Here is a 57,671-nt window from a genome sequence, read left to right as displayed (position 1 = left end):
TCCTCAACTAGCTCAGCGGCATGTTTCATGCGCTTAACTTCATCCGGGGTCTTTTTGGAGCGCATGCTGCGCAGCAATGGACCAATATCACTAAACCGTTCAGCTGGAACAGCAGCGGCTAGGTGCTCAAAACGGGCTACTGAGAAATGTTCCTTTTCTATGCCAAGAGTACCTAGCTTACTGCTGCCGAAACAATCTTTTAGCAGATTATAGGGATTATCCGTATCAGTGTGAGTTAGGATTTTGGTGACCGAAGAAGCCGCTTGAGCTGCTTCTGCATCCAATGCAGGCAGAATGAGCATAGGCTCTTCTCCGCGTATCAGCAGCAGACCCAGAAAACGTTCATGCGGATCGCTGGCGAAGCCGGTTAAGTAGTAGACATGCTTGGGATCTGTTACGAGCAGGGCATCCAGGCCCTCGCCCGCCATTTGCTGCGCTAAGCTTGTCAGAGCATTATTCATAGTTGGTGTTCCCCTTTCAACTTCACGATTAGAACTGCAATATTCCTATTATAGATCAAAAATAGACCAGACGCACCTGACGAACTATAACTATCGTTGGCTAATCATGACATGAAGCTTTTCTTAACCCTACTAGTTGGTGTAACATATCTTTAAATATACTTCTCCTAAGGTTAGGCTGAAGCTTATTCGGGTACGGTTGTTGAGAGAGGAGTGATTCTTGGAATGAGAGGAACAATCGCACTTGTTACCGGAGCGAATTCCGGTATGGGGCTGGCCACAACAGTTGAACTGGCTCGCAAGGGAGCTAAAGTGATTATGGTTTGCCGTAATCGCCAGCGGGGAGAAGAAGCACTTGCTGCCGCCAAACAAAAGAGCCACTCCGAGGATATCGAGCTCATGTTGTGTGATCTGGCTTCACTTGAGAGCATTCGCAGCTTTGCTGATGAATTCACTATGAAATATCCGATGCTAGACATACTTATCAATAACGCCGGGGTAGTCACGATTAAGCGTCAGCTTACGAAGGACGGCTTTGAGATGGATCTTGGCGTAAATCATTTGGGTCATTTTCTACTTACCAATCTGTTACTTGGGTCGCTGCAGGCAGCAGAGCAAGGCCGTATCATTGTGGTTGCCTCCGGTGCTTACAAGATAGGTGCGCTCCATTATGAAGATCCAACCCTCGCTCGCCGTTTTAATCCTGCAAAAGCCTATGCCCGATCCAAGCTAGCCAATATTCTGTTCACGCGGGAGCTGGCTTCGCGCCTTCACGGAACAAGGGTGACGGTGAATTGCCTGCATCCAGGAGCAGTGGGGACGAATATAGGTGTAAACCGGGAGACCGGTTTTGGCAAGTCGGTACTTAAGTTACTCTCTTACTTTTTCTTAACACCTGAACAAGGTGCCGATACAGCGATTTATTTGGCTACAGATCCTGATCTTGGAGAGGTAACCGGTCAATATTATTATCGAAGAAAGATTAAACAACTGTCTCCCAGAGCGCAGAATACAATAGAGGCCGAACGGCTGTGGCAATGGAGCCAGGAGCAGGTCGGCCTGAGTTAATTAACACATTTGGAGGAATTAAGGGATGAATTGGGAGAACAGCAGAATTGAAGATGCAACATCTGCAGACTTAGCAGCTATTGTAGATATTTATAACTCAACGATTGCTGGGAGGATGGTAACTGCAGATCTGGAACCCATTACTGTTGCAGACCGGGAGGAATGGTTTCTTGAGCATAATAGCCATCACCGTCCCTTATGGGTACTGAAGCAAGGAGATGAAATTGCTGCATGGTTCAGTTTTCAATCCTTTTATGGTCGTCCAGCGTATAATGCAACAGCAGAAATCAGTGTATACGTGAATGAAAAGTTCCGTGGTGGTGGTGCTGGCAGAATTCTTCTGACAGAGGCCATTGAGAAAGCCCCTAGTCTCGGAATTAAGAATCTAGTCGGCTTTGTGTTTGGACATAATGATCCAAGCCTTGGTTTACTGAAAAAGTTTGGTTTTGAAGAGTGGGGAATGCTGCCTGGTGTGGCTGAACTTGACGGTATAGAGCGCGATTTAGTCATTGTAGGGCTTAAAATCTAAAGCCCCAGATAAAACGCTTACATTTTGAGGGTTGAATTTAGGTTATCGGTGTCACAATCGACCCATTCTTTAGACCAACTCTGTAAGTCTCGGATGACTGATTCCAGGGCAAGACCTTTATCCGTCAAAGAATATTGGATCCGCACGGGGGTCTCTGGGAACACTTCTCGAAGAACGATCCCTTCCTGTTCCAGCTCTTTGAGCCGTTCGGAGAGCAGTCTTCCACTGATGGGCAATGCCGCTTCAATTACATTGAAACGTTGGGGTCCTTGAAGGAGCTGGTAGATAATTAAACCAGTCCAACGCCTGCCGATAATATCCATACTTTTTTGTAGCCGGGGACATAAATCATTGGACTTCATAGGGCTCACCTCTTAGTAAACATTATAAACGAAAAGACCAATAACTTAAACAAATTCCAATTTAATTTAGTACTAGAAAGGATGATGGACAGTGGCTAAAAAAAAGAAAATGCCTACCACACCTAGAGCCGCTACGAATGATGGTCCTGCTACGTTAAAAGACCTGCTAAGCAGTGATGTTCTAGGAAAGCTGAAGGCGCAATCTGATGCGTTGAAAGCGGAGGAAAATGACCGTAAAGAAGCTGCCCGTAAGGCAGTGGAAGATCAGCGTAAGGCTGAGCAGAAGCGGTTGGAGAATGATTTTGCACATCTGCTGGAGAACAGTAATCAGGATTGGAAGAAATATAAATAAATCCTATAGCTTAGCGCTAAAAATATGGCAGAGATTAAAAAGACACCCGTTAGGGTGTCTTTTTTTATGTAACTTAAGCAGATAAGTCTAAGTCTTAATTATTTTAAATTTAAGTATATGAAAGGGTTGACCCTCAAAGTAGGCTTAGGTATAATTTAAAACATTGCGAATGAAAATCATTATCATAAAATCGCATTTGTAAACTATTAAACAGATAAGGAACAACTCATGAAACTAAAATATTTGTCCCTACTTCTAATAGTATTTTCATTTATATCTTTGTTTATAGGCGTTAAAGATATATCCCCATTAGATCTCTTTCATCTTACGGACTCTCAAGCACAGACCTTGCTGGTAAGCCGGATTCCCCGGTTAGCCGCATTGATTATCGCTGGAGTCAGCATGAGTATTGCCGGATTAATTATGCAACAGCTGTCACGCAATAAATTCGTCTCACCGACTACGGCAGGGACGATGGATTCCGCGAAATTTGGTATTCTCGTATCCCTCATGTTATTCACAGGCGCAACGCCAATGCAGAAATTGCTTGTTGCTTTTGTTTTTGCACTATTGGGCACCTTTATTTTTATGAGAATTCTGGATCGGATCAAGTTCAAGGATAGTATTTTTATCCCGCTGGTCGGACTCATGTTCGGAAACATTGTAGGTTCGATTACAACATTTTTTGCGTATAAAAATGATTTGATTCAGAATATCTCGTCTTGGATGCTTGGAGATTTCTCAACGATTATCAAAGGCCAATACGAATTAATTTATATCAGCATTCCACTTGTCATTCTGGCGTATCTCTTCGCTAATAAATTTACGGTAGCCGGTATGGGCGAGGATTTCTCCGTTAATCTTGGCATGAATTACAAAGCGGTTGTTAACGTGGGATTGGTAATTGTAGCGTTAATCTCTTCTGTTGTCATTTTAACCGTAGGTACGATTCCATTTCTGGGTCTGGTAGTACCTAACATTGTAACGTTGTACATAGGGGATAACCTCAAAAAAAGTCTGGCACATACAGCCATTCTCGGTGCGGTGTTCCTCCTGTTCTGCGATATTCTGGGCAGGCTCATTATCTATCCATATGAAATATCAATCAGTCTCACGGTAGGCGTCATCGGTAGTGGTCTGTTTATCTACTTGCTGATGAGAAGAAAGGCGAACTAGTGATGAAGACAAAACTAACTATATTATCTATAAGTGCTGTCGCCCTCATCGTCTTGTTCATGACGTATCATGCTTTGGGAAATTGGGACTACGTTCTGCCCAGCCGGGGAAGAAAGCTGGCGGCCATTCTGATTACCGGAGCTGTGATAGCTGTCTCTACCGTAGTTTTTCAGAGCATCACGAACAATCGTATTTTGACACCAAGTATTCTCGGGCTCGATTCCCTGTACATGTTAATCCAGACGTTCGGTGTATATGCCCTAGGTTCATCGAATATGACCTTTATGAATAAAAACATCAACTTCTTGTTCTCGGCGTGTCTCATGGTCCTGTTTTCAGGCGTATTGTATAAGCTAATGTTCCGTAGGGAAGGACAAAATATTTATTTCCTGCTGCTGGTAGGGCTGATCATGGGGACGATGTTCCAGAGCGCGTCTTCTTTTATGGAAGTGCTTATTGATCCGAACGAATTCCTGATTCTACAGGGGAAAATGTTTGCCAGCTTCAACAATGTCAGCAGTGACCTATTGATTCTTTCCACCATTGTTCTGACGCTAACTACGTTGTATTTCTTGCGATTTGTTAAGTATTTGGATGTTATTTCGCTTGGAAAAGATGAAGCCATTAATCTGGGCATCAATTATGACTATGTGGTCAAAAGGCTGCTAGTTATTGTATCTATCTACGTTTCGATCTCGACGGCTCTAGTGGGGCCAATCACTTTCTTAGGTTTGTTGGTAGCTAATGTGGGACACCAGTTGTTCCGTACCTATAAGCATGCCTATCTGATTCCTGGAACGATTCTGCTGAGCATTGTTGCGCTTGTCGGCGGGCAGTTTCTGGTCGAACGTGTTTTTGGATTCAATACTACGGTTAGTGTGATTATCAATTTTGCAGGCGGCGTCTACTTCGTCTATCTGCTGTTAAAGGAGAATAAGTCGTGGTAGAAGTTAAAAATTTAACCAAACGTTATGGCGGAGTAACCGTCGTTGATGATGTGTCCTTGTCCATTAAAAAGGGCGCAATCACCTCGTTTATCGGACCAAATGGTGCGGGTAAAAGTACACTGCTCTCCATGATCAGCAGACTTATCTCCAAAGACGCGGGAGAGGTGCTGATCGAAGGGAAGGAAATCGGTACCTGCAAAAGTAATGAGCTTGCTCGTAAAATATCGGTGTTAAAGCAGTCCAATCATATTAGCGTACGCCTCACTGTGAAGGAACTCGTTTCTTTTGGGAGATTCCCGTATTCACAGGGGAAGCTGAGTCCGGAGGATCGGGCGTTCGTTGACGAAGCGATTGCTTACATGGATCTCCAAGAAATGCAGGATAAATATATTGATCAGCTCAGTGGAGGGCAACGCCAGCGGGCATATATTGCCATGGTCATGGCTCAGGATACAGAGTACATTTTGCTCGACGAACCGCTCAATAATCTCGATATGAAGCATTCCGTCCAAATTATGAAGGTGCTTCGCCGCTTGGTGGACGAGAAGGGGAAGACGATTGTGCTCGTTATCCACGATATTAACTTTGCATCTTGTTACTCTGACTACATTGTTGCGCTTAAAAATGGAAGAGTAGCCTCCTCGGGTACAGCCGATGAAATTATAGATTCTGCAGTTCTTAAAGAGGTATATGACATGGACATTCCTATTGAAACTATAGGAGGCCGAAAAATCGGTGTCTATTTCTAAAATGGTAACTATTACAATGCGGATATTATTATGACGTAACGTAAGAAGTGAAAGGCGCCAGCTTCTTAACGCATACGCGAATAATTCAAATAGCTTCACTATAAAAATTAGGGGTGAATACGTTGAAGAAGAACTTATCTTTACTGATTATGACAGTATTTCTTGCGGTAATCTTGGCGGCTTGTGGCTCCAATAATGCAGCAACTTCAAATAACAACACAGCAGCGGCAGGCAATTCGGAGGCTACTACTGCACCAACAACGGAAGCAACTACAGCACCGACAGAGCTTACTTTCAAGCATGCGCTTGGCGAAACAACTATCAAAAGCAATCCGCAAAAAGTGGTTGTTTTTGACTTCGGTACACTGGATACGCTGGATAAACTGGGTGTAGAGGTGACTGGAGTGCCTCAAAGTAATGTACCGGCTTATCTCTCTAAATATAACGATGCTAAATATGAGAATGTTGGTGGTTTGAAAGAGCCTGACTTCGAAAAAATAAACAGTCTTTCTCCGGACCTGATCATCATTTCCGGCAGACAACAGGATTCTTATGAAGAATTCAGCAAAATTGCACCTACTCTGTATGTGGCTGTAGATAATGCAAACTACATGGAATCTTTTACGAATAACGTGAAAATGCTGGGTCAAATTTTTGGAAAAGAAGCAGAAGTAGAAACTGAGCTTGCGACTATCAATGATTCCATCAAAGCTTTGAATACGAAGGCAACAGCTGATGGCAAAAAAGCACTTGTTATTCTTGCGAATGAAGGCAAAATCAGTGCTTACGGTGCAGGTTCCCGTTTTGGGATTATCCATGATGTGTTCGGATTTGCACAGGCTGATGATAAAATTGAAGTATCCACTCACGGACAAAGCGTATCCTACGAATATGTAGCGGATAAGAACCCGGATTATCTGTTTGTAGTGGACAGAGATGCGGCTGTGAAGAGTGATGGCGGCGAATCCGGCTCAGCTAAAAAAGCAGTTGAAAACGATCTAGTGAAGAACACAAATGCCTTTAAAAACGGTAAAATCATTTACTTGGATCCTAACTACTGGTATTTGTCCGGTGGCGGTTTAATATCCGTTAGCGAAATGCTCAAAGAAGTTGAAGTTGTTCTGTAAGCAGAGTAACTTGGTGAATTAAAAAGCCTGTTGGCAGGAGTAATACTCCTTGCCAGCAGGCTTTTTTTCGCTTTTTTCCATGGAATTACTGATATATTCATACTAGTTGCTAAAATCATCTGTAACTTTTTAGGCTGGGATACGTGGATAGGTTAAGGGGGGAGTGCATGAAGCGAAATTCATTGGATGAAATATATCAGATGTATGTAATGGATATTTACCGCTATTTGCGCTCCCTTTGTGGTGATCATTATGCGGCTGAAGATTTGATGCAAGAAACCTTTTATCGCGCTTATCTACATTTGGAGAATTGCAAAGAAGAGAAGATTAAGCCATGGCTGTTCCGTGTCGCTTATAACGCCTTCGTAGATTACAAGCGAAAGGAAGGCCGCAGCACAGTTCAGAGTGAGGATTTTTTCAAAAAGCTTGCTCATCCAGATACCACAGAAAGCACACTGCTTCATCAGGAACGTTGGGAAGAGATGAGGATAGCGGTAAGTGAGCTACCGGACAATCAGAGAAATGCACTGCTGCTGCATGATTTTCATGGGCTGAGTTATCGGGAAGCATCGGACATTATGGATGTGGGCTTGTCCCAATATAAGATATTGATCTTTCGGGCCAGACAGAAGCTGCGTGAGGCAGAGCGGAGGAGAAATGAACATGAGTGAAGAGTTTAAGGAGAAGTTAAGAAGGTATGGCGAAGGCACTCTTGCTGATGAGGATAGGGATGAGGTTGAACGTGAGCTAGAGAAGATGGAAGCTTACCAGGCTTATCTGGATGAACTCATGGGCGAAGAAAAGCCGGCTTCAGATGAGGAGAAGAGCATAAAATTCGGAAAGGGTAAAAGAAACAGACCCGGCAAAGAAAAAAAGATCATCCGCCGTGGCAAGTGGAAAGCACGCATATCAAATACTTTAACGGTGATTTCTGCGTTTTTGATTTTTTTGATTGTCAGCAGTATCATCACAGCGGTATTTTATGGCACTGGAGAAAGAGGAGAGACTTACCGTGATGTCGTTTCTTCCGCAATTGCTGTTTCACAGCCGAACACGATCGTCCATTTGAGTAGCGATTCCGGACCGTTTTTTAGTATGAATCTGCAGGGTGAAATAATAAAACAAATTGGTGATGCGCGGATTAATGTTGGAGATTATTCGATGAAGTTTCTATTAGGCTGGCCTAGAATCTATAGTTATTCATGGACATATGAACGCAGTGGGACAGGTAATTACTTTATTTATCCCATTGAGAACCAGTCTGCGGAAAATAGGATAGATGACAGCAGTGAGTGGGAAAAACTAGAAAAGCTCCCTGAAGGTACGGTAGGAGAAGCCTATTTGTCTTTTGAACAATTTTTTTCGACAGATGAGCTATTGAAGAAGTTTCAGCATAAAAATCTTGAGCTTTTATGGTTCGCAGCAGATACAGGTCCAAGGATACAAGAGCCAGTAATAAATGATCCCTTAGGATTTCCAAGTACGCCTATCTGGCATGCTGATGATATGAAGGTGACACAAGAGTCAAAGAAAAAGTGGGGTTGGTTTGGAGGGGGGACTAGCCGCACGAGTGTTTCTCCATCTGTTGACTCATATGGGGATGGTGAACTGCGTAATGCGAACTTCCTTAAGACACTGCACTTAATGCAGGAGCATAAATCGATCGCCAACAAGGTAATTCCGTTTATTGATCTGGATGACTCCATTAGTTATCTGGAGAAGAACGGAGTTAGGCTGTATGGAGCTGTCGTAACCGGTCCGGTTAAAGAACTGCTCAAGTTAAAGGAAGAAAAATGGGTCAGTAATATTCATGTTGAAGAAGTAAGATTATGGAATTGGCAGGATAGAGAGAACTGAGTCGGGATGCTAAATACTGTAGAAGGTAGTAAGCGTAAATGATTTCTTCGTAATTCCTTAATGGCAGCCGGATATGCTCTGTTTTACTGGGGTGTACCCGGCTTTTCTGTGTGGGAGAAGTCACAGAGCTTGCTTCTCGTTTAAGCAAATCGTACAATTATTTGAATATGAGATGAGTATGATAGATTAGGAGCTGAGTTATATGAAAGTAGGCGTGGTATCAGATACACATATGACAAGAATGGCTAAGTCTCTGCCCAAAGCACTTGTTGCTGAATTCCGGAATGTAGACTTGATTCTACATCTTGGAGATTGGGTGAGTATGGGAATCTACGATTTGTTGGCTGAATTGGCTCCAGTGGAAGGGATTGCTGGGAATAACGATGGAATAGAGATCATCGAGCGTTTCGGGGAGCGTAAGCTGCTAACGCTTGAGGGATTCCGGATCGGAATGGTGCATGGGCATACGCCACACTCCCGCAAAGGAACGGACGGGAATGCGCTGCTTGCTTTTGCGAATGATAAGGTGGATTGTATTCTTTTTGGTCATTCGCATCAGCCTTTATTGCGGGAAGAGAATGGGATTCTGCTCTTTAATCCAGGATCGCCAACAGATAAACGACGTGAGAAACTGTATTCCTTTGGAATTTTGGATATCGAAGAGGGTAAAGTCAGTGCCCGGCATGTGTTCTACGATTCCAAAGAATAAGAATAATTGTCCAAATGATCTGGCGTTCGCTCCATGGTGCACGGAACGGCTGAAATATACAATAACGTTAAAACGGCCCAAGCCGGAAAGTGAGCGCTGAGCATGAACAACTATCGTATTGAACATGTGATCTATGATGATTTGGAACGGCTTATCCCATTGTTTAATGAGTATCGGGTATTTTATGGGGCAGTCTCTGATCTGGATGGTGCGCGTGCTTTTTTATCAGATCGATTGAAGCTGAACGAATCGGTAATCTTTATTGCGGTGGAGGGAGATGGCGAGGAGAAAAGAGCGTGGGGCTTCACTCAGCTCTACCCCTCTTTTTCATCAGTCTCTATGGAGCGTCTCTGGATTTTGAATGATTTATATGTAACTACGGAACTGCGAGGACATGGGCTCGGCTCCAAGCTGCTGGAAAGTGCCAGAGCTCATGCGCTCGCAACGAATACGAAGGGCTTGTCCCTGACAACAATGACGGCGAATGTGGGGGCACAGCGTTTATATGAAGCGCATGGCTACATTCGGGATGATGACTTTTATACCTATAACCTTTTTTTCTAAAAGCTAGAGAGAAAGACGAGTAAGGGGCGTTAAAGTGGATACAAGTAATAAGTTGGCAATCTTTTTTGACCTTGATGATACCCTATATGATCATTTGGTTCCTTTTAAAGAAGCGGTGCGTCAAGTACTTAAACCGGATGAGAGCAGTCTGGACTTTGCGGAATTATTTTATAAAGTAAGACATCATAGTGATGTATTATGGCCTATGTATTTACGTGGAGAAATTCCGCTGGAGGAGACTAGGGTACGCCGATTGGAGCTTGCTTTTGCAGAGTATGGTCTACAGCTTGATCGTGACCAAGCCACGGCGGTACAAGCGGCATACATTGGCCGTCAGTACACCATTCAAATGATAGATGGAGTCCGGGAGCAATTGGAAAGGTTCATTGCTGCTGGTCATAAAGTAGGCATCATTACGAATGGACCCAAGGATCATCAAATGAAAAAGATTCGCGGATTAGGTCTGGATCAGATGATCCCCGAGGAGATGATTTTTATTTCTGACGCTGTAGGTCTGGCCAAACCAGATCCGCAACTCTTTTTGCATGTAAATCAGAAGTCTGGCACTTCACCAGACCATTCACTTTATATAGGCGATACCTGGGCTAATGATGTAGTAGGAGCGCTTGCGGCTGGCTGGAAGGTCTGCTGGTATAATCCGAGAGGCAGACAGCCCGCTACGGATCATGAGCCTAGTTATATTTTCACGAATTATAAGGAATTTAGCGAGTTGCCTTTGGTGCTGTAAAAATCTTGATCGGGAATTAATTAGGGAAAAACTCCCTGAAATTAACCGATTAGAGCTAGAAATTGGGGTTATTGGGGAATTCCTCCCTAATTAAAATGAAATAAGCAGGGTTATAGCCATATTCGGGTGATTTTTAGGGAGGTTTTCCCTAATCGAAGGTTTACCTTGAAAAAATCTAATGATTTTAGGGAGGAATTCCCTAATTATCAGGCTGCTGGGCGATGAACATCCCTCAGCCATGCCTAAGAACCATTATCTGCAACAAAAGAGCTTGCCCCTAAAAGCCAACAACGGCTTTATGGGGGCAAGCTCTTTTCAACTAAATTTAATCAGCGAAGCTGTACGTAGGGTCAGTCAGATTCATTCTTTCTTTAATGCCTGATGTGGCGTAGATTTTATTGTCATCGGTAATAAAGAAAGCTTCTACATCTTCAGGTAACGACTCTAGATATTTCATGCCTTCTTCGATCCCCATCAAGAACACCCCAGTGGACAAAGCGTCCGCATCTGTTGCATTAGGGCTCATAATGGTCAAGCTTTTGAGACCGTTCTGAGAAGGGTAACCTGTGCGTGGATCAAGAATATGGTGATAACGAACATTGTCTTGCATAAAATAACGTTCGTAAACACCAGAAGCATCGATGACCTCATCCGCGATTTTAATTGTTCCTAGCTGAGTGCCGCGGCTTTGGTCAGGGTCTTGCAGGCCAATATTCCAATCCGTTCCGTTTGGTTTCGTACCTAACGCAATAATACTGCTGCCGCCGAGGTTGATCATTGCACTGTTAAGGCCTTGCTCTTTTAAATAATCAGCGATACGGTCAGCAGCATATCCTTTGCCGATACCTCCAAGATCCAGTACCATATTTTCCTTCAGTAGCTTCACGGTCTTAGCAGCTTCGTCAATTTCAACGTCCCTGTAATTGGTTAGGCTCTTGGCTGCATCGATAGCTGCTGGATCAGGGACTTTATCCCCGCCACTACCGATGTTCCAGAGGTCGATCAGCGGACCAATCGTGGGATCGAATAGCCCGTCCATTTCTTTTGCATATTGCACCGATTGTTTTACAACATCTAAGGTCTCGTCCGAAACGACAACCGCTTCTTTTCCTGCTGCTTGATTGACTGCGTAAACCTCGCCGCCTTCTTTTGTACGGCTAAGCTCCATATCCATTCGCTCCAGCATTTGCTGAATATCATCCATATTTTTTTGGGCTACATTTTCTCCGAACACTTTGATATTCACGACCGTGTCATAGATATAAAAGGTCTGTGAGAGTGACTTGGCTTCACCTTTTCCTGAAGCTGTTGCGCCACCCGGTGTTTCAGTCGCTTTGTCATCCTTATTTTTAGTAATTAGCCAAGCGCCGACAGCTATGACGGCGATGAGGATAACAACGAGTATCAACGTCGTTTTTTTGTTCTTAAACATATTCCACCATCCATAAAGTTAGTTTCTAAAACACATTATTACTATCATACCCTAGATCAGAAGTTGATGGAAATTAATTTCATGGCATATTTAGGTACAACTCCGTCTGCATGAAAAAAAAGCCCCGCAATCTGATTCGGAGCAATGCTGTGAATATAGAGGTAGTTACTGAGCTAATCTAGCATGTATTCACGGTATTTGTTTTTACGAGGATTCATTACGAAAAGGATTCCCTTGGCATAACCGCTAACGGCTTTAAAATTTCGTTTGAGAGTTTCTTTGCCTGTCAGACAGGTTAACGTCCAGATCAATGCGGCATAATTCATAGGGGGTGCTTTACGTAAGTTGAGCAGATAATAATGATTGATGGCAGTAGCTCTTGCAACAACGCCCGCCTTATCCCGAGAACCCGGCGACTCATGATGAATGATTTTCATAGCGGGGTTAATGACAAGCTTGCCATAACGGCTAGCCAAATGGGACAAGTAAATATCCTCGGCAATGGAGTAACTTGTCATCCAGGGATAGGGTTTCATATCTTGTAATGCTGAGCGCCGGAATGACATATTACAGCCGTGAAAAAAATCCGTCTCAAAAACCTGCTCCTTCTCTCCCCAGAGGAATAGGGAGCCTGCAAACATGCTTGGGGATAATCTGCCCGGGGATCCGGACATTTGTCCGGTCAGCATGCCAAACAGCCGGCCCGGTTTGCTGCTGCGCATGCCTTTAGCCACCCCGCCTACACCTACAATTGAACCGTCCGCTGCATAAGTATCAAGTAATCGTCGAATATATAAGGAATCATCTAATTCTGCATCATCGTCTAAATGAAGCACAATTTCAGCATTTACTAGTCCAAGTGACTCATAACGGGAAAGCCAGAGCCCCGGATTAGTCTTACGATGATATCGAAACTCAGCCTGTGGCAATTTGTTCAGTATGTTACGATAATAGGTTAATCTTTCTTCAGGAATCTCACCGTCATCCACAATCCAGAGCTCGATGGAGACATTCTCTAGCTGTGTCTGCTTGCTAATAGACTCTATGCACACTGTAAGGTCGTTTATACGGTTACGGGTAGGTATCACTATAGATACATCATGCATATGGGGATCTCCCTTCGGAATTTCTGGTGTTAACTTTATTCTATCTGCCCTGAAGGGGAGCGTATATACCACTTTCGTTTACTTTTTGCTTTAACATTCACGTCTATAAATGTTATTTTAATAAAAGTTAAGTTTGTAATTTTGAGTTTTTAACTATATAATAGTAAGCGACATATATTTAGTTATTACTCTTATATAACAGCTACAAATTATCAATAATATTAGGAGGTTTTTTCGTGAGAATAGATATCTGGTCCGATTATGCATGTCCTTTTTGTTATATTGGCAAAAGACGTTTGGAGAATGCGCTAAGCCAATTTCCGAACCGTGATCAAGTGGAGGTAGTATTCCGTAGCTTTCAACTGGATCCACATGCAGAGGTAAGTACAGACAAGAGTATTCATGAGCTGCTGGCTACCAAATACGGGATGACCGTCGAAAAAGCAAAAGCAATGAACGCACAACTAGCGGAGCAGGCTAAAGATGTGGGTTTGGAATTTAATTTTGATACAGTAAAGCATACCAACACTTTCGACAGTCACAGACTGAGTCATTTTGCAAGCACAAAGGGAAAAGGTGCAGAAATGTCCGAACGTCTGCTGCGCGCCTACTTTACGGATTCTTTAAATCTTGGAGATCGCAGTGTACTGGCATCACTCGCTGCTGAAGTTGGTCTGGATCAAGTGGAAGCTGCGGCAATGCTGGAGACGGATGCTTTTGCGAATGAGGTTAATGGCGATATTGAAGAAGGAAGCCGCCTTAATATTACCGGTGTACCTTTCTTTGTATTCAACAATAAATATGCTTTATCTGGTGCACAACCAGGTCCTGTATTTACAGAGGTACTGGATACTGTGTGGGCGGAGGAACAAGCAGGACCAACGTTACAAGTGGTTGGTAAGGGGAATTCTGAAGTATCCACCGATGATGGCTGCGCAGATGGATCTTGCAATATTTAAAGTTTGGATTCGAGTAAAACAAAAGAGCTGAGGGAGCCCTCAGCTCTTTTTTGTTTTGATAAAACTGTTCTTTTGTTGCTTCCCACACTCAAAAACAAGCGCTCCCGATATCCGGAAGCGCTCGCCGCTGAATTGTGGTTTTATCTGAAAGATGTAACAAAGCTTGAGAATAGTGTACGTACATCGTATTGATATTGGTTGATTGGCTCGATAGGCCGTTCGATACCAAGTAGAGTATATACCGCAATTCTCGCTGCTCTCACGGAGTATTCTTCAGTGAATACAACGTCATCTGGAATTTCACAGAATTGTCCAATAAAGGCCAGGTTCGTGGAACCCTCAGGGACAACTTTTGGTCGGTCACTATTGAGTCTAGGCATGAACTGAGAAGTGATATAAGGCATCATGCAAGGAATACAGTTGGCGGTAGCCATGATCTCGTCCTTATGTTCTTCAAAGTGAAGATGACCGATCAATTCTTGCATGATTTCTTCGCCGGTACAATCACACATTCTCTTTTTCACGAAATCCCCAACTTTGTCTGGATACAGTCCGTAACCCCAGAACACTTTAACATGCTCAGGCTGATTGCGGAAATGCGGTTGGTAAGCCAGTACAACGGACATAAACCAGCTCGAATCCTTGAAAGTGACCAAAGCGCCTGTGCCGGCACGGTTACGTGTGAAATTTTCCATCAGATCGAAGAATTTGGAGTCATGGAAAGTTACAGTAAAGGACTCCCATTTCGAACCGTCTACATGATCATCGAACGAAGAAGGATTGCCAAGACTTGGTTTCTTAGAAGCGATGTTTTCCCATAATTTCCATGAGCTTCCTTTGCCGTTAAGGCGTGGAGCAGAAGTCATAGAACCAAGGCTGGAGCCTTCGGTCATAGAACCGTTTGTGATAATCACGAGATCATCTTCTTTTACATCAATCACATCTTTGACACCTTCGCGCACTACATTCATTTGGGTTACGGTAATTCCGTCACCTTTTTTGAACTGCAGATCAGTAACTGTACATTTCAGTGTGAAATCGACACCGAATGGTTCAAGATATTTGTGCAAAGGCAGAATGATGGAGTCATATTGGTTATAAGGAGTGCGAGTTACACCTTCCAGTGTTTGAATTCTTGGGAATTCATGGAAGAAACGAAGCATATATCTTTTAAACTCTACAGCGCTGTGCCAAGGTTGGAATGCAAAAGTAGTAGCCCACATATACCAGAAGTTGGTTGTGAAAAAGTGAGGGGCGAACCAGTCGTTGATACGCGCTTTTCCCATTTTATCTTCTGGTGTAATAATCAGCTTGCCCATAGCGAGACGATCAGCCATATCAAAACCCATGGACAATACATCTTCTACTTTGCCGTCTTTGTTTACAAGTCTGGCGTTTGAGTGTGTTGGATTAGCGGTATCAAAAGCAATAATTTCATCCCGCACAGACAACCCCGGACGGTCGACAGAAGGAATCGTTGTTAATAGTTCCCAGAGATTCTCATAAGCTTCGTCGTTGAGCATACGGCCGCCGCGGACAACGTAACCATGTTCAGCGTCACCTGCGCCGTCATTGCTACCACCAAGAATCTTCATCTCTTCAATAATGTGAATGTTTTGTCCCGGAAAATCACAGTCTCTGACCAGGTAAGCAGCGCCCGCTAGGGATGCAATTCCGCCACCGACAAAATAAACCTGTCTATTACCGTACTCTTTTTTCACAATGGTCGCCTCCAAGTAGTTGTTTAAATAATCACACTCTTAATGTAAACCAACTCCTATTTTGAAGGTATAATCAAACTCTTTAGAGTGTCTGGATTTTTGTCATTATGGGTGATCTGTCTAGTTTTTAGACAAAAAAAACCGCTGCAACCAAAGGGTTACAACGGATGGTTCTCATATTTGTGTAAAGCTTTCAGAAAATTTCCTTCAATTAGATCACTTAGCTTCTCAATCATATGGTGCGGTTGTTCCTTCATGCCTTCTCTCATCCACTGAATGATTAGGCCTGTGAAGGCTAGCGTGTAGAAATTGGCTATAAAGTGCTTGTCTTCTTCGCAAACCTCCATCCCGGAGGACAACTCGTTTATAACCCCCATGATGAGATCGTTTGTCACTTCGTACAGATATGCATCCAGGTGATTTCTGCCTAGTGAATTTAGCGTGTTACAGCAAAAGGATTTATTCCGCTCAATGTAGCAGAAAATTCTATAAAAACCGTCCGTCCAAGTGCTGTAGCTGCGATACTGGGCGAGGCTTTCGACAGCCTCAGTCTTATAGATCCAACCTAGCAAATCAAATATATCCTGAAAATGATAATAGAAGGTTTGTCTGTTTAGTCCGCAATGGTCCACTAGTTGTTTAACAGTAATTTTATTGAGCGGTGTATGCTCCATTAGTTCTTTTAAAGAATGGGACAATGCATTTTTGGTTAGAAAAGAATTGGACAACAGCGTTTCACCTCTTCCATTCAAGACTTCGATGCTCGCGTATACAGCAGACGAATACCTTCCGCTAATAAACCCAGTGCAAATCCGGCACATGAAAATAAGGAAAATGCGAGGAAGCCTGCGAGATCCTCCCAACCGGACATCTCTTTGTAGGTGTAGCCCAGCATAAATGCCGCGCCTATGATTATTCCCGCCGTACTAAATACCCAGAGCAGACGTGCTCCAAGCCAGCCTAAAGTGTTGACAATGCCAGCCACTACTACGGAAAAAAGAGCAAAGCGTAGTAAGAGTGTGGCATCCATTTCTTGGGCCAGCATCACAAATCGGTGCAGAGGGAAGAGAAGCCATAGCAGAATGGCATAAACGGTCATCCAGAGAAACCAACGTTTACTTTTGGCAGCAGGCAGGAATTTCATTTCATGCACACCTCTTTTCCCATAGTTCGAACGTTAAAAAGTAGGGATTATACCGTGAAGGATTCCAGTTCTTCCGCACTTTGCAGCAGGTGGCTTAGCAGGTTGGGAATGTCCTCCATTTGTTCTTCTGTAAGTTGTCTTTTGAATTGCAGCTCGATGCAGTTATTGTAAGTTTCACTTTCCTGGCCATATATGAAGCTTAAAGATTGCACAGGCTGGAAATCAGGTCCCCAGATCGCTTTCAGAATACTGTCTATCGCCTGACATTCGCTAGGAATATCTTCGACTTCCATATAAAAACGAAGTGAAAGATTACAGCCGGGATCCGTATTAGGAACCTCCAAGATTTCATCGCTGAGATCTTTCGTGGACGAAGTGAGCAGGATTTCGGCGGTTACTTTCCTGCCTGCAGTTAATTGGAAGGAGAGACTGAACTCTCTGGACATCAGCGCCATATTCAGAAGGTCGGAGCGATCCGTAACCACCAGTATTCCGTCTAAATTATCGTAGTCATAAATCTGGTTCTCAAAGGCGATCTTAATATTATCGAAAACAGTAGGATGGAACAATAAGGGCACCTTCTTTGTTTATTTATATTGTAACATGATGTGATAGGAAGTTAAAAAAGACGCCCAGGACCAAATGGACCGGGCATCTTGTGTAGAAGTTACGGCTACCCATAAGCGGGAATGCTCGTCAGTCGTGGGTATACCGTTCAATTCTTAGTTTGTAGGCGCAGGCGCAGTATATTTCAGGAACGTCTTCGGAATCGGGCTCTCAAAGGTCATCAGTTCTCCAGTGGTTGGATGAATAAAAGAGAGCACTCGAGCATGTAGGCCAAGTCTTCCTACCGTTTTGGTCTCTGCACCATATTTCTTGTCACCTGCGATAGGGTGGCCGATATCTGCCATGTGCACCCGAATCTGATTTTTTCGTCCGGTTTCGAGCTTAACCTCTAGCAAGGAAAAATGGCGGTTAGCCTGAATAAGTTTATAGTGTGTAATTGCATGTAGTCCATCGCCTTCATGAGGACTGGAATACATTTTAAGGGTTGAGGTTTCTTTGAGCCACGAGCTTATCTTGCCTTCAGGTCTTTTAACCGCGCCTTCCACGAGCGCTACGTAAGAACGTTCCTTCACAGTATCTTTCCACGTAGTTTGTAATGCCTGCTGAATCCGTTCGCTTTTGGCAAACATCATTACACCTGATGTATCTCTGTCCAAACGGTGTACGACAAAAATCCGATTTTTTGGATTGCTAACACGGACATGCTCCATAAGCTGGCGGTAAGCCGTCAATTCGTTTTCTTCCGCAGTGGCGATAGATAGCAGTCCAGCATCCTTTTGAACAATAATCAGGTCATCATCCTCATGAACGATTTTAAGTCCGATCATCTCTGCTGTTTGTACAGGCTTCTCTTGATCAATAGTAACGCTTTGGCCCGGATGCAATTGGAAATTATGCTGTGTAACTACCTTATCATTTACTGACACTTGTCCACGCGATAGGATGGATTTAATCGCATTTCGTCCGCGACCCGTGACGTGGGTGAGTAAGAAAGGCAACAGTTCAGAAGGTTCGTTTACAGTAAAAGACTTGGGTGCTGCGGGTGCTTTAGTTTTATGGTTAAGCTTGCCAGTAGGCTTGCTGTGAGAACGAGTACCTCTTTTGGCTGTTTCTTTAGGATTTCTTCTTGAGTTCATGGATGCATTCTCCGTCCTTTAATATTGTACTCCTCAATATACCATGGGCTGTGAAGAAATACTATGGAGAGGGCAGGCTTGCTGGTTTGGTTTGTAAATGCTCATAGATAGAACAGTTGGGCTAATCCAAGAAGCAGGAATAAACCGAGATATACCCAGCCTAACAGTCTGGCATATTTCTTTTCCCGGTGCATAGCATTGACTGCATATATTTTAGTATCTACAGTAAGCAACAGAACACTGGAGATCAGCAGCGCAACAATTACGTAGGTTAGCTGGTGATAGAGCATAGTAGAGCCTCCTATAAACGTCCTTTAATTTTGTTTAAGACCTACTCTGTCGATGTGAGTTTTCAACTTAACTTCAACACTTAGATTGGAATACTGCTGCTCCCAGTCATGTTTGTCACGAATATTGGCTTTCCAGTAGGAGGGAGCATATGCACGAATATATTCACCCATGCCAAAGACATCGGAATGCGCTTGTTGCGTTTCTTCAATAAGGTGGTTGAAAATACCGATCACTCTCTTTTGAAAGATTTCTTCAATCTTTTCTAAAGAACGGCTGGAATCGATAGGGATATCACTACGTAAATGCTCATCTAGAGCCGCCTCTAAAAAAAGGTTATAGGTGATGTGGGGTTTGCCCTCTTTGAAATGAACCTTCACCCTCGTGAACCGGTCGTTGACCTTGAGCATCACCGGACCGAATTCATCAGCATGAAAAAGATCGGAGTATCCCCCCGGATTAATGCCCTTCATGGACATATATGCGCCAATCTCAATCGGAATCGTCGATCCGACCATCACTCCACCACTAAAGTAAGCTAGGCCTTTAATCATGATATTGTCTTCCTGATGTAATGAGACGTAAGGCAGATAACCACTTTCGCCCCATTTGGATTCTGCTGACCAGAATACACCTATATAATCAGCGGGGAATTTTCCTGATGTTACTGCTTTTTCCATGGTGGAGAGGATGTAAAGGGTCGGCACTCGCTGCAGCGGAGGATTAATATTCATAAATTTAGCAGCCTCCCCTTCGGATACTAGCAGCCAGGTCCGGCGACGAACTTCTGGATTTCGCCGCAAATAATCATTTAAATCATTCATGCTTTTTTTTGCTATGTCCTCACTAATAATAATCACTCGTAAATGAATTAGATAACGTGGATCAGAAATTTGCTGCTGTAAATTGTTCATGGCGTCATCTAAGGTGTACCCGTACACTTCTACGACCCATACTGGATTTTGATTCACGCCTCCGCCTTCACCCCCACTGCCTGGTCCGAGTGGAACTCTTCCCGGAACCGCAATTTGGGCGGTCACACGGATTTTGGGAAGGTTAATATTTGCGCTTTTAAGATGAGTGGTTTGATCATCATTTATTTTGCTGTCTGGAGGGACGGAATCAATGGATAATCCTAGCACCAATGCACGGTCTTCTATTTCAAGCTGGTCCCAGCACCCTGAGAGTAAGCCAGACATGAGTGAGAGAATAAATATAAGAACTACACGCTTGTAAATTTTTTTATTCATGAGAAATGGCTCCTTTATTTCGGATTAGAGAGACTAACCATAATAAAAGAGGATAGAAGGTCAAAAAAATCAAACCGATTATTGCTGTAATGCTAGCAAATGAATAGACCTGAAATATATTTCTCGGAAAAAGTGAAAAAGTGATGATAAATGGAAGTAAGAAACTGGATATTAGGCGGTGATCCTTGTGCCGCAGCACTTGTTGCAGAGAGTATGCGGCTAAGTAGTAGTTCGTAAAGATGGAAGTGAATATAGAAACCACCCAAATTATTATAAAAAGAGCATCAAACCGTTCTAATAGTCCTGCGCCGATGGATATGGAGCGAGCTGCTTCTAGGGTTGGATAGGAAAGTAATTTGGTTTCTTGAGCTCCAAACATGCCTAAAGTGACCCAAACGATCATTACATAAATGAATCCAATGATACAAAGCGCAACAGTGCCTGCTTTGAGGATCTGTTGAGGTTTTTTCATTAAAGGAACCAGCAGGATGATGACAAATGTGCCCTGATAAAGGCCAGCGGACGTAATCGTTCCTTTGGAAAAGCTTGAAAAGGTGGTGTGATTTCCGGTGAGGGGTAGCAAGTTTAGAACATCAACATTTTTCATAGCTACCAAGGCAATTGCTATCACAGATAATAGAATAAAAGGTAAATAGAAAACATGGACATAAGTGAATTTCACAATATTTCTACGGATTGATAAGGCAACCAGTACGAGCATTAAGAGAATTACTGCTTCGATGGGTGTCTTTTTAAAGACAACCGCAATACATACTTCTCCGAATTGGCGCATGGTGATCCCGGCAGAGAAAGCAAAAAACAAAGAAATAAAAATGGAGAAAATATCCGCGAGCCCAGTTCCGAGAAGGCGGCGGCTAAATACGAACAACGTTTCGTTCGGGAATTTTCGGCAGACAGCTGCCGTAAACCAGCAGCCCAAAAAAGCAACAGGTACGCCAGAAGCAGTCACGAGCGGTGCACCACTGTCTCCAGCTTCAGCCATATAACGAGGAATACTTAAGATTCCTATTCCTATAATCGTACTGACGATTACAGCCATGACTTGGATCGTTGATATGGGGCGGTTACTATTCATCAGCTTCACTTTTCTCCTTAAAAATCAGATCGGTATGCATTTTGGGAATGTCCTTCGCAAGAAGATCAGGATCAGGTGTATTAAGAAAGCTTGGGCGGCTTCGCATCCACCATAAAGGTACCCGAACGATACTATCCTTAAGGTCCTTCCATATTGTAGGGACAAAGGGTGTCATGTAGGGAACGCCAAAAGATTCCAGAAATAATAAGTGGTTGATAATAACAATAGTGCCCAGCATTACTCCGTACAGGCCAAAGCAGCCTGCCAATATGATCAATGGAAATCTAAGCATTCTTGAAGAGATTGCGGCATTGTAAGCGGGTGTGGCAAAAGACCCTATGGTCGTTATAGCGACAACAACTACGGTAGTTGGACTCGCCAGACCTGCTGCTACGGCTGCCTGACCAATGACAAGCACACCTACAATAGAAAGAGCCCCGCCAATCATTTGCGGTAGGCGAATGGTTGCTTCGCGCAGCACCTCCATGAAAACTTCCATAATCAGAACTTCCAATACGGCTGGAAAGGGTACGCCAGCTCTTGCACCAGTTATTGCTACGGCGAACTCTGTCGGCAGTAGCTCAGGATTGAAAGAGATAATGGATACATATAAGGCTGGGAAGAAAAGGGAAAATAATAATGCGATCAGGCGGATCATTCTTAGGAGGCTTCCTACAACAAAACGTTCTGTATAGTCATCTATCGTCTGAAAGAACTGATTGAAGAGCGCTGGGACGATGAGGCAGAATGGTGAGCCGTCTACAAGGATGATGACTCGTCCTTCTAATAAAGAGGCTATAGATTTATCCGGACGTTCGGTTGGCTGAACCTGTGGAAACGGGGAAAGGGGATGATCCTCTATGAATTGCTCGATATACCCCGCATCAAGGATGCCGTCTACATTTATTGCTGATAATCGCTTCATCACCTTTTGAACTAGCCCTGGATCGGCTATTCCTTCGATATAACAAACCGCTACTTTTGAGCGCGTCCGTACGCCAAGAGGGGCAGTTACTACACGAAGATCGGGCGTTTGCAGTCGATAGCGAAGCAAAGAGATATTGGATTCTAAATTCTCTATAAACCCATCACGCGAACCGCGTATGACTTGTTCAGTTTGAGGTTGCTCAATGCTACGATGCTCAATTTTACGCAGATTGAAGTAAAGTGCCTGATCCATTCCATCTATGATTAGAACTACATTTCCATCCAACAAGACGGAGGCTAGAGTATTTAGGTCCTTAGTGCGGTTACCTTGTGTGACTTGTACCGTCATACTCCAGATGTAATCAGGTAAATCCTTTAGATCTTTTGGAATTTCTGAGTGGTCGGAGGAAACATTCATTAATGGCTTTAAGACATAGTTCTGAATTTGATTCTGGTCCACCACAGAAGAAAAAAAGATAATAGCCGCATCATATCTACCGTATACCTTGAAGTTACGGACAATAAGGTCGCTGTCTTCTCCAAAGACTTGTCGAATGAAGCTTATATTGCACTTCAGGCTGGAATCCAGTGGCTTGACCGGATGATTGTCCTGGGCAGAGGACTCTTTACGTGCAGGCTTTTGTTTAAAGGAGGTATATTTTTGTTTCCAATTTTGCACGGTCGCTCCACCTTTCTATGAAATCACACTTATTAAAGCTTGGCTTAAAAGAAGACCTTTTATGTAAATATTTCAAAAGAAGAACGGGGTGATGATAGTTAAGAGGTGTTGCTCATTACACCATTGACCGCTAAACTAAAGATAGAAACGCCTAAGGAGTTATGAGAGATATGAAGATGCAAGCACCTACTATTGAACAGGCGCAGGCTGAGCTGCAAAAATATTACGGTTATCCAGACTTTCGGGATGGCCAGAAAAAGATTGTTCAGAACTTGCTGGAAGGACGCGACACACTGGGAATCCTCCCTACGGGTGGCGGGAAATCGATCTGTTATCAGGTTCCTGCACTGCTCCTGCCAGGGCTGACTTTGGTGATATCACCACTGATCTCGTTGATGAAAGACCAGGTGGATGCGTTAACTACTGCGGGTATTCCGGCAGCCTTTATTAATAGCACGTTAAGCGGAAAAGAAGTGAATGAGCGGATTCGGGCTGCCCGGCGGGGCGATTTGAAGCTGCTCTATGTTGCGCCCGAAAGACTTGAGCTGGACTGGTTCCGTCTGGAAATGGCTGAGCTGTCTATTTCCTGCGTGGCTGTTGATGAAGCGCACTGTGTATCCCAGTGGGGACATGATTTTCGGACAAGTTATCTGTCGGTATCTCCATTTGTAGATGAGCTGCCTGAACGTCCGATCCTGGCAGCATTTACCGCCACGGCGACGCCGGAGGTTATGGAGGATATGGTCCGGCTGCTGCGCTTGCGCGAGCCGGGTATTTTCATGACGGGGCTAGGAAGAGATAATCTGGCAATGTCTGTGCTGCGGGGAGAGAACAAGCGGGAATTCGTTATGGATTATGCGGCTACGCATTCTCACCAGCCGGGGATTGTATATGCGGCGACCCGCAAAGAAGTAGATGATCTGTATCAGAGGCTGCAAGCTTCTGGCATAGCGGCAGGCCGCTATCATGCGGGTATGAATGATCAGGAGCGGGCAGATAGCCAGGAAGGGTTCCTCTATGACGATATCCGGGTCATGGTAGCTACCAATGCCTTTGGCATGGGGATTGATAAATCCAATGTCCGGTACGTAATTCACTACAATATGCCCAAAAATATGGAAGCTTATGTCCAGGAAGCAGGTCGTGCTGGACGTGACGGGGAGCCAAGTGAATGTATTTTGCTGTTTAGTGCGCAGGATATTATGACGCAAAAGTTCCTGATCGAGCAGAATCCACAGGACACTGACCGTAAAGCTAACGAATATCGCAAGCTTCAGCAAATGATTGATTATTGCTATACTACTCGCTGCTTGCGCAGTGCCCAGCTGGATTATTTCGGGGAAGAGCATGGGGACAAGCCATGTGGTATCTGCAGCTCATGTACGGATGAACGAGAGCTAGTGGATATGACCGTCGATGCGCAAAAGATCTTCTCCTGCATCCACCGCATGCGGGAGCGTTATGGTGTAGCGTTGGTGGCATCTGTGCTGAAGGGCTCGCGCAATCAAAAGGTAATGCAGTACGGCTTCGATAAGCTGCCCACACACGGGGCGATGTCGAGCCGGACGGAGAAGGAAATCTCAGAGAGTATCAATGTGCTTATCTCAGAAGGGTATCTTGCCTTGTCGGAAGGCCAGTACCCTGTAGTACGGCTTCAGCCTCTGGCTGCCGAGGTTCTGCGCGGACAGCGTGAGGTGATGCAACGTGTGGCACGGCCTTCGCGGACAGGTACAACATCTGGTACGAGAGTTCGTAGTCGGGGGCATGACCTGTCGCCATCAGCCGTCAATGAGACTGTCTTTGAGCAGCTGCGTCTTATCCGGCGTGAATTGGCAGGACGCGAGCATGTGCCGTCGTACATTATTTTTAATGATGCCACGCTGCGTGAGATGAGTGTGGTTTGCCCGCAGACCGAAGCGGAAATGCTGAGGGTAAAGGGTGTTGGGGAAGTGAAATACCGGAAGTACGGTAAGGCATTCTTAGAGTTTTTCCAAAATGAAATGTAGAAAAGGTCGTGTAGCATGAAAATCGTCCTGACCACGTTAAACGCCAAATATATTCATACCTCACTCGCAATCCGCTTGCTAAAAGCGTACAGTGAGCATGAATTTAAGGATATTCATTTGGCAGAGTACACCATCAAAGATCCCGTGATGAATATCGTGTCCGACTTGTTTCAGAAACGGCCAGATGTGATTGGTTTCTCCTGTTATATCTGGAACATCGAAGAGACGCTGAAGCTGATTGGTATTCTTAAGCAAGTGATGCCTGAAGTTACGATTGTTCTCGGAGGACCGGAAGTTTCGTATGAGCCGCTTCATTGGATGAAAAGAGAAGCTGGCATTGATTTTATAGTTAATGGAGATGGGGAAGAGACGTTCCACCATTTGCTGCAGGAGCTAAGGGATGATCGTAAGTTTCACTTTGTGTATGGTGCCGCTTATCGCAAGGGAGAAGAGATCATCGTCAATCCTCCACGTCCCAAAAGCGATCTGAATACGCTGCCTACGCCGCATCGTTTTCCTGAGGATATTCCAGATTTGAGTAAACGTATTGTTTATTTTGAGACAAGCCGCGGGTGCCCATTTAACTGCCAGTTCTGTTTATCCAGTATTGAAGTAGGCGTACGTTATTATGATATTGAACGAGTGAAATCTGATCTTCTTTATTTAATACAGAATGGCGCCAAAATTATTAAATTTCTGGACCGTACCTTTAATATCAACCGCAACTATGCAATGGAAATGTTTCAATTCCTGATTGATAATCATCAAGGCTGTGTGTTTCAGTTCGAAATTACCGCAGATATCATGCGGCCGGAAGTTCTGGATTTCCTATCTAAGAATGCGCCTCCGGGTATTTTTAGATTTGAGATTGGGGTGCAATCTACCAACGATGAGACGAATGAGCTTGTTAAACGCCGCCAGAATTTCAAAAAGCTGTCCCGTACCGTAATGAAGATTAAGGCAAGCGGCAATATCGATCAGCATCTGGATTTGATTGCCGGACTACCTATGGAGGATTACAGCACCTTCCGTAAAACGTTTAATGATGTATTCGTTATGGAGCCGGAAGAGCTACAGCTTGGATTCCTCAAAATGCTGCGGGGAACGGGGCTGCGGGCGCAGGCGTCTAAATATGAGTACACGTATATGGAACACGCACCTTATGAAATCCTTAGCAGTCATATGATGCCTTTCTCAGACATTATTCGTTTGAAGCGGCTTGAGGATGTGCTGGAGAAATACTGGAACAGCCACCGGATGGACCATACGGCTAAGTACTTGATCCGTCATGTATTTGATTCGCCATTCGATTTCTTTCAGGAGTTCGGTGACTACTGGGAGGAGCGAGGCTGGCAAAAGATCGGCCATCAGCTGGAAGATCTCTTCACCCGCTTGCAGTCCTTCCTGATAGATCGCGGGACGCCGTCTATGGATGTTATAACTGGCTTGATGAAGCTGGATTATTTTCTTGGACACAAGTACAAGCCGCGCAAAATCTGGTGGGATTTCGTGCTGGATAAGTCGGATTGGTCGAGTTATTTGAAAGATATCGCGGCTAATCCGGGTCAAATTTCTGCCCAGTTAGCAGAAGCAGGACTTAACGAAAGAGAACTGCAAAAGTATACTGTGCTGGAAGTGTTGCCATTCTCGCTGGAAGCGGTGCTGGATTCCATCAGCGGCATGCGTGCTGATGAGGGCCTTGAGGATGGTGAAGCTGATATGGCTAATCTGGAGGCTTTGCCTTCGGCAGACTCGCCATTACAGGGAGCAGCAGATAGTAGTTTAGAAGAGACTGCGCAAGCAGCAAGCTCGGCTGTAGCAGTAGCGGATCCCGCTTCCATTAGGGAAGGACGCACGCTACTAATCGTAATGTATCAGCAGAACGAGAGCCAACGCGCTCAGTACTACACACTGCCTTTGTAATAGGCGGGTGGAAGGATAGACCGTTCCCTTATGGGACGGTCTATTTTTTTACCTTGGGCGATAGCGTCATCTGGGTCCGGAAGTGGCTGGGAAGGGGATGAGGTGGAGCTTAGTGACGATTGAGTCCGCATGTTGTGGAGGAGAGTAATGGTGTGGAGATAGTGACAACTGAGTCCGAAAGCGGTGAGTAACCTGACGCAGGCGGACCCAGCGGACCTTATACGTGGAAATATCCTGTTTTTTGGATGCTAACGGACCGCATAGTCGCTATTGGCACGAAACACACCAAATATGAACCTGTTTCGCATGAATAGCTGCACTGGAGTCCGAAACCTAGCTCGAATGTCTGAAAATTAGCAAATAGCGTCATCTGAGTCCGAAAGCGGCGGGGGAAGGTGATGATGTGAATCTAGTGACGATTGAGTCTGCAAGTGGTGGAGGAAGGTGATCTGCTGGAGACTGAGTCCGAAAGAAAGCGGAGGAAGAAGGTGATGATATGTAGCTAGTGACAACTGAGTCCGAAAGCGGTGAGTAACCTGACGCAGGCGGACCCAGCGGACCTTATACGTGGAAATATCCTGTTTTTTGGATGCTAACGGACCGCATAGTCGCTATTGGCTTGAAAAACATCCAATATGAACCTGTTTCGCATGAATAGGTGCACTGGAGTCCGAAACCTAGCGCGAAAGGCTATAAATTAGCAAAAAGCGTCAACTGAGTCCGGAAGTAGCGGGGAGAGTAATGGTGTGTAGTTAGTGTCAACTGAGTCCGAGAGTAGGGGGAATGGTGATGATGTGTAGCTAGCGTCATCTGAGTCCGAAAGCGGTGAGTAACCTGACGCAGGCGGACCCAGCGGACCTTATACGTGGAAATATCCTGCTTTTTGGATGCTAACGGACCGCATAGTCGCTATTGGCACGAAAAACATCCAATATGAACCTGTTTCGCATGAATAGGTGCACTGGAGTCCGAAACCTAGCTCGAAAGGCTATGAATCAGCAAATAGCGTCATCTGAGTCCGGAAGTAGCGGGGAGAGTAATGATGTGTAGTTAGTGTCAACTGAGTCCGGAAGTAGCGGGGAGAGTAATGGTGTGGCGATAGTGACAACTGAGTCCGGAAGCGGTGAGTAACCCGACGCAGGCGGACCCAGCGGACCTTATACGTGGAAATATCCTGTTTTTTTGGATGCTAACGGACCGCATAGTCGCTATTGGCATGAAAAACATCCAATATGAACCTGTTTCGCATGAATAGGTGCACTGGAGTCCGAAACCTAGCGCGAAAGGCTATAAATTAGCAAATAGCGTCAACTGAGTCCGGAAGTAGCGGGGAGAGTAATGGTGTGGCGATAGTGACATCTGAGTCCGAAAGTAGAGGGGAGAGTAATGATGTGTGGTTAGTGTCAACTGAGTCCGGAAGTAGCGGGGAGAGTAATGATATGTAGTTAGTGTCAACTGAGCAAGCGGCGTGGGAAAGTAATGATGTGTAGCTAGTGACAACCGAGTTTGTACGTGGTGTGGGAGAGCGATGAGCTGAAGACAGCGTCAACTGAGTCCATTAGCGGTGGAGGAAGTTTATTTACTAAAGTTCAGATGCGCGGAGGCACTGGAGATTGTTAGATTGAGAAGTCTGCTGAGACAAGCTACCCAAACCGCAAACCGCAAACCGCAAACCGCAAACCGCAAACCGCAAACCGCAAACCGCAAAGAAGCGATCTCCCAAATACCGGGAGCATCGCTTCTATGTTGTCATATTTGTTGTCTCATTTCTCGTCTCATAAATTCACTAACAAGCGCGTTTTTTCTTAACTTATCGTTGAAATCTCTGAAGGAAGGTGGCGCTCTAACCAGTTGAGCACATCGGCTGTGACTTGATCTCGATTCACTTCATTTAGCATTTCGTGTCTGCCTTCTGGATAGAGTCGGTACTCAACGTCTGACACTCCTCGTTTCTTATACAACTCCGCAAGACGGGGAATGCCTTGACCGTTCATTCCGACAGGGTCCTTATCCCCACCAAATATATAAATGGGCTTACTTGTACACAGTGTGCTAAGTGATTCCTCAGTATGGATCTCTCTTAGGAGGTGGAAGAAACCACGGAAAAAGCGGGTTGTACAAATAGCTCCGCAGAATGGATCGGAAATGTATTTATCTACTTCTGCAGTATCGCTGCTCAGCCAGTCAAATGTTGTTCTGACCGGGGAAAAGGCGCGGTTATAGCTGCCGAATACCAGACTGTTCAGCAGTACACTGCGATGATGCTCACCCTTTAGCTTAAGCTGCGCGCTAGCCAAAGATTCTCCAATACGCAGCATACTGCGTGGACCGTTTGTCCCGCTTAGGATAAACCCTGAATAGATTTCGTTGCCTTCTTCGCACATGAGTTTTTGACCCAGAAAGGAACCCATACTGTGTGCGAATAAAATGATGGGCATTCCTTCATGCTTGGAGAGTGCTGCGGCACCTACCTGCAGAAGATTGCGCCGCATCCAATAAAATCCGTCCTCCCCAACATCACCAAGCAGATTGACTTGACCAGCGGTTCTACCATGTCCCCGGTGGTCATTGGCATATACTGCATAACCAACTCCGGTTAAAGCTTCCGCAAAACGAGCGTAGCGGGCAGCAGTTTCACACATCCCATGTGAAATTTGCACGATTCCTCTAACTGGCACATCGGACTCAGGTAACCATTCATAGACATGGATGGTTACACCTATGGGATCCGTTAGAGTAAAGCTGTTTTCCTTCATGGTCCATTCCTCCTAAAGGTTCTCGACTTATGGTAAATAAGAGCGAAGCACAGTAGAATGACCCTCGATAGTATAACGGCCTAGGTTGGAAGGAATCAGATAACATTCCCCTGCGGCATAAGGCTGGGAGCCGCCTTCCCAAGTCAGATGTCCGCTGCCTTCGCAGATAACCAGAATAGTGAAGCTGTCTTCTGAAGTGGTGAGATCCCATGAACCATTTACGATCCCTTTTTCGACAATAAAATAAGGTGAAGCGGCAAGCTGCAGCCACTCTCCAGCCACTGCATGATCGGTCTTCATCGAAGTAGCGCCGGCGCCTTCATAAGCTGTAACATTCAGAGAATCCTCGATATGAAGCTCGCGTGGTTTTCCATCTAGACCTGGACGGTCGTAGTCATAAATACGGTATGTAGTGTCGGAATTCTGTTGAATTTCCGCTACAACGACACCAGCGCATAGAGCATGTACCGTTCCGGCAGGGATGTAGAAGGAATCGCCAGCGGAGACAGATACCTCTTGAAGGCTATCCATAACCGTGCCTTTTTCCAGTGCTTCGCGTAATGTTTCACGGTCTACGCCTTCTTTAAGGCCGTAGATGATTTTTGCATCTGGCTTAGCGTCTAGTACGTACCACATCTCTGTTTTACCCAGTTCACCTTTAGGCAATCCTACATAATCATCCGTAGGGTGGACTTGAACGGAAAGGTTGTCGTTGCAATCCAACAATTTGATCAAGAGTGGAAATCTTCCGCCAGCTTCTGATATTCCCTTGCTTCCGAACCACTCATGACCAAATTGCTCACGAATTTGATCCAGACCTTGTCCAGCTAATTCTCCATTAACCACCGAAGATGTTCCATTCGCATGATCGGCAATCATCCAGCCTTCACCAATATGGCCTTCTGGTAGATTCAGGCCGAATTTCTCCAGCGCGCGGCCACCCCAGACACGTTCTTTAAACTCTGGTTGAAATTTTAAAGGATATGGTTGTGTCATTCGTAATCTTCCTTCCCAATTACAAGATAGTTTGATTGTTTACAAAGCTTAAGACGGAGAATCTTTTTTCTTCTCGAGGGCAATTACATAAGGTGCGTCCGTGCGCTGCAGCTGGCGATATACAATGCTCTGCGCTACCTTAGGGGAAATAGTCCCAGCCCAAGCTTCAACAGCGGCGGCTTCGAGATCTCCGCCTGCATGGCCAGGATACAGTACAGCTGTAATAATTCCCCCCGGACGCAGCAGCTGAAGTGAAGCTTCCAGGGCTGCAATAGAGCTATCCGGCTCAGTAATGATATTCTTGTCGGCATCGCTTGAAGGCAGATAGCCAAGATTGAACATTACAGCACCAACGGTGCCTGGCCAGTTACCCGGGACGGCTTCTGCCATTTCGGCATGGCTGCGCTCCAGTAAGGTAACGGCAGAGAGCAAAGGAGTTTCCTCCCGCGCAAGCCGGAGACGTTCTTCTGCCAGCTTCAGCGCCGCAGCTTGAATGTCAAAGCCGTAGACTTCGCCACGAGCTCCGGTTGTTTTGGCTAGAAAAAGCGTGTCAGCACCAGTACCTACAGTTGCATCAATTGCACGGTCACCTAAAATCAGCCGCTCAGAGATTAATTTATGAGCAAAGCTTAGAACGGACATAAAGCCCATTAGCCCTTCCTCCAATACTTACCCTGCCAAGTATCACGAGCAACAAGCTCATCGTCAATGGCATTTAGCACTTCCCATTTCTTGAGACTCCACATCGGTCCAACTAAGAGATCCCGTGGGGCATCTCCAGTCAAGCGATGTACAATCATCTCAGGGGGCAGAATTTCAAGTGAATCAGCAATCAGCTTTACATACTCGTCTTGTCCCATGAATCGGAGCAATCCTGCTTCATACTGCTTCACCATTGGTGTTTTGCGCATGAGATGCAGAAGGTGAATCTTAATTCCCTGCACATCCATGCGAGCTACAGCAGATACCGTTTCGAGCATCATTTCGTGCGTCTCCTGTGGGAGACCGTGAATGATATGGGTACAGATTCGAATATTGTGACGGCGCAGCTTCTCCACAGCCTCCACATAACACTGCGTATCATGCGCCCGGTTAATAAGCTCAGAAGTGGAGTCATGTATAGTCTGAAGACCCATCTCTACCCAAAGATACGTACGCTTGTTCAGCTCTGCTAAGTATTCGACCACATCATCTGGCAGACAGTCAGGGCGCGTAGCAATCGATAATCCAACGACACCAGGCTGCTGCAAAATAACTTCGAAATATTCTCTCAGCTCTTCGACCGGAGCGTACGTATTAGTATAGGCTTGGAAGTAACCGATATATTTAGCATTTGGCCATTTCAGATGCTGTCTGTCACGGACGTTATTGAATTGTGTGACTAGGTCATCTCGGCGGCTTCCGGCAAAATCACCAGAACCTCTGGCACTGCAAAATGTGCAGCCTCCCTTAGCAATGGAGCCGTCACGATTGGGACAGGTAAAGCCTGCATCAAGCATAACTTTGAATACCTTGGTGTTCATGTGTTCACGCATTTCGTAATTCCAAGTATGAAAACGTTTATCTCCCCAAAGTTGCGGAGGAGAAGTGTATTGAAGATTAGACACGAGAAGCCCCTTTCTGAAAATATAATTATGGATAAGTTTCCTTATCCTTATATTTTTCTGAGACAGATGGCGTCCTTATCCCAGAGAACGCACAGCCGTTTCTTATAATCCAATACATTGTATCAAAAAACCGAGCTTGGCGTAACATTGACTCCTCATAGCGGCATGAAAAATAGGCAGGAAATAAGGCGCGTTCAGCTTGAAAATGCTTACATAGTATGTTATATTCAGAGTGTGAAAAGCTGCTGTGGCATAAAGAAATTCATCCAGGAGTTCATAATTTCGTGTCGTCCGATCCATAATAATAACCGTGAGGTGATAGCAATGAATTCTCAAACGGTATATGCTGAGGGTAAAGATTCGATTGAAGTCCACTTAACACCAGATGAAGCCCTTGCACTAACGGGCGTGGAATTTAACGGCAACCCTAAGATTAAGACAGATGCGCAGCGTAAAATTCGTAGCGCATTCGAAAAAAAGACATTTGCCACAAACACAAAGTAAATCCTGATTTGCCAGACAAGAACGAAATTTATTTCCAATATACAACAACGAAGGAATTCCTCTGAACAGCTCATTTAAGAGCTGAACCAGAGAATTCCTTTTTCTTTTTTATCGCAATCCCTTTACTTTTTGGGACAATTTCGGCACAATATTGCAAGTGACAGTTATCGTATAAGAGATAATCGGAGGAATACCTATGCGTTTACGCGGAAGAAAAGGAATACGTGAAAGTTTGGAAGAACAGACGGATTTAGTTATTCTAGATCCTCGGAGTTATAAAGGTGAGTGGTCCAAGCTGTTCGGTAACGATCATCCGATCCATGTGGAGTTCGGAATGGGCAAAGGACAGTTTATCAGCCAAATGAGCTTTAAATATCCTGATATTAACTTTATCGGAGTGGATATGTATGATGAGCTGATCCGCCGTGCTGGAGATAAGGCTAGAGCAGTATGGGAGCCGGCAGGACATGAAACACCGCCTAACCTGAAATTGGCACTTGCAAATATCGATTATGCTGAGGAAGTATTTGCTCCGGGAGAGCTTGAACGGATTTATCTTAATTTCAGCGATCCATGGCCTAAAAGCAAGCATGCCCGGCGTCGTTTGACACATCCGCGTTTTCTTGACAAATATCGCGGTTTGCTTAGCGATCTAGGTGAAATTCATCTGAAAACAGATTCCCGCAGTCTTTTTGAGTTCTCATTAAATGCTTTTGCGGACTTTGGCTTGCAGATGAAAAATATTTCTTTGGACCTACATGCAGATGGCATCATCAACGAGGATCATATCATGACAGAATATGAGACGAAATTTGTCGGACGTGGCGTGAATATCCATCGTTGCGAGGCAATTGTAGGTGCAGAAGCACTCAAACAGTATCAGGCTACCCGATTGGATAAATATCGGCTGTAGTTACAAAGCACTGCTCCAAATGGCATGCTTCAATAATAAAGCGGCAACTCTCCAAGTAAATTAGTTTGGAGGCTGCCGCTTTTTAATTTACTATTCCAATAATTCGATGATACTCTGAGCACATTGTAACGGGTGGTAGCGAGCAATGTCTTCAAGATGAAGTTTGCGCTTGTTTTGCACATCCTCATAGTTGTTTAAGAGGCGCTCCATCCACATTTCGACAACCTCTAAAGATTCGATGGGTTCTCCGAAGCCGGCTGCAGTAAAGTAGCGGCAATTCTCCTCCTCCTGACCGGGAAGAGGGTGATGGAAGAGCATCGGAATACCTTTTGCAAGCCCTTCACTGCAGGTCATTCCACCCGGCTTTGTAACCAGCAGATCGGACACCTCCATCAGCTTGTGGATTTCACGCGTAAAGCCGATTAAGGAAATATTAGGATGATTATAATGCGGGTCTTCTTTCATTTCCTTTAGCAGCTGTTCGTTTTTGCCAAGACAGAAAACAATCTGAATCTTGTCACGCCATTCCGCCAGACAAGCATTTACGACTTGGTCGTTCATGATTCCCCAACCGCCGCCCATGACTAGTACGGTTGGCATCTCCCGCAGATTGAATTGCTCTCGAATCTCCTGCTTTCCCGGATGCTTCCAAAAATTAGGATGTATTGGTATGCCTGTTACCTGAATTTTCGTGGCAGGAATATTTCGGCTGCGCAATTTGGATTTAACCTCAGGTGTTGAAACCAGATAAAGGTCTACCTCTGGGCTAATCCAGGTTGCATGCGCATCATAATCCGTTATGACGGTGACGAGCGGCACATTTAGGGTAGGATCCAATCTCTTTAGGCGGGATACTACAGCACCTGGTATAAAATGTGTGCAGACAATTACGTCGGGTTTCAGTTGTCTCACAATATTTTTGGCATGCGTATAAAATATACGATGCAAGGCAAGCGTGGTAAGACGATTAAATGATTTCTGGTGACGGTAGACATAACCCATCAATTTTGGCTGTGTCGTTACCGTCTTTCGGTAAGCAGACAGAATAATAGGTGCCATCTTGGGGTTTAAAAAATTCCCAAGTTCTAGCACCTTCGTTTGTAAATTAGGCGATAATTGGCGCAGACTGCTGGACAACGCATAAGCTGCTTGTGTATGTCCGGCGCCAAAACCTTCCGAGAGTATTAAGATTCTTTTTTTACGCAATGTTGATTCACCTATTCTCAAGGGTTTTCCCGGTTATTAACAATAAATGCTTTACATCCATAAGGCTATAGTACCAGCTGCTACGCAGGAACCGATCACTGCGCCAGCTATAACATCTGATGGATAATGCAATCCAAGATAAATACGAGAAAATCCGACAATACAAGCTAGCGGCAGCAAAATAACGGTCAAAGCAGGAAACGCCAGCATATAAGGGACCGTAGAAGCAAAGATAGCTGTAGTATGACCAGATGGAAAAGAATGATCCTTTAACGGATTACGAAAAGTATTGGTTTCCGGTAACGCCAGATAAGGACGCATACGCGGGTACAGTTTTTTGGCGATAGCTACGGGTATATGGCTGACAGCTAGTGCTGTCAAGGCTTGTAAACCTGTAGTTCTCCAAGGCTCAGGAGCTAATATCCATACCAGTATATTGATAACAATCGTGCTTGTAGCTCCGCCCAAATGAGTAAGGTAAAAGAGCCAAAAGTTCAAAAAACGATTATGCATTCGTCCGTTGATCCACTTAAAAAGATGCCGCTCCCAGAGATGTAGTTTCATGAATAAATGTCTCATATCTAATTCCCTCCGCTAGTCCGGCTACCGTTAACAGATGTTAATGCAGTAATCCGTTCTATAGCTTAGATCTGTCTTAATCATACTTTTTAAAGGTAGTTCATTTCAAGGAAAAGCTCAGGTTTACACGAAATTTGCCAGTTTTGACTTAGAGCACTATTACGCTTTACAATGATTCAAGCAGACTAAACCTGTTTAAAAGGGTAAGAGATAAATAAGGATTCAAAAAAAAGGAATCCATAGAATTCTTTTAAACAGCATATATAAAAATTGTGAAGTCTGCCGAGAATAAGAATACTCTTGGTCTATTGTTAAGGGATGCAACAAAAGGGTCAGAAAGAACGTCAAGCAAGCTAGAGAGAAAAAAAGAACACCAAGAGTGAAAAAAGGGGGCATCAAAAGGTCATGACAGACGCACTGTTTGTTACGCTCCAAGTGATCTTGGCAGCAATCGCAGTCTATCAGTTTACGTTTTCATTATTCGGGCTGCACAGGAAAAAGAAAAAGACGCAGTATAAGCCGGAAAAATCTTTTGCCGTACTTGTTGCCGCACATAACGAGGAAGAAGTTGTCGGCGCATTAATGGAGAATCTGAAGCAGCTTAATTATCCATCAGAACTGTACGATGTATTCGTAATTTGTGACAATTGTACAGACGGTACAGCTCGCATCGTTAGAGAACACGGCATGAACGCCTGTGTCCGCACCAATCCAAATCTGAGAGGTAAAGGCTACGCAATAGAATGGATGCTTAAAGAGCTGTGGGCTATGCCGCGGCAATATGATGCTGTTGTCATGTTCGATGCCGATAACTTGGCGCATACCGAGTTCCTGATGGAGATGAATAATGATCTTTGTTCAGGTGCACGGGTAATCCAAGGTTATATCGATACCAAGAATCCAGAGGATTCATGGATTACAGCTGCTTATGGTATTTCGTACTGGTATATTAACCGTTTGTGGCAACTTTCACGCCATAATTTAAATATGGCTAACTTCCTTGGCGGAACCGGAATGTGTTTTGAGACCACACTTCTTAAAGAAATGGGCTGGGGAGCTACAAGTTTGGTCGAGGACTTGGAGTTTACGATGCGTAGTGCAGCACATGGTGTATATCCTAAGTTCAATTATGATGCAAAGGTATTTGATGAGAAGCCGTTAACCTTCAAGGCCTCCTCAAGACAGCGTCTGCGTTGGATGCAGGGGCACTTCACTGTTGCTCGCCGCTATTTTTTTCCATTGCTTTGGCAAAGTATTAAAGAACGCAGCTTAACGAAGTTTGACCTCGCGCTTTATGGAGCGAATGTATATATTGTATTGCTCACTTTTTTAATGACGGCGGTAATGTGGGTGGATATGGCGTTCTTTAACGGACCGAATATCGCTAACATTTACGGCAGCTTGCCGATCTGGCTCAGCTTCCTAGCTATTGGCGCCAATCTGGTGACTTTTGGTATTGCGATGGCATTGGAGAAGGTTACGTTCAAGAAAGTATATGCTTATCTTGTATTCTTCCCGATCTACTTGATCTCGTGGTATCCGATTACGTTCTATGCGTTCTTCACGCAGAACAATAAGCAATGGAGCCATACCAAGCATACTCGCGTAGTGCGACTTGAAGAAGTACAAAGTAAGCAGGTATAAAATTCACGAAATTTCTGCATAAAAGGATTGACACCCCAAATAGTGTGGTGTATAGTATTCAAGTACGCAAATCATAGGGATTGCAAGAAGAAGCACCTGCTTCTCACCTGACTGGCATATTCGCCGGCTGGTTTTGATCTCAATGCTTTATGAATGTTAATGTTCATGAACGTTGATCAAACACGGGGTGTCGGGTGTTACCGGCACCCCTTTTTTATGGAGTTACGTGAGAATAGTTGTTAAAAAGATCCGGAGGTGGAGAGTTATCAGTAAGGAACATATGATCAATGATGAAATTCGGGCCAAAGAGGTACGGTTGGTTGGTGCGGAAGGTGAGCAAATCGGAATTAAACCGATCCGCGAAGCGCTGCAAATGGCGATCGATCTTAATCTGGATCTAGTCAATGTAGCACCACAGGCTAAGCCGCCGGTATGCCGCATCATGGATTACGGCAAGTTCCGTTATGAAACGCAGAAGAAAGAGAAGGAAGCGCGTAAAAACCAGAAGGTCGTTGATATCAAGGAAGTCTGGTTCCGTGCTAACATTGAGGAACATGATTATCAAACTAAGTTCCGCAATGTGATCAAGTTCTTGGGTGAGGGCGATAAAGTGAAGTGCTCCGTACGTTTCCGCGGACGTGAGATTACACACGCGAATATCGGCCAAAAAATCCTCGAACGAGTGAAGAACGAAGTGGCTGATATATCTGTTGTTGAGCGCCAGCCAAAGCTGGAAGGTCGCAGCATGATTATGATTTTGGCTCCTAAAGCTCAATAAATCTGGAGTCACTTGCTTATCTGCAATTTGGCGCCGCATAATATTCAAGGAGGAAACACCATGCCTAAGATGAAAACACACAGCAGCCTGAAAGGCCGCTTCAAAATTACCGGAACTGGTAAAGTAACACGTTACAAAGCTCACAAAAACCACTTGCTGTCCCACAAATCTAAACGCGCTAAGCGCGTTCTGAACGGAAATCCAGTAATGGCCCCTGGGGATGTAAGACGTTTGAAACAAGGATTGGCTAACTTGAAATAGTTTATTACACATTTTTGGGAGGTTTATTAATATGGCAAGAGTTAAGGGCGGATTTGTAGTTCGTCGTAAACATAAAAAAGTGTTGAAATTGGCAAAAGGTTATTTCGGTTCTAAACACCGTATTTTTAAAACAGCTAAAGAACAAGTAATGAAATCGATGGTTTACGCTTATCGCGACCGTCGTCAAACTAAACGTAACTTCCGCAGACTGTGGATCGTTCGTATTAATGCAGCAGCTCGTTTGAACGGTCTTTCTTACAGCAAGCTTGTATACGGCCTGAAATTGGCTGGTGTAGAAGTTAACCGTAAGATGCTGGCTGATCTGGCTGTGAATGATCTTAACGCATTCAACTCCTTGGCTGGTATTGCTAAAGAGAAAATCAACGCGTAAGTGTTGTAATATAACCGAAAAGCACCGCCTGCGGGTTGCCCATGCAGCGGTGCTTTTTTGTGCGGTAAGATAGGGATGAAGCAGCATTGGAATTCCCTACATAAAAGAAAAAGCTCTGCATCTGCAGAGCTATTCCCAGTACTTTATGGTGTTTAATTGAGCGGCGAGTTTTTTGCTGATATTGCGGCGAACTTTTCGTAGCTCAGAACGTTCATTAGCAGATTCGTTGATCAGCTTCTCTTCGTCTGTTTCTGGGATGATAGCTGGAACCGGAGTAGGTGTGCCGTCCTCTTCGACTGCGACAAAGGTTAGAAATGAAGTAGCGGCGACAGCGCGCTCTCCAGTATATAGATTTTCTGAAATGATCTTCACAAACACCTCTATGCTTGTCCGTCCGGTCCAGGAGACGAAGGATTCAAAGCATACGGAGTCTGTAGGCCGAATGGGTCTCAAGAAGTCTACAGAGTCTGTAGAGGCTGTGACAACGTTAGTTCGACAATGGCGCATAGCAGAAATGGAGGCGACTTCATCGATGCCGCTCATAAGCTTACCGCCGAATAATGTTTTGTGATTATTGACATCATTAGGGAAAACGCGTCCGGTTTTGAAGACACGGGATTCACGGCAATATTTGAAGGCCGGTGTTGTTTGTGGAATTTTTTCTTCGGTCATGATCTGATAACTTCCTTTCAGTGCAATTACTAAGGAATCATAATAATAGAAAACACTTAAGTGTGCAATAATATTTGTAATGTGTTGGAATACTATACAGAGTAAAATCAGGGTTTCTGACATTAACCAGACATAACCGTAACACGCTATGTCATGGAAAGCGGTTACTTGCTAAAAAGTGCAAATTATTATTGACCTGAGGTCATTTATGCACTGGATTTTAGATTTTATTGCAGTTATAATTTGAACTAATGGAATGTCCAAGCAGAACACAGAAGACATCCAATATTTTAAGGGGGATTACATTCAATGAAAAAAGGTTTAAAGCTATCTCTTGCAATGTTGCTGTCTCTTACAGTCGTTTTGACAGGCTGTGGAAACAACAATAACAACGCCGCTAAAGGTGAAACTAATGCAGGAACCAATGCAGGAACAAACGCACCTAAATCCGATTTCAAATTTGGTATGGTTACTGACATTGGTGGCGTAAACGATAAATCGTTTAACCAATCCGCATGGGAAGCATTGCAAGCTCTTGAAAAAGAAACAGGTAGTGGCGTTAAGTACTTGCAAAGTAAATCAAATGCTGACTATGAGCCAAACCTTAACTCCTTCGTTAAAGATGGATACAACTTGACTTGGGGTATTGGTTTTGACCTTGGCGACGCAATTAAAAAAGTAGCTACTGAGAACCCAAATGCTAACTTGGCTATCATTGATAGCGTAGTTGAAGCTCCTAACGTAGCTTCCGTTACTTTCTCCGAAAATGAAGGTTCCTTCTTGGTTGGTGTGGTTGCTGGTCTGACTACAAAAACTAACAAAGTTGCATTCATCGGTGGTCTGGAAAGCCCAGTAATCAAACGTTTTGAAGCTGGCTTTAAAGCTGGTGTAGCAGCAGTTAACCCTTCAGCTAAAGTAACACCTACTTATGCTGGTGGTTATGACAAACCAGACGTTGGTAAATCTCTTGCGGCTACATTGTATAACGACGGAAACGACATTATCTTCCCTGCTGCTGGACAAACAGGAAATGGCGTATTCAACGAAGCTAAAGCTCGTAACAAAGCAGGCGGTACTAAAGTATGGGTTATTGGTGTAGATAAAGACCAATCCATCGAGTTTGGTACTGACGTTACTTTGACTTCCATGATCAAACGTGTAGACGAAGCTGTTCTTAAAGTTTCTAAAGAAGTAATTGATGGTACGTTCAAGGGTGGTACTACAACCGTTCTTGGTCTGAAAGATAATGGTGTTGGTATTTCTGATACTAAGGACAACGTTTCTGAAGAGATCCTAGCTAAAGTTGAAGAATACAAAAAACAAATCATTGATGGAACAATCACTGTTCCTTCCGAGTAATAGTTAGTCTCCATTTATTGCATTACAATAAGGATCAAAGAATAAGGCCGGTGTTGTGCTGGCCTTATTCCTTGTTAAAGCACTGGTTATGATAAGAGGAACATAGATATACCGCCTTACAAAGGGCGGTACATCCGTGTCTATAAGGTAGTTATATATTCTGTGATGAGGGTGATTCCATGAGTGCTGCGGCTCCTGTCGTAGAGTTGAAGCAAATCACAAAACGCTTTCCCGGTATTGTTGCTAACGATTCCATTAGCTTGACGCTTAAAAAGGGTGAAATCCTTGCATTGCTTGGTGAGAATGGTGCAGGCAAGTCCACTTTAATGAACATTGTATTTGGATTGTATCAACCGGATGAAGGCAGTATTGAAATCGACGGGAAACCGGTTATTATTGATAACCCCAATAAAGCTATTGAGCTTGGTATTGGTATGGTTCATCAGCATTTCAAGCTTGTGGAGCCTTTTACGGTGACCGAGAATATTGTTCTTGGGATGGAGCCGAAAAAAGGTCTTAAAATTGACTATAAATCCGCTGCGGAACAGGTTCGGAAGCTATCGGAGCAATATGGCCTGCAAGTGAATCCAAATGCCGTTATTCATGACATTTCGGTAGGTATGCAGCAAAGGGTAGAAATTATGAAGACCCTGTACCGTGGAGCGGATATTCTCATATTTGATGAGCCGACCGCAGTACTTACGCCTCAAGAAATTACGGAACTCATGGCGATTATGAAGCGGCTTGTTGCAGAGGGAAAATCCATTATTTTGATCACGCATAAGCTTAAAGAAATCATGCAAATATCTGATCGGGTCACCATTATTAGACGTGGGAAAGTAATTGATACTGTGAATACCGCAGAGACTAACCCTAATGAGCTAGCTGAAAAAATGGTTGGGCGTGGCGTAACTTTCAAAGTGGACAAGAAAGCTCCTGAGGTTGGCCAATCTGTACTCAAACTGAAGGATGTCAGCAGTAAGAGTAAAGATGGGGTCTCCGTACTGGATGGTCTTAGCTTTGAAGTTAAAGCAGGGGAGATTCTCGGGATTGCTGGCGTAGATGGCAATGGACAAAGTGAGTTGATCCAGGCCATTACAGGTCTGCGCAAAATTGATTCGGGTTCGATAACCGTATCTGGCAATGAAATTGCTAATTTATCACCGCGGAAGGTTTCAGAGATGAATGTCTCTCATATTCCTGAGGACCGCCACAAGCATGGGTTAGTGCTTGATTTCACCATGAGTGAGAATATGGTTTTGGAAACCTATTATAAGAGTCCTTACAACAAAAATGGCTTTTTGCAAAATGATGTCATTGATAAGTATGCAGCGAAGCTTATAGAGCAATTTGATGTACGTACACCTTCAATAGAGACCAAAGCACGTTCTTTATCCGGCGGAAATCAACAGAAAGCGATTATTGCGCGGGAAATAGATAAAAATCCGACATTGTTAATTGCCGCACAACCTACGCGCGGTTTAGATGTTGGGGCTATCGAATTTGTTCAGAAGCAACTTATAGCTCAGCGTGATCAAGGAAAGGCTGTTCTACTTATTTCCTTTGAATTGGACGAGATTATGAACGTTTCTGACAGAATCGCTGTTATCTATGAAGGGAAAATTGTCGGTGAAGTGTTCCCGCAAGATACGAATGATCAGGAACTGGGTCTTATGATGGCAGGCAGCTTGCAGCGGGGAGGTAAGGCAGTTGAATAAGTTCAAAAAAATCTTCACAACTGACAGCTACATCGTTCCTCTGGTTGCCATCGTGCTTGGTTTTCTTGTGGGAGCAATAGTTATGCTTCTGGGCGGTTATGATCCGATAACTGCTTACTCCGCACTGTTCAAACGGGTGTTTGGTAATTTGTATAACTTTGGTGAAGCTGTGCGCGAAATGACACCATTAATGCTTACAGGGCTAGCCGTTGCTTTCGCATTCCGTTCAGGGATGTTTAATATCGGGGCAGATGGCCAAGTAATGATTGGTATGACAGCGGCAACAGTGGTGGGTATTAAGATGGCAGGTCTGCCATCCTTCCTGCTTGTCCCGCTTGCCGTAATTATTGCGGGTGTCTGCGGTGGTTTATGGGCAGGGATCGCCGGTTATTTGAAAGCAAAGCGTGGGATTAACGAAGTTATTACCACAATCATGTTAAACTGGATCGCTCTTTACCTGTCGAATTATATCGTAAGAAACTTTTTGTTGCTTCCAGGACAAAATCGTTCCGAGGATATTCCGGCCTCGCTTTCCATGACCTTTTTGAATTCGATATTTGATAATGCGCGTCTACACTGGGGTACAGCTATTGCTCTTGCTGCAGCGGTATTCTTCTATGTGTACTTATGGAAGACCAAGCAGGGCTACGAAATGCGTGCAGTTGGTTACAATCCACATGCTGCCGAATATGCAGGGATGAATGTTGGACGTAACGTTATGAAAGCAATGTTCATAAGTGGTGTATTCGCCGGTCTGGCCGGAGCAGGAGAGGTGCTTGGTGTATTCCATTATCAAGCTATTTTCGCGGCATCGCCAGGATATGGATTTGATGGTATCGCCGTTGCTCTTCTTGGTTTAACACATCCGCTTGGTGTTATTCTGGCTGCGATTCTCTACGGTACGTTGACTTATGGTTCTGCGGGTATGAGTTTTGCTGCAGATGTTCCACCAGAGCTTATTCGTATCGTTATTGGTTCAATCATATTCTTTATTGCGGCACAAGGGATTGTGCGCTGGGTGCTTAAGCCCTTTTACTTCAAGCGCAAGAAAGAGAAGGTGTTATAGATGGATCTGCAGACGTTAGGTCAACTGCTTAATACAACGCTTGTTTTTTCCACAGCGCTCATTTTTGCCTCACTTGGCGGCATCTTCTCTGAACGTTCCGGTGTCGTAAACATTGGACTTGAAGGTTTGATGATGTTTGGTGCCTTTGCGGCAGCAGTAGGCGGTTATTATGCTCAGGATGCTGGAATGGGCGAATGGGCTCCTTGGGTTGGTGTACTCTGTGCTATAGCTGTTGGTGTGCTAGGCTCACTAATTCATGCGGTTGCATCTATAACCTTTAAATCTGATCAGACGATTAGTGGTACGGTTATTAACTTTTTAGCTGCAGGAAGCACGCTCTATATGGTAAAGCTCCTGTTTGATGGATCTGCTGAAACCCCGATCATTGACGGATTCAGCAAGGTTGCAATTCCTGGGCTCTCCAAAATCCCAGTGATTGGTGAAGGGATTTTTAATTCCTATCCTACAACTTATCTGGCCATAATACTGGTCATCGTTATTTATTTGGTTCTGTTTAAGACGCCATTCGGATTGCGTTTGCGTGCTGTGGGTGAGCATCCAAGTGCTGCAGATACACTGGGTGTAAAAGTTAATCGGATGAGATATATCGGTGTAATGTTGAGTGGATTGATGGCGGGTATTGGTGGGGCTACAATCACTTTAACAACAACGGGAACCTTTGGACATAATACAATCTCTGGTCAAGGTTTTATCGCCATTGCAGCGATGATCTTTGGGAAATGGAATCCACTTGGTGCCTTTGGTGCAGCGGTATTCTTCGGATTCTCCCAAGCGATTCGCAACTATGTTCAATTGTATGAGTGGTCACAAAATATTCCTCAAGAGTTTATCTTTATGATCCCTTATGTACTGACTATCATCGTGCTGGTAGGGGCTGTAGGCCGTTCCTCTGCTCCTAAGGCATTAGGACAGCCATATGATCCTGGTAAGCGATAGAAATGTAACTTTTCAAAGCCGTATTTCCGGTCTTTTCCCGGAAATACGGCTTTTTTATTAGGATCAGCAAGGATAAACATTGAGGAAGGAGGGCAAGTGTACAGGCGAAGGTTCTTTCCAGCGAATAGACTGTTTTGTAGATGATGCGAATGAGAGGCGACAAAACATTTTGGAGGGGATCATATGACTAAGCCAGTTACGAAGAATCAGGTTATGAGACTCGTGGGTAAGCAGATCATTGCAGTAAAAAAGGACGGTACTCAGGTAACAGGTAAACTGCTTCGTGTATCCGGAAATCGTCTGATATTACAACGCGTAAGTGGTAAAAAAGTACAAACTAAAGCAATCATTCCTCTAGTGTTGTTTGATTTGCTAGCCATTGGTACAGCACCTTATGCTTATGGTGGTGGCTATGGCGGTGGAGCGCCTTATGGTGGAGGTCCTGGCTATGGCAATCCTTATGGAGGTTACGGGTACGGAGGCACACCCTATCCACCTTTCGGATTCTTTTAAGTTCAGTTGAAATTTGATTTAATTAGATGAACCTTTTCTCCAATTCGTAACAGAAGCTTAGGGATTGATAACGGGCTACGCTGTAGCCCAATTTTTGATAAAAGGCAAGAGCTGCTGTGTTTCCTAAATCGACGGATACCTTAGCCCGATGACATCCGCGTGATAGTGCAAATCGTTCTGCTCGATCCATGAGCATATTCCCCAAGTGTTTGCGCCGTGCTGCGGGTGCTATGGCTAACATATCGATATAAAGTAAATCACCATGCAGCAGGAAATGGACAAACCCCATTGGATCACTCTCATAGTCGGGACAGGCGACTAAGGTGATACCGTGTCCCAGACGACGGGGGATATCTTTTTTGATTTTAGCAATTTCAGTCTTTGGCAAATGAGATAATGGTACAAGCTGTCGCTCGATTAAATCAAGGATAATGACGTCATCCTGCTTGGGTCGACGATAACGGATCATAGAGCGCCCCCTTTCTACGCATTGTCGTACATCATATGTCGGGAGCGTGGTGGGGGTTCCCAGCACGTAGAAGTAGGAGTTGTGACAATATTAAAAATAAGGGTATTGACTTATCCATGTTAGGAATCATATAATGTGTCTAAACATTTTATCGAACATACATGTATCGGCAATGATGAGGACGAAGTTTTAAGGGCTCTTTTGCTCAGAGAGTGTGAGGATCTGCTGCAACCTCCACCGAAATCCCTTATATACGAGCTCACCTCGGAGCTGTTTTCCTGAAAGGTCCACTGGCTAGAGTGGTGGAATTATTAGGGGAAATCGTTTAGTCCGCGTTAGGGACTTCAGGTTACAGAGATTAGGGCCCTTGCCTACATCGATGGATTTTTGTATACCTGATAAGGCGTTGCATCGCGAGATGTAATGCAAACATGGGTGGTACCACGGAAGATCAACCTTTCGTCCCTCACGCGCTAATACTGTGCGTGGGAGGCGAAAGGTTTTTTTGTTTTATAAGGAACCATTTGCTGATGTATAAAGGACGGTCCGTCATTTGCATAATGAATGTTAAATATCGGAGGAGGAATACTGATGAGCGCGCAAATACCGGAATTACGGTCTACTGAGCAGTTAAAAGAAAAATGGATGGAGCCGGAGGTCATTTCCGGTTCCGAGATATTACTCCGCAGCCTTGTATTAGAAGGTGTAGACACTGTATTCGGATATCCGGGTGGAGCTGTACTATACATCTATGATGCATTGTACGGTTTTACGGATTTCAATCACGTGTTAACACGTCATGAGCAAGGTGCTATTCATGCAGCTGACGGTTACGCTAGAGCAAGTGGCAAACCAGGGGTATGTATAGCTACCTCAGGTCCCGGAGCAACGAATCTTGTAACAGGTATTGCTACAGCATATATGGACTCCACTCCATTGGTTGTAATCACAGGTAACGTATTCTCCAGCCTGATCGGTACAGATGCTTTCCAGGAAGCAGACATTACCGGGATAACGATGCCAATCACTAAGCATAGCTACTTTGTGAGAGATGTTGAGGATCTCCCGCGTGTTATACATGAAGCTTTTCATGTAGCGAATACCGGTCGTAAAGGTCCAGTGTTGATCGATATTCCGAAAGATGTGTCAGCAGCGAAGACGTTGTTCACACCAGTGAAAACAGTGAATCTTCGGGGCTACAATCCTTGTACAGTTCCAAACAAACTGCAGCTTGATAAATTGGTTCGTGCGATTGCGGTTGCTGAACGTCCGATCATCATTGCAGGTGGTGGAGTTATTTACTCCGGAGCACATGAAGCTATGTTCGAATTCGTGAAGCGGACAGAGATTCCAATCACTACAACCTTGCTGGGTCTCGGAGCTTTCCCTAGTGCAGAAGAACTTTGGATGGGAATGCCGGGTATGCATGGTACGTATACCGCGAATAATGCGATCCAACAGTGCGATTTGCTCATTAATATCGGTGCTCGTTTTGATGACCGTGTTACTGGCAGACTGGACGGCTTCGCGCCAAAAGCCAAAATCGTGCATATCGACATAGACCCTGCAGAAATCGGGAAAAATGTATCGCCTGATATTCCGATTGTAGGCGATGTGAAAACCGTATTGGAAATGCTGAATCCTGAGGTTGGCCGCGCATCTAATGCTGATGCTTGGAGAACACAGATTGCCCAGTGGAAGCTAGATCAGCCGCTTCGGTATAAGGATTCAGAAACAGAGCTTAAACCACAATGGGTGATTGAAATGATCAATGACACCACTAAAGGTGAAGCGATTGTTACAACGGATGTTGGTCAGCATCAAATGTGGGCTGCACAATACTATAAGTTCAATCATCCGCGTTCATGGATTACTTCAGGCGGTCTTGGAACGATGGGCTTCGGATTCCCGTCAGCTATCGGTGCACAGATGGCACATCCTGAACGGCTGGTAGTATCGATTAATGGTGATGGCGGCATGCAAATGTGTTCCCAAGAGCTAGCGATATGTGCGATTAACAATATACCAGTCAAAATTGTAGTAATTAACAATCAGGTGCTTGGCATGGTTCGCCAATGGCAGAATCTTATCTATGATAAACGTTACAGCTTTACAGACCTCGCAGGCAGTCCGGACTTCGTTAAGCTGGCTGAGGCCTATGGTGTAAAAGGTCTACGGGCGACGAATAAGGAAGAAGCACGTGATGCATGGCAGAAAGCACTGGAAACACCGGGTCCAGTATTGGTAGAATTCGTTGTTCCAAAAGACGAGAATGTCTACCCGATGGTAACTCAAGGTTCAACCATCGATCATATGCTGATGGGGGATGAATAACAGTGACAAGACATACGATTTCTGTACTCGTAAATGACCAGCCGGGTGTACTTCAACGGGTGTCGGGTTTGTTCGGTCGCCGCGGATTTAATATTGAGAGTATTACGGTTGGCCAGTCTGAAGAAGTTGGATTGTCCCGGATGGTTATCGTTACTCTTGGAGACCAGCATACGCTTGAACAAATCGAGAAGCAGCTCTACAAGTTAATTGATGTAATTAAAGTCGTTGATCTTGGATCTAAGCCAATGGTTGCTCGTGAGCTGGCTCTGATTAAAGTGAATGCTGATCCAAGTGAGCGTCCGGAAATTATGGGCGTTGTAGAAACCTTCCGGGCTTCAGTTGTTGATATTGGCAGCACTACATTGTTAGTACAGGTAGTTGGAGATACAGTGAAGATTGATGCGATGATCGAGCTTTTGAAACCTTATGGAATCAGAGAGCTGTCTCGCACGGGTATTACGGCTATGGTACGCGGTAACTCTTAAATATTTTATTTTGCGACTTTAACGGATTACTGCTTGATTGCATTAATCTGATATGATATGAATGAACTTCCCGCTAAAGAGCGGGAGCTTGAGGAGCAGCTAGAATCTTCTATGAAACCAGTTCTCTTGAAGCACCCGCTCTTTATGATGGGTCTCAAATTAAAGGAGGATATTGACAATGGCAGTTACAACGTACTATGAACAGGATGCAGAACTTAGTGTATTAAAAGGAAAGACAATTGCGGTAATCGGGTACGGTAGCCAAGGACATGCCCAAGCACAAAACCTGCGTGACAGTGGTCTTCAAGTTGTCATCGGTCTTCGTGAAGGTAAATCTTTTGAAACTGCGAAAAATGACGGTTTTGAAGTATTGCCAGTAGCTGAAGCAGTATCCCGTGCAGATGTTGTGCAAATCCTAATGCCAGATGAAACACAGGCTTCGGTATATAAAAATGAAGTAGAACCAAACCTCAAAAAAGGTGCAGCTTTGATGTTCTCCCACGGATTTAACGTACACTTTGGACAAATCGTTGCTCCTAAAGATGCAGACGTGCTGCTTGTAGCACCAAAATCTCCAGGTCACATGGTTCGTCGTACTTATGTTGAAGGCTTTGGCGTTCCTGGCTTGATTGCTATCGAACAAGATGCAACTGGAAAAGCTAAAGAAATCGGTCTTGCTTATGCAAAAGGTATCGGCTGTACACGTGCAGGGGTTATCGAAACTTCCTTCCGTGAAGAAACCGAAACTGACTTGTTCGGTGAACAAGCTGTACTTTGCGGCGGTGTATCCGCACTGATCAAAGCTGGCTTCGAAACATTGACAGAAGCAGGATATGCTCCTGAGATGGCTTACTTCGAATGTCTGCACGAATTGAAGCTGATTGTTGACATGGTATACGAAGGCGGATTGTCCAGCATGCGCGATTCCATCAGTAACACTGCTGAGTACGGTGACTATGTAACTGGACCGCGCATTGTAACTGAAGATACTAAAAAAGCTATGAAAGCTGTTCTGACAGATATTCAAGAAGGTAAATTCGCTCGTGACTTTATCCTTGAGAACCAATCCGGACGTGCTTTCCTTACCGCTACTCGCCGCAACGAAGCTGCTCACCCAGTAGAAGTTGTAGGTAGCCAATTGCGTGAAATGATGCACTGGATTAAGAAATAATCATAATCATACTTATGATTAAATAGTATTACCCTCAAATGCGGCCGTGACTTTGCGAGCCGCATTTGAGAGTTTCAGCACAATTTTTGGGAGGTGCTTAGCATGCGGAAAATTTATGTGTTCGATACGACACTGCGAGATGGAGAGCAGTCACCAGGTGTGAACCTCAACACGCGTGAGAAAGTGGAGATCGCTTACCAGTTAGAGAAGCTGGGAATTGATCGCATGGAAGCGGGTTTTCCTGCAGCTTCTCCAGGTGATCTAGCTTCTGTTAATGCGGTGGCAAGAGCTGTGAAGAACGTCACGGTAATCGGCCTTTCTCGTTCTAGAGAGACAGATATTGATGCTGTAAAAGAAGCACTACAGGGAGCGCAGGACCCTTGTATTCATATTTTTCTAGCTACATCTCCTATTCACCGCCAGCATAAGCTACGGATGGATAAGACTCAGGTGTTGGAAACTGCACAGTCTGCTATCCGTTACGCTAAAAAATATTTCCCTAAGCTTGAGTTTTCATTAGAAGACGCGGGCCGTACGGAGTATGATTTCATGGCTGAAATGGTCGGCATGGCTATCCGGGAAGGCGCTAATGTTGTTAATATCCCGGATACTGTAGGTTATTTGAATCCTTCGGAGTACGGAGATATCTTTAAATATCTAAAAGAGAATGTGCCTGATATTGAACGCGTACAGCTTAGTGCTCATTGTCATAACGATCTTGGTATGGCTACAGCAAATACGCTGGCTGCGATTCAGAATGGTGCAGATCAGATCGAAGGAACGATCAACGGTATCGGTGAACGTGCCGGGAACACAGCGATTGAGGAAGTTGCGCTAGCGCTTGAGACACGGGCTGAATTTTTTGGCGCAAAAACATCGCTTACGTTATCCGAGATTTCTCGCACAAGCCGTCTGGTCAGCAAGCTGACAGGTATGGTGGTTCCAGGGAATAAAGCGATTGTAGGAGCTAACGCATTTGCTCATGAATCGGGTATTCACCAGGACGGGATGCTGAAAGAGAAAACTACCTACGAGATCATGACACCGGAGACTATTGGACTTAAAGAGAGCAAGCTGGTACTCGGCAAACACTCTGGACGTCATGCTTTCCGCGATAAGTTGAGTGATCTAGGGTATGATTTGTCCGAAGAAGAGCTGAACACCGCTTTTTCTAGATTTAAGGATTTGGCAGATAAGAAAAAAGAAGTATCAGATGAAGACATTTTGGCTTTGATTGAAGAGAAATTAATTGATACGCCAGAAGTCTTTAAGCTGCAAACGATGTTCGTTACTTATGGTAATGAAGCTGTTCCAACCGCCAAGGTTATTATTGCAGGTCCTGAAGACCAGCCGATTGTAGCTGAGGCCGAAGGTAATGGTTCAGTAGATGCCATCTACAATGCTATTGATAAAGCCACGAATGAGGAAGTTACCCTTGGAGATTATTCGATTAAATCGGTCTCCCGTGGTAAAGATGCGCAGGGTGAGGTTCATGTGGTGCTTTCGCAGGGAGAAGTAGCTGCACAAGGACGTGGACTTAGCACCGATATTCTAGAAGCAAGTGCCCGCGCTTATATTGATGCGCTGAACAAGCTTCTGGAGAAGCGTAAGACTTACACCAAACGTGATCACGCTAGTCTATAAGATCTACAATGTTATTTTTATTTTCCACTAAGTAGTAAATACGACAGGGATATGCGAGTTATTGCGCATATCCCTGTTTTTTTTTGCAATAAAAAGATCTCCAAGACTGTAATAGGACGCTGTTCAGATTATGTATAGATGGACTATTTACAATAGTTGTTAGGTTGCAAATTTATATCATGAGAAAGAGTCAAGGAGGTTAATGCGGGGGAGTAGAGTACGGGATTCAAAGGATAAAGCTTAGGAAAGCACGATAAACGGAGTGACAAAGGAGGCATTTTTAATAATGTTATCAAAAAAGAAAATTAGCGCATTGCTCGTAGTATTCTTGCTTGTGACGCAATGGGCTTACAGCTTTGGCTTTGGAGTCAATTCGCAGGCATATGCGAGTGGCAACGGTACTGTAATTGGAGATGACCTCATTACTAGTGTTACGCTTGCTGTATACACCGATGATAAATACACAAATACGGTTACAGAAAGTGTATATGAACTTGATTCCTATTCGGAATTGAACTATACATGGTCACTTCCAGATGGGCATGGATATAAGGATGGGGCCACCTATACCTTTGATCTTCCAACACAGTTTGAACTTTATAACGATCTGAATGGTGATCTTATTTTTGACGATGAGCCTGTAGGGACTTATACTGTCGACAAAAATACTAACCGCGTTGTATTTACATTTAATGCTTATATCGAAACCCACGATAAAGTGGGAGGGACTTTCTCCGTAAGGTCGCTTTTGAGCTCCAAGAAGATTACAGGCTCCACGAAGCAAACCCTGATTTTCCCGATACAAGGCGGTACTCAGACCATTGAGCTTAATTTTAAGCCGAAGGTTAGCTCTACTATAGAAAAAGACGGTTCGCCTAAGCCGCAGTATTATAACCCAACAAGCATCGCTTGGACGGTTGATGTGAATAAGGCACTGGAAAGCGTAAAAAATGCAGTTGTCACAGACACACTCCCTGCGGGATTATCACTGAATACGGTATCTATTGCTGTTTATGAGCTTGATGTGAAGGTCGATGGGACTGTGAGTCTTGGCAGTATAGTGGACAGCAGCAAGTATGATGTGACAGGATCCACTTTGGGAGAGTTAAAGCTGAAATTTGCGGATAACCCGCTTACTAAGGCCTACCGGATTGGCTTCTCTACGGATATTACTGGTACTGGTGTAGATGCGAAAACCTTTTTTAATGAGGCAGTCTTAACAGGAGATAACGGATTCTCTAAAAAGGCTAGCACTACAGTTACAGTAGGACGTGGCAAACCACTATCGAAAGAGTCCACCAAATACGATGCAGCGAATCAGGTAATTTCCTGGGCTGTTAATTTCAATTACAATGAAAAAACAATTCTAGCGGCAAATGCTATTTTGAAGGATACATTTATTAACACCCAAGATCTAATTCTCAGCTCGGTTAAAGTTTATCCTGTAACGATCGACAGTAATGGCAACGGGGTTAAAAGCGCGGAAGTCGCTTCAAGCGAATATACAATAACTCCAACAACTGCAACGGGATTAAATGGTTTTGATCTGAAATTTAACAATGATATTAATTCTGCCTACCGTATTGAATATCAGACAAAGGCAAACGGCAGAGTATTTGTTGATGGTCAGATTACGAACAAGATTACTTATGATGGAAAAACAGAAACGGGTTACAGTGATATCAAGCAGCAAATTCTCCATAAAGATTATAGCAACGTTAATTATGCGACTAAGACCCTCGATTGGACTATCCAAATTAACGACGACAGCAAGACTATGGAAAATTTAGTGGTGACAGATACTTTTGGCAATGCCGGATTAAAGCTTGTCCCGGGTACATTAAAGGTTCAACCAACTAAAGGTGGAACTGCCACCGTCCATAGTGTTGTTTACAATGCGCATGATCCGGTTGCAGTAAACGATGGATTTGTGATTACTTTTAATGCGCCGATAAATGAGCCTTACACAATTACTTATACAACAAGCTTTAACTATGATTGGCTGGCTCCGGGCAAAACTCAATTCACTAATACAGGTGCACTCGATTGGAAAGAAACGGTTAATGGGGTGCAGGAGTCTAAGCATAAAGAAGCGACCGCAACCTTTAATCCAAGAGATGAGGTTAAAAACAATGGGAAGAAGAGTGGTTCCTACAATGCTGTAACTAAGGAGATCACTTGGAACATTGGGGCTAATTATAATCAGAAAACGTTAAGCCAAGCTCAACTGGTTGATACCATTTCAGCTGGCCAAGTTGTAAATATGGATTCTGTGAAAGTGAATAAATGGGAGTATGGTAAGGATGGAAATCCTTCTCCGCAAGCTAGTGTGAATTCCGCTGATTATAAAGTGGAGCTGGATGGCAGTGAGCTGAAGGTGACATTTAATAAAACGATTAATTATGCGTTCTACGTCACTTTCAAAACAACGTTCGCGGATCAAGCAATTGATTCAAATGAAATTAAAAATACAGCTACGTTATATGACGGTACGAAAGTAGAGTCCGCTAAACTGCAAGCTTCTGTTAATATCCCTCAGGGCGGGGAATATGTTAACAAAGAAGGTGCGCAGGATGGCAATAAAATACATTGGACGGTTTACATCAACCGTAACCAATCTTTTGTAAAAGAAGCGGTAATTACGGATATTCCAAGCGACAATCAAATCCTGCTGTCCAATACATTCCATGTCTACAAAACGAAAGTTGCAAGCAATGGGGATGTAACATCCACCAACCAAGAATTGGTGAGGGGTACAGATTATAAGCTGGAAATCACTACAGATAATGACGGAAAAGAAAGCTTTAAGCTTAGTTTCCTCAAGGATATTTCCGAAGCTTATATTTTAAAATATGATTCCCTGATCACAGCACAAAACAATGATAAAGTAACCAATCAGGTTAGTTTCGATGGTAAAAACATCAAGGTAGTTCCAGGTGTAAGTACCGAAGAAATTATCGTTAAGCTCTCTAGCGGCTCCGGTACAGGAAGCGGCGTAAGAGGACCGTTGACGATTACCAAAGTAGAAGACGGGAATACGAGTAAGGTGTTAAGTGGGGCCGTTTTTGATCTGTATCGCGTAGTTGATGCCGATAAGATCTGGATTAAGGAAGGCACTACGGATACAAACGGGATACTTGAATTTACTAAACTGACAGGTGGGAAATATGTATTAATTGAGAAAACAGCGCCTGCTGGTTATGTTCTTGATCAAACACCACATGAAGTGACTATTTCTTCGACGACAGGGATAAGCCTTGAGGTAAAAAACAAAGTTCCGACACCAACAGCAACGCCTATACCGACCGTAACGCCAGCACCAACGGTAACACCAACGACAGCGCCAACAGCAACACCAACGCCGACAGCAACATCGACACCAACAGCAACGCCAACGTCGACACCGACAGCAACACCAACAGCAACGCCAACGTCGACACCGACAGCAACACCAACGTCGGCGCCAACAGCAACACCAACGCCGACGCCGACGCCAACAGCAACGCCAACGTCGACGCCAACAGCAACGCCAACGTCGACACCGACAGCAACATCGACACCAACAGCAACGCCAACGTCGGCGCCAGAGGAACCGACAGGTCCTATCTGGACACCATCACCGACTCCGGAAGTAGTCGTTACTTCTACGCCAACACCAACACCAGTTGTGGTGGCAACACCTTCACCAACACCGATGGTAACGCCAGTGTCGACAGCAACGCCAACGGTTACGCCAACAGCTACTCCAAGCCAGCCTGTGGCAACTAGTACGCCTGTTGTTCCGCAGGTAACTCCACCTGTGCAGAAAGAGATTACCAATGAAGATGTTCCTATTGAAGGTGAAATTCCACTTGGGGGAGTGCCAAGCCTGGGAGATGAGCCGGGACATGGTAAAGTAATTATTACTAAGGATGGCAAATGGGTCTACACACCTGATCCGGGCTATATTGGTAAAGATAAGTTCACCATTATTGTTACAGATGAGAATGGAAATGAAGAAGAAATCCTCATAGAGATTGATGTGGAGGAAGTACCAAAGGGTACAGTCACTAAGCCAGGAAATAACAGCAATAAACCGACTCAGCTTCCGAAAACGGGAGAAGACAGCGCATTTCCGATCTACTTGGTAGGTGGAAGTCTGGTACTACTAGGGTTTGTCTTAACAAGACGATTCAAACGTAATAACTAGGTAGGAAGGTAATAATAAAGACACCCGGTTTTATCCGGGTGTCTTTATTATGTCTTGATAGGGTACTCAGCTCATCGCACTCTATGGTTAAGCTGTTCCCATTGCTCGTACCATTGCTCAACGCTGGCTGGAAGGCCAAGGTTAAGTTCCTTTTGGAACAAATCCTTGAGCAGCTTGTACTGCTCTTCCACAGCGGAACGTTCTCCAATACTGTCGTAGACCTTCATTAATCCTAAATGCCCTTGTTCAAAATAAGGCTGCAGCTGCACGACTCGCTGATAGACAGTAACGGCCTCGGCAATTCTGTTGCTTTCTATATAAAATTGGGCTATGCCCATTGCATGGTGCAGCCAAATGGTACGAAGGCGTTGCCGCTCACTTTCAGCCCATAAATAATCATAATCGTCAAAGTAATCTCCAGAATAAAGCTCGAATAAAACTTGATGCTCCGCACAATTAACTTCACTGATGGTTTCCAGAGCCAGAATCCCCTGTTCCCACTTATCTACATCGATCAACATTGATCCGGTTTCAAGGGTATAGCCTTCTCCCCCGCTAAGGTTGCTGATATGCAGGTCGACTTCATTCTGCTTTAAGCATTGCCGGACTTGATAAATTGTTGTATAGAGATGGGTAGAAGCCTTTTTCTGATTGAAGTCAGGCCACAGCAGTTCAATCAGCATGTCTTTACTTACGAAGCGGTTGCGATTATGGAGCAAAAAGGCAAATAACTCTTGGGCCTTAGAGGTTCTCCAACGCAGATTATTCAGAGATTGTCCGCCTCGTTCAAAACGAAGCGATTGAAGACAACGAATGGTTACCTCTTCTGTTGCAATTATGATTTTTGGTGCAAGTGACAATCTTTCTTCTAACCGCTGGACAGCTTTCAGTAGTCGGTCATTTCGCACAGGCTTCAAAATATAATCGAGTGCATTAATCTCAAAAGCTTCCACAGCATAATGGTTATACGCGGTAACGAAGATAATATTTGCGTTTGGACAAGCCTCTTGGAGCATCTCCGCAGCTTGAAGACCGTTAATTTCAGGCATTTCAATATCAATAAAAATAACGTCAGGATGATAAGACGGAGCCTCTTGAATGGCCTGCGAGGGGTCCGTATAGGAAGCGGCTATATGTAAAGATGGTATTTTTTTTAACATAAACTCTAATTTCACAAGGGCAAGCCGTTCATCGTCAACTAATATTGCCTGAATCATTATTAATCACCACTCAGATATAGTATTTTAGCCAAAAATACGCCGAATCCTTACTTGATATTTCGGTTCACAATAGTTTGTCTGTTAATCAGAAAGTTTTCGAAGCGGATTTTTTTTGTCAGAAGGAATAATAAAACTCACAGAAGTTCCTTTCCCTTCGGCGCTTTTAATCTGCAGCCCTTTTCCGTAGACCCGCAACAGCCGTTTATGTGTATTTAAAAATCCGATTCCTCTTACATCATTAGACGGATTGCTGAGCAACTGCTGGAGTTGTTCGTTTTTCATGCCTTGGCCATTGTCTGATATCGTGATTTCAATATCGCCAGCTTGTTCCTTGAGGGCTATGGACACCGTTCCTCCTTGGGAGCGACTCAAAATACCGTGCCGGACAGCATTTTCAACCAGTGGCTGTATAGTCAGAGGCGGCAGCTGAAAATGCAAGCTTTCCTCATAATCCCAATGAATGGTCATCCTATCTTCAAAGCGCTCCTTCTCTATGTAGAGGTAGGCATGAACAAGCTCAAGCTCTCGTTCAATCGGTATCATAGGCTCAGCATTCAGGAAATTGAAGCTTAAACGCAAATAAGAGCTGAAGGCATCTACAAGTTGGCTCATTCTATTAATATCAAAAGAAGCCAGCGCGGATATTGAATTTAATGTGTTAAATAAGAAATGCGGTTGTATTTGCGCCTGAAGATAGGCAGCTTCCACACGAAGCCGTTCGTTTACGGACTGCTTTAGATCTGTTAAGGAGCGTACCCGGGCCTTCAGCTCTATTGCATTCATAGGCTTCATTACATAGTCATTTACACCTGAAATGAATCCGGTATAAATATCTTCTGGTTGGTTTCGTGCCGTCAGAAGCAAAATGGGAAGCTCAGCTATGGTATAACGTTCACGAATTCTATGCGCCAGTTCATACCCGGACATTTGTGGCATCATTACATCTGTAATAATTAAATCCCACTGAACGGTATCCAGCAATAGTAAAGCATCGTTTCCGCTGGTCACCGTAACGATTTCATAGTCCTTGATGGAAAGTACGCTGGTAAGTATTTTTAGATTAACCGGATCATCATCTACAGCCAGAAGCTTGGGTCTCCTTCCATGGGCTGATGATGCGATACCCGGCGCGGTTAATTTGGATAAAGTGATCATAGATGGCGTGTCCGAGAATTCAGTCATAGAGGGCCGTTCTGAACTCAATACCCGGCTGGTTGAATCGTATAACGGCATTGTGAATGTAAAGGTAGTACCTTCTCCAAGTGTAGAGACTACACTTATTTTCCCGCCGTGAAGTTCAACTAACTGCTTGCTGGTGCTTAATCCAAGCCCGATGCCACCGCTAACTTCGTTCAT

Annotated in this window: 54 protein-coding genes (2 of these 54 running past the window's edge); 31 read left to right on the top strand and 23 right to left on the bottom strand. The window is 44.3% G+C overall.

Annotated features, from left to right (window positions below; genetic code table 11):
* A protein-coding gene (locus MHH60_RS06505) for a M24 family metallopeptidase (protein WP_076137498.1) crosses the window boundary here: on the bottom strand, window positions 1-461 show its 5' portion. 634 nt of this gene lie to the left of the window's left edge; 461 of the gene's 1,095 nt are visible here — the first part of the coding sequence; it begins with the start codon at window positions 459-461; its stop codon lies beyond the left edge, outside the window.
* Window positions 462-686: 225 nt separating this feature from the next.
* Here MHH60_RS06505 and MHH60_RS06500 point away from each other — a divergent pair, with 225 nt between their 5' ends.
* Together MHH60_RS06500 and MHH60_RS06495 are read left to right on the top strand one after the other, a co-directional pair.
* Window positions 687-1,529: an SDR family oxidoreductase gene (locus tag MHH60_RS06500; RefSeq protein WP_076137497.1), complete on the top strand. Its 843-nt coding sequence runs from the start codon at window positions 687-689 to the stop codon at window positions 1,527-1,529.
* A 25-nt stretch (window positions 1,530-1,554) separates the two neighbouring features.
* Window positions 1,555-2,058, top strand: coding sequence for a GNAT family N-acetyltransferase (locus MHH60_RS06495; RefSeq protein ID WP_076137495.1), 504 nt, complete (start codon window positions 1,555-1,557; stop codon window positions 2,056-2,058).
* A gap of 17 nt (window positions 2,059-2,075) precedes the next feature.
* Here MHH60_RS06495 and MHH60_RS06490 read toward each other — a convergent pair whose 3' ends face one another.
* Entirely contained in the window at window positions 2,076-2,420 is a 345-nt protein-coding gene (locus tag MHH60_RS06490; RefSeq protein ID WP_076128100.1) for a winged helix-turn-helix transcriptional regulator, read from the bottom strand.
* 91 nt (window positions 2,421-2,511) lie between these two features.
* Here MHH60_RS06490 and MHH60_RS06485 point away from each other — a divergent pair, with 91 nt between their 5' ends.
* The 10 genes from MHH60_RS06485 (at window position 2,512) to MHH60_RS06440 (ending at window position 10,649) form a co-directional block, all read left to right on the top strand.
* The gene (locus tag MHH60_RS06485) at window positions 2,512-2,772 is read left to right on the top strand and encodes a YqkE family protein (RefSeq protein WP_076137494.1); all 261 of its coding nucleotides are present in this window, start codon (window positions 2,512-2,514) and stop codon (window positions 2,770-2,772) included.
* Window positions 2,773-3,000: 228 nt separating this feature from the next.
* Complete coding sequence (locus MHH60_RS06480) at window positions 3,001-3,948, top strand: ABC transporter permease (protein ID WP_076137492.1); 948 nt, start codon at window positions 3,001-3,003, stop codon at window positions 3,946-3,948.
* 2 nt (window positions 3,949-3,950) lie between these two features.
* Window positions 3,951-4,895 (top strand): iron chelate uptake ABC transporter family permease subunit, encoded by a 945-nt coding sequence (locus MHH60_RS06475; RefSeq protein WP_036681842.1) that lies wholly within the window; start codon window positions 3,951-3,953, stop codon window positions 4,893-4,895.
* Window positions 4,889-5,644 carry an iron ABC transporter ATP-binding protein gene (locus MHH60_RS06470; RefSeq protein ID WP_036681845.1) on the top strand — a complete coding sequence of 252 codons (756 nt, stop codon included), beginning with the start codon at window positions 4,889-4,891 and terminating at the stop codon, window positions 5,642-5,644. The genes MHH60_RS06475 and MHH60_RS06470 overlap by 7 nt, the downstream gene beginning before the upstream one ends.
* 122 nt (window positions 5,645-5,766) lie before the next feature.
* The gene (locus tag MHH60_RS06465; protein WP_269473479.1) at window positions 5,767-6,771 is read left to right on the top strand and encodes a siderophore ABC transporter substrate-binding protein; all 1,005 of its coding nucleotides are present in this window, start codon (window positions 5,767-5,769) and stop codon (window positions 6,769-6,771) included.
* Between the two features lie 167 nt (window positions 6,772-6,938).
* Window positions 6,939-7,442, top strand: coding sequence for a sigma-70 family RNA polymerase sigma factor (locus tag MHH60_RS06460; RefSeq protein ID WP_076137490.1), 504 nt, complete (start codon window positions 6,939-6,941; stop codon window positions 7,440-7,442).
* Window positions 7,435-8,628, top strand: coding sequence for an anti-sigma factor (locus MHH60_RS06455; protein WP_076137489.1), 1,194 nt, complete (start codon window positions 7,435-7,437; stop codon window positions 8,626-8,628). Before MHH60_RS06460 ends, MHH60_RS06455 begins: the two co-directional genes overlap by 8 nt.
* 202 nt (window positions 8,629-8,830) lie before the next feature.
* The gene (locus MHH60_RS06450; RefSeq protein ID WP_076137487.1) at window positions 8,831-9,337 is read left to right on the top strand and encodes a metallophosphoesterase family protein; all 507 of its coding nucleotides are present in this window, start codon (window positions 8,831-8,833) and stop codon (window positions 9,335-9,337) included.
* Between the two features lie 102 nt (window positions 9,338-9,439).
* Window positions 9,440-9,901, top strand: coding sequence for a GNAT family N-acetyltransferase (locus MHH60_RS06445; RefSeq protein WP_076137485.1), 462 nt, complete (start codon window positions 9,440-9,442; stop codon window positions 9,899-9,901).
* A 34-nt stretch (window positions 9,902-9,935) separates the two neighbouring features.
* Window positions 9,936-10,649 (top strand): HAD family hydrolase, encoded by a 714-nt coding sequence (locus tag MHH60_RS06440; protein WP_076137484.1) that lies wholly within the window; start codon window positions 9,936-9,938, stop codon window positions 10,647-10,649.
* Window positions 10,650-10,974: 325 nt separating this feature from the next.
* Here MHH60_RS06440 and MHH60_RS06435 read toward each other — a convergent pair whose 3' ends face one another.
* Window positions 10,975-12,081, bottom strand: a complete 1,107-nt coding sequence (locus MHH60_RS06435) for an FAD:protein FMN transferase (RefSeq protein ID WP_076137482.1) — start codon at window positions 12,079-12,081, stop codon at window positions 10,975-10,977.
* A 173-nt stretch (window positions 12,082-12,254) separates the two neighbouring features.
* The gene (locus tag MHH60_RS06430) at window positions 12,255-13,187 is read right to left on the bottom strand and encodes a glycosyltransferase family 2 protein (protein WP_076137480.1); all 933 of its coding nucleotides are present in this window, start codon (window positions 13,185-13,187) and stop codon (window positions 12,255-12,257) included.
* Window positions 13,188-13,423: 236 nt separating this feature from the next.
* Between MHH60_RS06430 and MHH60_RS06425 the strand changes: the two genes are divergently transcribed.
* Window positions 13,424-14,146 carry a DsbA family oxidoreductase gene (locus MHH60_RS06425; RefSeq protein WP_076137479.1) on the top strand — a complete coding sequence of 241 codons (723 nt, stop codon included), beginning with the start codon at window positions 13,424-13,426 and terminating at the stop codon, window positions 14,144-14,146.
* A gap of 140 nt (window positions 14,147-14,286) precedes the next feature.
* On the opposite strand, the gene MHH60_RS06420 is transcribed toward MHH60_RS06425, so the two are convergent.
* From MHH60_RS06420 to MHH60_RS06380, 9 genes are all read right to left on the bottom strand, one after another.
* The gene (locus MHH60_RS06420; RefSeq protein ID WP_076128088.1) at window positions 14,287-15,867 is read right to left on the bottom strand and encodes an oleate hydratase; all 1,581 of its coding nucleotides are present in this window, start codon (window positions 15,865-15,867) and stop codon (window positions 14,287-14,289) included.
* Between the two features lie 158 nt (window positions 15,868-16,025).
* On the bottom strand, window positions 16,026-16,619 hold the full coding sequence (locus MHH60_RS06415) for a TetR/AcrR family transcriptional regulator (RefSeq protein ID WP_232061171.1): 594 nt from the start codon (window positions 16,617-16,619) through the stop codon (window positions 16,026-16,028).
* The gene (locus MHH60_RS06410; RefSeq protein WP_076137477.1) at window positions 16,616-17,011 is read right to left on the bottom strand and encodes a hypothetical protein; all 396 of its coding nucleotides are present in this window, start codon (window positions 17,009-17,011) and stop codon (window positions 16,616-16,618) included. Before MHH60_RS06410 ends, MHH60_RS06415 begins: the two co-directional genes overlap by 4 nt.
* A 47-nt stretch (window positions 17,012-17,058) precedes the next feature.
* Entirely contained in the window at window positions 17,059-17,580 is a 522-nt protein-coding gene (locus MHH60_RS06405; protein ID WP_036681441.1) for a hypothetical protein, read from the bottom strand.
* Window positions 17,581-17,733: 153 nt separating this feature from the next.
* Window positions 17,734-18,714 carry an RluA family pseudouridine synthase gene (locus MHH60_RS06400; RefSeq protein WP_076137476.1) on the bottom strand — a complete coding sequence of 327 codons (981 nt, stop codon included), beginning with the start codon at window positions 18,712-18,714 and terminating at the stop codon, window positions 17,734-17,736.
* A gap of 101 nt (window positions 18,715-18,815) precedes the next feature.
* On the bottom strand, window positions 18,816-19,004 hold the full coding sequence (locus MHH60_RS06395) for a CLC_0170 family protein (RefSeq protein ID WP_076137474.1): 189 nt from the start codon (window positions 19,002-19,004) through the stop codon (window positions 18,816-18,818).
* 24 nt (window positions 19,005-19,028) lie between these two features.
* The gene (locus MHH60_RS06390) at window positions 19,029-20,252 is read right to left on the bottom strand and encodes a Ger(x)C family spore germination protein (protein ID WP_076137473.1); all 1,224 of its coding nucleotides are present in this window, start codon (window positions 20,250-20,252) and stop codon (window positions 19,029-19,031) included.
* Window positions 20,245-21,348, bottom strand: a complete 1,104-nt coding sequence (locus tag MHH60_RS06385) for a GerAB/ArcD/ProY family transporter (RefSeq protein ID WP_076137471.1) — start codon at window positions 21,346-21,348, stop codon at window positions 20,245-20,247. Before MHH60_RS06385 ends, MHH60_RS06390 begins: the two co-directional genes overlap by 8 nt.
* Complete coding sequence (locus MHH60_RS06380; protein WP_256715195.1) at window positions 21,341-22,954, bottom strand: spore germination protein; 1,614 nt, start codon at window positions 22,952-22,954, stop codon at window positions 21,341-21,343. The genes MHH60_RS06385 and MHH60_RS06380 overlap by 8 nt, the downstream gene beginning before the upstream one ends.
* A gap of 170 nt (window positions 22,955-23,124) precedes the next feature.
* On the opposite strand from MHH60_RS06380, the gene recQ reads away from it, so the two are divergent.
* Both recQ and MHH60_RS06370 read left to right on the top strand, forming a co-directional pair.
* A complete protein-coding gene (recQ, locus tag MHH60_RS06375) occupies window positions 23,125-24,960 on the top strand; it encodes a DNA helicase RecQ (RefSeq protein WP_076137470.1) in 1,836 nt (611 codons plus the stop codon).
* Window positions 24,961-24,975: 15 nt separating this feature from the next.
* Window positions 24,976-26,883: a B12-binding domain-containing radical SAM protein gene (locus MHH60_RS06370; protein WP_076137468.1), complete on the top strand. Its 1,908-nt coding sequence runs from the start codon at window positions 24,976-24,978 to the stop codon at window positions 26,881-26,883.
* Between the two features lie 1,805 nt (window positions 26,884-28,688).
* Here MHH60_RS06370 and MHH60_RS06365 read toward each other — a convergent pair.
* The 4 genes from MHH60_RS06365 to MHH60_RS06350 are packed head-to-tail and all read right to left on the bottom strand — an operon-like array spanning window position 28,689 to window position 32,242.
* Window positions 28,689-29,639: an alpha/beta fold hydrolase gene (locus tag MHH60_RS06365; protein ID WP_076136192.1), complete on the bottom strand. Its 951-nt coding sequence runs from the start codon at window positions 29,637-29,639 to the stop codon at window positions 28,689-28,691.
* A gap of 27 nt (window positions 29,640-29,666) precedes the next feature.
* Window positions 29,667-30,635 carry a type I phosphomannose isomerase catalytic subunit gene (locus MHH60_RS06360; protein WP_076136194.1) on the bottom strand — a complete coding sequence of 323 codons (969 nt, stop codon included), beginning with the start codon at window positions 30,633-30,635 and terminating at the stop codon, window positions 29,667-29,669.
* Between the two features lie 48 nt (window positions 30,636-30,683).
* Window positions 30,684-31,286, bottom strand: coding sequence for a class I SAM-dependent methyltransferase (locus tag MHH60_RS06355; RefSeq protein WP_076136195.1), 603 nt, complete (start codon window positions 31,284-31,286; stop codon window positions 30,684-30,686).
* Window positions 31,286-32,242, bottom strand: coding sequence for a TIGR01212 family radical SAM protein (locus MHH60_RS06350; RefSeq protein ID WP_076136197.1), 957 nt, complete (start codon window positions 32,240-32,242; stop codon window positions 31,286-31,288). Before MHH60_RS06350 ends, MHH60_RS06355 begins: the two co-directional genes overlap by 1 nt.
* Before the next feature lie 324 nt (window positions 32,243-32,566).
* Here MHH60_RS06350 and MHH60_RS06345 point away from each other — a divergent pair, with 324 nt between their 5' ends.
* Together MHH60_RS06345 and trmB are read left to right on the top strand one after the other, a co-directional pair.
* The gene (locus MHH60_RS06345; protein WP_036679526.1) at window positions 32,567-32,746 is read left to right on the top strand and encodes a hypothetical protein; all 180 of its coding nucleotides are present in this window, start codon (window positions 32,567-32,569) and stop codon (window positions 32,744-32,746) included.
* Window positions 32,747-32,942: 196 nt separating this feature from the next.
* On the top strand, window positions 32,943-33,659 hold the full coding sequence (gene trmB, locus MHH60_RS06340) for a tRNA (guanosine(46)-N7)-methyltransferase TrmB (protein ID WP_036679523.1): 717 nt from the start codon (window positions 32,943-32,945) through the stop codon (window positions 33,657-33,659).
* A 90-nt stretch (window positions 33,660-33,749) separates the two neighbouring features.
* On the opposite strand, the gene MHH60_RS06335 is transcribed toward trmB, so the two are convergent.
* Together MHH60_RS06335 and MHH60_RS06330 are read right to left on the bottom strand one after the other, a co-directional pair.
* Complete coding sequence (locus MHH60_RS06335; RefSeq protein WP_076136200.1) at window positions 33,750-34,865, bottom strand: MGDG synthase family glycosyltransferase; 1,116 nt, start codon at window positions 34,863-34,865, stop codon at window positions 33,750-33,752.
* A gap of 51 nt (window positions 34,866-34,916) precedes the next feature.
* Complete coding sequence (locus MHH60_RS06330; protein WP_076136201.1) at window positions 34,917-35,444, bottom strand: phosphatase PAP2 family protein; 528 nt, start codon at window positions 35,442-35,444, stop codon at window positions 34,917-34,919.
* A gap of 405 nt (window positions 35,445-35,849) precedes the next feature.
* Between MHH60_RS06330 and MHH60_RS06325 the strand changes: the two genes are divergently transcribed.
* From MHH60_RS06325 to rplT, 4 genes are all read left to right on the top strand, one after another.
* Window positions 35,850-37,088 carry a glycosyltransferase family 2 protein gene (locus MHH60_RS06325; protein WP_076107274.1) on the top strand — a complete coding sequence of 413 codons (1,239 nt, stop codon included), beginning with the start codon at window positions 35,850-35,852 and terminating at the stop codon, window positions 37,086-37,088.
* A 280-nt stretch (window positions 37,089-37,368) separates the two neighbouring features.
* Window positions 37,369-37,866 carry a translation initiation factor IF-3 gene (gene infC / locus MHH60_RS06320; RefSeq protein WP_036679510.1) on the top strand — a complete coding sequence of 166 codons (498 nt, stop codon included), beginning with the start codon at window positions 37,369-37,371 and terminating at the stop codon, window positions 37,864-37,866.
* A gap of 60 nt (window positions 37,867-37,926) precedes the next feature.
* Window positions 37,927-38,127: a 50S ribosomal protein L35 gene (gene rpmI / locus MHH60_RS06315; RefSeq protein WP_036679507.1), complete on the top strand. Its 201-nt coding sequence runs from the start codon at window positions 37,927-37,929 to the stop codon at window positions 38,125-38,127.
* A gap of 31 nt (window positions 38,128-38,158) precedes the next feature.
* On the top strand, window positions 38,159-38,518 hold the full coding sequence (gene rplT / locus MHH60_RS06310) for a 50S ribosomal protein L20 (protein ID WP_036679505.1): 360 nt from the start codon (window positions 38,159-38,161) through the stop codon (window positions 38,516-38,518).
* A gap of 129 nt (window positions 38,519-38,647) precedes the next feature.
* Here the strand turns inward: rplT and MHH60_RS06305 are convergent, their stop codons facing one another.
* Entirely contained in the window at window positions 38,648-39,190 is a 543-nt protein-coding gene (locus MHH60_RS06305) for an acyl-CoA thioesterase (protein ID WP_076107273.1), read from the bottom strand.
* A gap of 309 nt (window positions 39,191-39,499) precedes the next feature.
* Between MHH60_RS06305 and MHH60_RS06300 the strand changes: the two genes are divergently transcribed.
* The 5 genes from MHH60_RS06300 to MHH60_RS06280 all read left to right on the top strand — a co-directional run bounded on the left by MHH60_RS06300 (window position 39,500) and on the right by MHH60_RS06280 (window position 44,803).
* Entirely contained in the window at window positions 39,500-40,549 is a 1,050-nt protein-coding gene (locus tag MHH60_RS06300; RefSeq protein WP_076107271.1) for a BMP family lipoprotein, read from the top strand.
* A gap of 179 nt (window positions 40,550-40,728) precedes the next feature.
* Entirely contained in the window at window positions 40,729-42,267 is a 1,539-nt protein-coding gene (locus MHH60_RS06295) for an ABC transporter ATP-binding protein (protein WP_036679500.1), read from the top strand.
* Window positions 42,260-43,333 carry an ABC transporter permease gene (locus tag MHH60_RS06290; protein ID WP_076107269.1) on the top strand — a complete coding sequence of 358 codons (1,074 nt, stop codon included), beginning with the start codon at window positions 42,260-42,262 and terminating at the stop codon, window positions 43,331-43,333. The genes MHH60_RS06295 and MHH60_RS06290 overlap by 8 nt, the downstream gene beginning before the upstream one ends.
* On the top strand, window positions 43,334-44,290 hold the full coding sequence (locus MHH60_RS06285; RefSeq protein WP_036679496.1) for an ABC transporter permease: 957 nt from the start codon (window positions 43,334-43,336) through the stop codon (window positions 44,288-44,290).
* 183 nt (window positions 44,291-44,473) lie between these two features.
* Window positions 44,474-44,803, top strand: coding sequence for a hypothetical protein (locus tag MHH60_RS06280; RefSeq protein WP_076136203.1), 330 nt, complete (start codon window positions 44,474-44,476; stop codon window positions 44,801-44,803).
* Between the two features lie 22 nt (window positions 44,804-44,825).
* On the opposite strand, the gene MHH60_RS06275 is transcribed toward MHH60_RS06280, so the two are convergent.
* Window positions 44,826-45,272, bottom strand: a complete 447-nt coding sequence (locus MHH60_RS06275; protein ID WP_036679492.1) for a GNAT family N-acetyltransferase — start codon at window positions 45,270-45,272, stop codon at window positions 44,826-44,828.
* A gap of 591 nt (window positions 45,273-45,863) precedes the next feature.
* On the opposite strand from MHH60_RS06275, the gene ilvB reads away from it, so the two are divergent.
* The 5 genes from ilvB (at window position 45,864) to MHH60_RS06250 (ending at window position 55,095) form a co-directional block, all read left to right on the top strand.
* Window positions 45,864-47,606: a biosynthetic-type acetolactate synthase large subunit gene (ilvB, locus tag MHH60_RS06270; RefSeq protein WP_036679490.1), complete on the top strand. Its 1,743-nt coding sequence runs from the start codon at window positions 45,864-45,866 to the stop codon at window positions 47,604-47,606.
* On the top strand, window positions 47,603-48,091 hold the full coding sequence (gene ilvN, locus MHH60_RS06265) for an acetolactate synthase small subunit (RefSeq protein WP_170914191.1): 489 nt from the start codon (window positions 47,603-47,605) through the stop codon (window positions 48,089-48,091). The genes ilvB and ilvN overlap by 4 nt, the downstream gene beginning before the upstream one ends.
* A gap of 178 nt (window positions 48,092-48,269) precedes the next feature.
* A complete protein-coding gene (gene ilvC, locus MHH60_RS06260; RefSeq protein ID WP_036679485.1) occupies window positions 48,270-49,262 on the top strand; it encodes a ketol-acid reductoisomerase in 993 nt (330 codons plus the stop codon).
* 102 nt (window positions 49,263-49,364) lie between these two features.
* Window positions 49,365-50,906, top strand: coding sequence for a 2-isopropylmalate synthase (locus MHH60_RS06255; protein WP_076136205.1), 1,542 nt, complete (start codon window positions 49,365-49,367; stop codon window positions 50,904-50,906).
* A 286-nt stretch (window positions 50,907-51,192) separates the two neighbouring features.
* Window positions 51,193-55,095: a collagen binding domain-containing protein gene (locus MHH60_RS06250; RefSeq protein ID WP_076136207.1), complete on the top strand. Its 3,903-nt coding sequence runs from the start codon at window positions 51,193-51,195 to the stop codon at window positions 55,093-55,095.
* Window positions 55,096-55,166: 71 nt separating this feature from the next.
* On the opposite strand, the gene MHH60_RS06245 is transcribed toward MHH60_RS06250, so the two are convergent.
* Window positions 55,167-56,312, bottom strand: a complete 1,146-nt coding sequence (locus MHH60_RS06245; RefSeq protein ID WP_081389040.1) for a response regulator — start codon at window positions 56,310-56,312, stop codon at window positions 55,167-55,169.
* Between the two features lie 84 nt (window positions 56,313-56,396).
* A protein-coding gene (locus MHH60_RS06240; RefSeq protein ID WP_076136209.1) for an ATP-binding protein crosses the window boundary here: on the bottom strand, window positions 56,397-57,671 show its 3' end. It continues 1,824 nt past the right edge of the window; the window shows 1,275 of its 3,099 coding nt (coding positions 1,825-3,099); its start codon lies beyond the right edge, outside the window; it ends in the stop codon at window positions 56,397-56,399.

It is taken from the genome of Paenibacillus sp. FSL H7-0716, assembly GCF_038002705.1.
Classification (GTDB): Bacteria; Bacillota; Bacilli; order Paenibacillales; family Paenibacillaceae; genus Paenibacillus_AQ; species Paenibacillus_AQ odorifer.
The sequence above is the reverse complement of the archived record's forward strand: the minus strand, read 5'-3'. Positions and strand labels throughout refer to the sequence as shown.

What these genes read in the sequence shown, in the direction of transcription:
- MHH60_RS06445 (WP_076137485.1), top strand. Translation starts at nt 9,440, where the DNA reads ATGAACAACTATCGTATTGAACATGTGATCTATGATGATTTGGAACGG.
- rpmI (WP_036679507.1), top strand. Translation starts at nt 37,927, where the DNA reads ATGCCTAAGATGAAAACACACAGCAGCCTGAAAGGCCGCTTCAAAATT.
- MHH60_RS06255 (WP_076136205.1), top strand. Translation starts at nt 49,365, where the DNA reads ATGCGGAAAATTTATGTGTTCGATACGACACTGCGAGATGGAGAGCAG.
- MHH60_RS06475 (WP_036681842.1), top strand. Translation starts at nt 3,951, where the DNA reads ATGAAGACAAAACTAACTATATTATCTATAAGTGCTGTCGCCCTCATC.
- infC (WP_036679510.1), top strand. Translation starts at nt 37,369, where the DNA reads ATGATCAATGATGAAATTCGGGCCAAAGAGGTACGGTTGGTTGGTGCG.
- trmB (WP_036679523.1), top strand. Translation starts at nt 32,943, where the DNA reads ATGCGTTTACGCGGAAGAAAAGGAATACGTGAAAGTTTGGAAGAACAG.
- rplT (WP_036679505.1), top strand. Translation starts at nt 38,159, where the DNA reads ATGGCAAGAGTTAAGGGCGGATTTGTAGTTCGTCGTAAACATAAAAAA.
- MHH60_RS06250 (WP_076136207.1), top strand. Translation starts at nt 51,193, where the DNA reads ATGTTATCAAAAAAGAAAATTAGCGCATTGCTCGTAGTATTCTTGCTT.
- MHH60_RS06360 (WP_076136194.1), bottom strand. Translation starts at nt 30,635, where the DNA reads ATGACACAACCATATCCTTTAAAATTTCAACCAGAGTTTAAAGAACGT.
- MHH60_RS06410 (WP_076137477.1), bottom strand. Translation starts at nt 17,011, where the DNA reads ATGAAATTCCTGCCTGCTGCCAAAAGTAAACGTTGGTTTCTCTGGATG.
- MHH60_RS06355 (WP_076136195.1), bottom strand. Translation starts at nt 31,286, where the DNA reads ATGGGCTTTATGTCCGTTCTAAGCTTTGCTCATAAATTAATCTCTGAG.
- MHH60_RS06455 (WP_076137489.1), top strand. Translation starts at nt 7,435, where the DNA reads ATGAGTGAAGAGTTTAAGGAGAAGTTAAGAAGGTATGGCGAAGGCACT.
- MHH60_RS06450 (WP_076137487.1), top strand. Translation starts at nt 8,831, where the DNA reads ATGAAAGTAGGCGTGGTATCAGATACACATATGACAAGAATGGCTAAG.
- MHH60_RS06430 (WP_076137480.1), bottom strand. Translation starts at nt 13,187, where the DNA reads ATGCATGATGTATCTATAGTGATACCTACCCGTAACCGTATAAACGAC.
- MHH60_RS06275 (WP_036679492.1), bottom strand. Translation starts at nt 45,272, where the DNA reads ATGATCCGTTATCGTCGACCCAAGCAGGATGACGTCATTATCCTTGAT.
- MHH60_RS06480 (WP_076137492.1), top strand. Translation starts at nt 3,001, where the DNA reads ATGAAACTAAAATATTTGTCCCTACTTCTAATAGTATTTTCATTTATA.
- MHH60_RS06245 (WP_081389040.1), bottom strand. Translation starts at nt 56,312, where the DNA reads ATGATTCAGGCAATATTAGTTGACGATGAACGGCTTGCCCTTGTGAAA.
- ilvC (WP_036679485.1), top strand. Translation starts at nt 48,270, where the DNA reads ATGGCAGTTACAACGTACTATGAACAGGATGCAGAACTTAGTGTATTA.
- MHH60_RS06285 (WP_036679496.1), top strand. Translation starts at nt 43,334, where the DNA reads ATGGATCTGCAGACGTTAGGTCAACTGCTTAATACAACGCTTGTTTTT.
- MHH60_RS06495 (WP_076137495.1), top strand. Translation starts at nt 1,555, where the DNA reads ATGAATTGGGAGAACAGCAGAATTGAAGATGCAACATCTGCAGACTTA.
- MHH60_RS06500 (WP_076137497.1), top strand. Translation starts at nt 687, where the DNA reads ATGAGAGGAACAATCGCACTTGTTACCGGAGCGAATTCCGGTATGGGG.
- MHH60_RS06490 (WP_076128100.1), bottom strand. Translation starts at nt 2,420, where the DNA reads ATGAAGTCCAATGATTTATGTCCCCGGCTACAAAAAAGTATGGATATT.
- MHH60_RS06395 (WP_076137474.1), bottom strand. Translation starts at nt 19,004, where the DNA reads ATGCTCTATCACCAGCTAACCTACGTAATTGTTGCGCTGCTGATCTCC.
- MHH60_RS06305 (WP_076107273.1), bottom strand. Translation starts at nt 39,190, where the DNA reads ATGACCGAAGAAAAAATTCCACAAACAACACCGGCCTTCAAATATTGC.
- MHH60_RS06365 (WP_076136192.1), bottom strand. Translation starts at nt 29,639, where the DNA reads ATGAAGGAAAACAGCTTTACTCTAACGGATCCCATAGGTGTAACCATC.
- MHH60_RS06325 (WP_076107274.1), top strand. Translation starts at nt 35,850, where the DNA reads ATGACAGACGCACTGTTTGTTACGCTCCAAGTGATCTTGGCAGCAATC.
- MHH60_RS06390 (WP_076137473.1), bottom strand. Translation starts at nt 20,252, where the DNA reads ATGAATAAAAAAATTTACAAGCGTGTAGTTCTTATATTTATTCTCTCA.
- ilvB (WP_036679490.1), top strand. Translation starts at nt 45,864, where the DNA reads ATGAGCGCGCAAATACCGGAATTACGGTCTACTGAGCAGTTAAAAGAA.
- recQ (WP_076137470.1), top strand. Translation starts at nt 23,125, where the DNA reads ATGAAGATGCAAGCACCTACTATTGAACAGGCGCAGGCTGAGCTGCAA.
- MHH60_RS06400 (WP_076137476.1), bottom strand. Translation starts at nt 18,714, where the DNA reads ATGAACTCAAGAAGAAATCCTAAAGAAACAGCCAAAAGAGGTACTCGT.
- MHH60_RS06295 (WP_036679500.1), top strand. Translation starts at nt 40,729, where the DNA reads ATGAGTGCTGCGGCTCCTGTCGTAGAGTTGAAGCAAATCACAAAACGC.
- MHH60_RS06385 (WP_076137471.1), bottom strand. Translation starts at nt 21,348, where the DNA reads ATGAATAGTAACCGCCCCATATCAACGATCCAAGTCATGGCTGTAATC.
- MHH60_RS06435 (WP_076137482.1), bottom strand. Translation starts at nt 12,081, where the DNA reads ATGTTTAAGAACAAAAAAACGACGTTGATACTCGTTGTTATCCTCATC.
- MHH60_RS06370 (WP_076137468.1), top strand. Translation starts at nt 24,976, where the DNA reads ATGAAAATCGTCCTGACCACGTTAAACGCCAAATATATTCATACCTCA.
- MHH60_RS06330 (WP_076136201.1), bottom strand. Translation starts at nt 35,444, where the DNA reads ATGAGACATTTATTCATGAAACTACATCTCTGGGAGCGGCATCTTTTT.
- MHH60_RS06280 (WP_076136203.1), top strand. Translation starts at nt 44,474, where the DNA reads ATGACTAAGCCAGTTACGAAGAATCAGGTTATGAGACTCGTGGGTAAG.
- MHH60_RS06300 (WP_076107271.1), top strand. Translation starts at nt 39,500, where the DNA reads ATGAAAAAAGGTTTAAAGCTATCTCTTGCAATGTTGCTGTCTCTTACA.
- MHH60_RS06345 (WP_036679526.1), top strand. Translation starts at nt 32,567, where the DNA reads ATGAATTCTCAAACGGTATATGCTGAGGGTAAAGATTCGATTGAAGTC.
- MHH60_RS06460 (WP_076137490.1), top strand. Translation starts at nt 6,939, where the DNA reads ATGAAGCGAAATTCATTGGATGAAATATATCAGATGTATGTAATGGAT.